Raw genomic sequence first — 57,479 nt, 5'->3', positions numbered from 1 at the left:
GCGCAGCGACGAGGGTCACGGCGTACGACTCGAAGAGGTCGGCCGCCATTCCCGCACAGTCGCCGACGTTGTCGCCCACGTTGTCCGCGATGGTCGCGGCATTGCGCGGATCGTCCTCCGGAATGCCCTGTTCGACCTTGCCGACCAGGTCGGCGCCGACGTCGGCGGCCTTGGTGAAGATGCCGCCGCCGACACGCATGAACATCGCGATCAGCGCGGCACCGAGACCGAATCCTTCGAGCACCTTCGGCGCGTCGGCCGCGTAGACGAGCACCACACAGGAGGCGCCCAGCAGACCGAGCCCCACCGTGAACATGCCGACGACGCCGCCCGTGCGGAAAGCGATCTTCATGGCTTTGTGCGAGACAGCGGTGAGATCTCTTTCCGGCTCACCTTCCGCAGGGGTCGCTTCCCGTGCCGCCGCGGCGACACGCACATTGCTGCGCACGGCGAGCCACATGCCGATATAGCCGGTGGCCGCCGAGAACGCGGCGCCGATCAAGAAGAACACCGATCGGCCGATGCGCTGATTCCAGTCGTCCGCGGGCAGCAGCATGAGCAGGAAGAACACGACGACGGCGAATACGCCGAGCGTGCGCAGCTGCCGGGCCAGATAGGCATTGGCGCCTTCCTGGACCGCTGCCGCGATCTTCTTCATGCTGTCGGTGCCCTCGCCCGCCGCGAGCACCTGGCGCACCAGGACGCCGGCGACCACGAGAGCGGCCAGCGCGACGACCCCGATGATCGTGATGATGATCCGGTTGTCGTCCGTCAGTACCGCGGCTGCGAGGGTTGTGGGGTGGTCAAGCTGATGAGGGGTAGAAAGCCCCGCCATTCGTCCTCCTTGACGCTTGGGCTGAGCTCAAGATGTGGACGGATTCTAGGTACCGGAACCTGATCAAAACAGATGGCGGTAAACGGAATTGGCCTTCACATGCCGTTCAGCAAATGATCGACATCAGGCCACTGAACCCGAAAGTGCTAACGCCCTAAAACCATTGACGCCCGAAATGCGCTTGATCAAATTATCGGCTGCTGATCGTGAATTCTTTCACGAATTCTCGTACGCCGACGGGACAAACACGAAGGGGCCCTGGTGAACAGGGCCCCTTCGGGATGCAGTACGTCGAGTTCGGGATGCGGTACGTCAGGCGGGTGAGGTCAGGGGAGCACCGCGACCGGCGGCGTGGTGGGCCACCTCATGCGGATCAATCCGCCGTGCTCGCCTGCGGAGACCTCGACGTCGTCGACGAGGCCGCTGATGACCGCGAGGCCCATCTCGTCCTCCTCGGCCTCCACATCGCCCTCGCCGGGCGCGCCGGGGACGCGTTCGCCGGGTACGGTGTGCGGCGCTTCGTCGCCGACCTCGATGGAGAACTGCTTCTCCTCCTCGATCAGCGCCACCTTCACCGGCGCCGTGATGCCCACGCTCTGGTGCAGTCCGACGGCACGGCTGCATGCTTCGCCGACGGCGAGTCGCACCTCGTCGAGGACGGCCTCGTCCACTCCGGCCCTGCGCGCCACCGCTGCCGCCACCAGTCGGGCGGTCCTGACGTGCTCGGGCAGCGCGCTGAAGCGGAGTTCAACGGTGGCCATGCATCCCCCTCCGAACTACGGGCGTGCTGTCCGGAGGACCGGGCCGCCGAAAGCCCGGTCCCCCTTCACTTTCCACTTCCGCCGGGCGGGGCACGCCCTACGACGGGCCCCGCCCGGTGATCAGTCGGTCGCCGCTACCGCTTCCTCGACCGAGGTGTGGATCGGGAACACCTTGGTGAGGCCGGTGATGCGGAAGATCTTGAGAATGCGCTCCTGGTTGCAGACCAGGCGCAATGAGCCCTCATGGGCACGCACACGCTTCAGACCGCCGACCAGTACGCCGAGCCCGGTGGAGTCGAGGAAGTCCACGCCCTCCATGTCGACGACGAGGTGGAAACTCCCGTCGTTCACCAGCTCGACCAGCTGCTCGCGCAGCTTGGGCGCGGTATATACGTCGATTTCGCCACCGACCTCGACGACCGTACGATCGCCGACGGTACGGGTCGACAGGGACAGGTCCACGGATCCTCCAGCACCTTGCTATCGAGCGGTCGCCCCTCGGGACACCTCGGCTTGCAGCCCCCAGGACGGTTCGCCAGCCGCGATGGCATTCAATCACTTACCGGCAGGCGTGCACGACGCCTTGGTCCCATTGTCCGTCACGCCGGTGACACACTCGGTGCCGATGGCCAAGAATCACCGATCCGATCGAACCCCGACGGGCCCTGTATCCAGGGTGGACCCGGGCACGGTGCTGGGCAGGCTCGCCTCGGGGCCGAGCCGCGCTTCGCGCATCACTCATACGGAGCATGTGCCCCCGCGGGCGGGTCGCCATGCCGTCTGGCCCGACCGGATCCGCGCCGAGGTCATCGCCGCCGTGCAGCACGCGGGAATCGAACACCCCTGGGCCCACCAGGCAAGGGCCGCCGAGCACGCCCTGGACGGCGACTCGGTGGTGGTCGCCACGGGCACGGCCTCCGGCAAGTCCCTGGCCTACCTCGTGCCGGTCCTGTCGACCCTGCTGGACGGCTCCGAGGCCCCGAACGGCCGCGGCGCCACCGCGCTCTACCTGGCCCCCACGAAGGCCCTTGCGGCGGATCAGTGCCGCTCAGTGAAGGAACTTTCACATCCGCTGGGCAATTCTGTTCGGCCGGCCGTGTACGACGGCGATACTCCGTTCGAGGAACGCGAATGGATCCGGCAGTACGCCAACTACGTCCTCACCAACCCCGACATGCTCCATCGCGGCATACTCCCGTCCCACCCGCGCTGGTCCTCCTTCCTGAAGGCGCTCCAGTACGTCGTCATCGACGAGTGCCACACCTACCGAGGTGTCTTCGGCTCCCATGTCGCCCAGGTCCTGCGCCGGCTGCGCCGCCTGTGTGCCCGCTACGGCTCCTCTCCCGTGTTCCTGCTGGCCTCCGCGACCGCCGCGGAGCCCTCGGTGGCCGCCCGCCGCCTCACCGGCCTCCCCGTGGTAGAGGTCGCCGACGACGCCTCCCCACGCGGCGAACTGGTCTTCGCCCTCTGGGAGCCCCCGCTCACCGAGCTCCAGGGCGAGAAGGGCGCCCCCGTCCGCCGCACGGCCACCGCCGAGACGGCCGACCTGCTGACCGACCTCGCCGTCCAGGGCACCCGCACGGTCGCCTTCGTGCGCTCCCGGCGCGGGGCCGAGCTGATCTCGGTCATCGCCCAGGAACGCCTCGCCGAGGTCGACCGCACCCTCGCCCGGCGTGTCGCGGCCTACCGCGGCGGCTACCTCCCCGAGGAGCGCCGCGCCCTGGAACAGGCGCTCCACTCCGGCGAACTCCTCGGCCTGTCCGCCACCACCGCCCTGGAACTCGGCATCGACGTCTCCGGCCTGGACGCCGTCCTGATCGCCGGCTACCCGGGCACCCGGGCCTCCCTCTGGCAGCAGGCGGGCCGCGCCGGGCGCTCCGGGCAGGGGGCGCTGGCGGTCCTGGTCGCCCGGGACGACCCACTGGACACCTACCTCGTCCACCATCCCGAGGCCCTGTTCGACCGCCCGGTCGAATCCACGGTCCTCGACCCCGACAACCCGTATGTCCTGGCACCGCACCTGTGCGCGGCGGCCTCCGAAATCCCGCTGACCGAAGAGGACCTGGACCTCTTCGGTCCCGAGACCGAGGCGCTGCTGCCGCAGCTGGAGGCCGCGAAACTGCTGCGCCGCCGCACGAAGGCGTGGCACTGGACGCGCCGGGAACGGGCCGCCGACCTCACGGACATCCGCGGTGAGGGCGGCCGTCCGGTCCAGGTGGTCGAGGCCGGGACGGGCCGCCTGCTCGGCACGGTCGACGCGGGCGCCGCGCACGGCACGGTGCACGAGGGCGCGGTGCACCTGCACCAGGGCCGCACCTACCTGGTCCGCTCCCTCGACCTGGAGGACTCGGTCGCCCTGGTCGAGGAGGCCGCCCCGCCGTATTCGACGGTCGCCCGGGACACCACGGCCATCTCCGTCCTGGAGACGGACATCGAGATCCCCTGGGGCGACGGCCGCCTGTGCTACGGCTCCGTCGAGGTCACCAACCAGGTCGTCTCCTTCCTGCGTCGTCGGATCATCACCGGTGAAGTACTGGGCGAGACGAAACTCGACCTCCCTCCTCGTACGCTGCGCACACGCGCGGTCTGGTGGACGGTCACCGAGGACCAGCTGGACGAGGCCCGGATCAACCCGGAGATCCTCGGCGGCGCCCTGCACGCCGCCGAGCACGCCTCGATCGGCCTGCTGCCCCTCTTCGCCACCTGCGACCGCTGGGACATCGGCGGCGTCTCGATCCCGCTGCACCCCGACACGCTGCTCCCCACGGTCTTCGTCTACGACGGCCACCCCGGCGGCGCCGGCTTCGCGGAACGCGCCTTCCACACCGCCCGTGCCTGGCTCACCGCCACCCGCCAGGCCATCGCCTCCTGCGAGTGCGACGCCGGCTGCCCGTCCTGCATCCAGTCCCCCAAGTGCGGCAACGGGAACGATCCGCTCCACAAGCGGGGAGCCGTCCGGCTGCTCACGGTGCTGCTGCGGGGGGCGCCGGAGGAGGGGGAGTTGACGCCGTCGCAGCCGACAGAGCCGACGGGAAGCGGGGCGTCCGGGGCGGGGCCCGACGGGGTATCCGTCCTGGCGGGGAACGCGGGTGGGCGGCCTGGAGGGGCGGGTTCTGCGCGGGACGGGGAACCTGGCCCGGCAGAGGGCGGCGAGCCCGGCCGCCCGGCGGGAAGTGGAGCGGGCGAGTCCGCCCCGGCGCGAAGCAGAGCGGGCGAGTCCGCCCCAGCAGGATGCGGGGTGGATGTCCCGTCCGGGGAGGATCCCGTTTCGACCACGGACTGTCCGACCACGGACTGTCCGACCACGGACTAGTCAGGGTGGTCGATGTCGGCTGCGGAACCGGCCCAGGACCACTCCCCCCCATCAGCCGGTGCTTCCCACAGTCCCGACGCCGCTCTGAGGAGATCCGGTCGGCTGGTCCTCCCCCGCGGCGGCTGCCGGCGAACGCCCCGTCGGCAGCGCGGAGCCCGCAGGCCCCGCCCGCGCTCTGACCTCCGCTGCGAACGGCCCCCGGCCCGACGCCGCCGTGACGTCCGCGATCTCGCCCACCACCGCGCACCGCACCAGCCGCGCCCCTTGTGCCCGGGCCACCCGCTCCGCCCGGGCACAGGCCACCTCACCGCCCTGCGTCCAGTGGTCGGCCGCTGCGAGCGCGGCGAGATCGGCACCGCCGGCCGCGTGATGCCGTGTCACCACGGCCTTCCCCAGGGCGAGGACGATGCCGAAGACGACGCAGAGTACGGCGATGGCTGCGACGCTCCAGACGGTGGCCGAGCCTTCATCGGATCGCAGGGTCGCGGTGGGTCCCTGCGGCGCGCCCTGGCCGGTGTCCCGCCCGCCGACAGCCCCTTGGCGGCACGCTCCGCCCGGGCCACGGCTTGCCCCGACCTCCCCTCTCATGTCTCCGCCCCCACCATCTCCTCCGCCGACGCCACGGCCTCCTCCCGCACCTCGAAGGGAAGTCCGCGCAGCAGGGGTGGCCTGGCCACGACGGTGACGCGGACCTGGTCCCCCTCCCGACCGACCGTGACCGTCGCACCATGCGGTGCCGCCTCGCGGGTCACCTCGATGACCGCGTCGGCCGGGTCCTGCCTGGCTGCCGCGCGGGCACCCGTCCGAGCCGCGTCCACGCACTGGATCTGCGCCGCCACTACGAGCAGCCCCCACACCAGCGCCATGGCGAACATCACCAGCACGGGCAGCACGACAGCCGACTCAGCCGTCACGAACCCCTCGTCGGCCCCTCGGCCCGCCTCCGGGTCGGGCCCGCACTCGTCCTTCTCCTGTTCACATCCGTGCATCGAGCGCCTGCTTCACGATGGCCTGAAGCTGCTCGCTGACCTGCCCGCTCGTCACAACCTTGTAGAGCACCACGGCGAATGCCACCGCCGCGACGATCCCCATCGCGTACTCGGAGGTGACCATTCCCTCGTCCCTCCGCGCCGCCCGCATCCTGCACACCATCGCGCGCATACGCGCCCGTACTGCCTTGCACATCTCAAACCCCCGTAAGGTCCTGTCCCACTTGGAAGCAGCTGTCTGCGCCTGCTGCCGAACTGCCGTCAGTCATCTGCCGTCAGCCATCTGTCCGTTGTCTCTCGTCTGCCGTCTGCCGTACGCCGTACGCCAACTGCGTCTGCCGTCGGGCGATCTGCATGCCCTCGTCACCCACCACCCCCTCCCAGCACCCCGCCCGCCAGCCCGATCACCACCGGCGCCACACCGACCGCGATGAACGCGGGAAGGAAACACATTCCGACCGGGGCCGTGACCATGACTGCGGCCTGCCTCGCCCGTTCCGTCGCATCCCGTGCCCTGCCGGCGCGAGCCTCCGCAGCGAGCCGTGTCACCGGTCCGGCTGCCGGAAGCCCCGATACATCGGCCCGCTCCAGCAACCGCGCCAACGCCCCGGCCCCCGGCAAGGAGGACAGCCGCTGCCACGCCTCACCCGGATCACCGCCGAGCCGCATCTCGGCAGCGCCCCGCGCCAACCCGTCTCCGACAGGACCGCCCAGCGCGTCACCCACGGCCTGCGCCGCGATCACCGGGCCGGCCCCCGCCGCGATACAGGCCCCTAAAAGGTCAGCGGCGAGGGGCAGTTGCCGGGCGACCTCACCGGCGTCGACCTGCTCCTCGACGTCACCCATGGCCTCTTGTCGACGCCGCCACAGCCACAGCCCGCCCGCGATGAGCAGCCCTGTCGCGACCCCGGCCACCCCCCCGACCAGCACCCAGCCGGCGCCTACGACCGCCGCCATGGGCAACCCATGCCGCACGCCCCGCCGCGGATCGAAGCTCATGCGTTTCGACTTCACGTCCCTGGTCGTCACCAACGAGTCCAGTCGTCGTCTGACCCTCCTCTCGTGCCGAACAGTCACCGCCCACCGCAACAGCCACCACCCGACCAGCGCCACACACAACGCCACCCCCAACCTGTGGACAACTTCCGCACTCACGACCGCCCCCACCCTGTGGACAACGTCCGCCAGTCCGCCATCACAGCCGTCACCGCCCTCTCAGCCCTCACCGCGCCCACTACTCACGTCGCCTCGGCTCCCCGCACGATCCGCATGGCCCACCACATCCCCAGCCCCTCCAACGACCCGCCGACCACCAGGCACCCGAATCCGGCCCCGGTATGCAGCAGCACACGCAGCGGGTCGGCCCCCATGGCGGCACCGAGCAGCAGCCCCAGGACCGGCAACCCCGCGAGCATCGCCACCGTCGATCGAGCACCCGCCAACTGAGCCCGTAGATCGGCACGTTGGTCCCGCTCTGCCCGCAACGCCCCTTCCAGTCGGTCAAGGCCGGCCGCGAGTCCCGCGCCCTGGTCCACAGCCACCCGCCAGCAAGCCGCCAGCCCCGACAGCCCCTCGGCGCCGGGTTGCCGTGCCGCGACTGCGAGCGCTCCCGGTACATCTCCGCCGAATCGGGCCGCCGCCAACACCACGGCCTGCGCCTCGCCGAGTCCACCCGAGTCCCGTGCCGCCCTCAGCAACGCCTCTCCCGGCTGCCTCCCGGCCCTCACCTCCCCGGCAAGCGCCCCGCAGAGCGCGATCACCGCGTCCCCGCGCCGCTCCCTGGCCCTCCGCGCCTCGCGAACCAGCCGTGCTCTCCGCAGCAACGGCACCCCGATCGCCCCCGCGACGACCGGCAGCACCGACGACCCCAGCACGCCCAGGACCAGCCCGACGGCCGCCGCCCACCACTCGGCCCGCAACCGTCCCCGCAGCCGTTTCAGCGCCCCGGCGAGCTGCCGCCAGTCGGCCGCGCCGGCCCGCACCGCCCCACCACCCGCGAACAACAACTGCGTTCGCCGCGCCCCGGAATTCGGCCCACCCGTCAAGCAGACGACCGCCCCCAGGGCCATCACCGCCGCGCCCCACGACATCCCACCCATTCAGCCCACCGAACCCCTCACCAGACACCTCGCCATCAACCCGCCCCTCAGCCCACGCCCCAGCCCTCAGCCCCTCAGCCCGCGCGTCAGCCGTCACCCGTCAGCCCACGCCCCAGCCTTCGGCCGCTCAGGCCCTGAGGCCCTGAGGCCCTCAGATCACGCCACCCCTCACGGGCCTCCACCTCCCTCACCGCCCGCACCTCGCAACAGCCCCCGCAGCCGCTCCCACCCCCGCTCGTACACGAAGGCCTGCGCGCCCCACCGCAGCGCCGGCACTGTCCGCACCAGCCCCGACGGGTCCCGCTCCAGCACATGGACCTCGGCGATCCGCCGCCGCCCGGCGTGGTCGCGTACGAGATGGAGTACGACCGACAAGGCGGACGCCAACTGGCTGTGCAAGGCGGCCCGGTCCAACCCGGCTGCCGTACCGAGGGCCTCCAGCCGCGCGGGGACGTCCGCCGCCGCGTTGGCGTGAACCGTCCCGCAGCCTCCCTCGTGGCCCGTGTTCAAGGCGGCCAGCAGATGGACGACTTCGGGCCCGCGCACCTCGCCCACGACCAGCCGGTCCGGCCGCATCCGCAGCGCCTGCCGCACCAGGTCCTCGAGCGTGACGAGTCCGGCGCCCTCCTGATTGGCGGGTCTGCTCTCCAGCCGTACGACATGCGCATGGTCCGGCCTGAGTTCCGCCGAGTCCTCCGCGAGCACGATTCGCTCACCCGGCCCGACCAGACCGAGCAGCGCGCTCAGCAGCGTTGTCTTACCGCTGCCCGTGCCACCACTGATCAGGAACGACAGGCGTGCGTCGACCAGCGCGCGCAGTACCCGGTCCCCGCCAGGGGGCACCGTGCCGGCGGCGACCAGCTCGTCGAGCGTGAACGCGCGTGGCCGTACCACCCGCAGCGACAGGCAGGCACAGCCAACGGCGACCGGCGGCAGCACCGCGTGCAGCCGCGTTCCGTCGGGCAGCCGGGCGTCCACCCAGGGCCGCGCGTCGTCCAGCCGCCGTCCGGCGACCGCGGCGAGCCGTTGCGCGAACCGACGTACCGCTGCCGCGTCCGGGAAGGAGACGGACGTCAGCTCCAGGCCGCCGCCGCGGTCGACCCAGACCCGGTCGGGAGCCGACACCAGCACGTCCGTCACCGACGGATCGGCCAGCAGCGGCTCCAACGGGCCGCTCCCGACCAGCTCGGACCGTAACTGCTGGGCTGCTCCGAGGACTTCGGCGTCGCCCAGCACCCTGCCCTGCTCCCGCAGAGCCTGCGCCACGCGTGCGGGCGTCGGCTCACCCCCGCTCTTGGCCAGCCACTGCCGCACCCCGTCGAGCAGCCCTGCCGCCATACCGGCCCCGGCCGCCCCGGCCACACCAGCCACACCAGCCACACCAGCCACACCAGCCACACCAGCCACACCAACGGTCCCGACCGCCGCCTGGTCCTGCGCCCATCGCGCAGAAGGCAGGCCCGCCCGAAGGGTCGAAGGCTCCTCCAGTTCAATCGAGCCCCGCCCCGCACCAGCCGCGCTCACCGCGCGATCCACCACGCGCCCCGAAGCGTCTCCCGCCACTCCATTCGAGGCCCACCGCGGCGCGGCCCTACGCCCGCTGCTCCCCCTGCTCCCCGCATTCCCGCCTGACCGCCACCGCTCGGGCACAGCCCGCACCGACCCCGCCGCACTCCCGCGCACCCAGTCGAGCTCTGAACCCGTACTCCTGCCGTTCTCGGTCACGCCGCCCTCGTCTCCAGCAACGCGTGCTCCCAGAACTCGCGGCAGAACCGGGCCAGCGGCCCACGCCCCGCCGCCCCCGGCGGAGCCTTGCTCTCGTGCGGTCGCAGCAGGCCCGACTCGACCGGCACCTCGCCCACGAGCGGGAGCTCCAGCAGCCGGGCCACCTCGCGATCGTCGAGGCCCGGCCCGTATGGCCCGCGGACCGCCACTCGCAGGTCCCGCAGGACCATGCGCACCGCCGAGGCCACCTGCCGGGCCGCGGCGACGGCGCGCAGTTCGGCGGGGACCACGAGGATCCCGACGTCGAGCTGCGCGAGGGCTTCGGCGACCCCGTCGTCGATGCGGCGGGGTAGGTCGACGACGACCGAGCCACCCCGGCGCCGGGCTGCGGCGAGCACCGCTCGCATCGCCTGCGGAGGCACAGCCAGACAGTCGCCGCGATCCCAGCTCAGCACCCGCAGGGAGTGCAGCTTCGGCAGTGACTCCTCAAGAGCGCCGCTGCCGAGCCGCCCACGTGAGCCGGCGAAGGACGGCCAGCGCAGACCCTCGGTCGCCTCGCCGCCTAGGAGGACGTCGAGTCCGCCGCCCAGCGGATCGGCGTCCACGAGGAGCGTGCGCAGTCCCTCACGCGCGGCGGTCAGGGCGAGGGCGCATGCGAGCGTGGAGGCTCCCGCGCCGCCTCGGCCGCCGATGACCCCGACGGTGAGGGCGGGGCGGCCGACGCCCTCGGCGACGTCGGCGATGCGGTCGACCAGCCACTGTTCCCCGTCGGGCAGCATCAGGACGTGATCGGCGCCGATCTCCACGGCCCTGCGCCAGACCCCCGGATCGTCCTGGTCCCGGCCGACCAGCACCACCCCACCTCTGCGTCCGGCGCCCCGCACGCGGCGTGCGGCGTCGTCGCCGACCAGCACGAGCGGCGCGGCTTCCCAACTGCCTCTGCGCTCGGGCATTCCGTGGTGGACCTCGGGTGTGGCGCCGGCTGCCGCGCACAGGCGCAGCAGGTCGTCGAGCAGCTCGGCGTCCTCTGTGACGATCAATGGCTTGCCCGGCCGCCCTGAGGCGGGGGGCGGTGGATCGTGTGTGACGGCTGCGGTCACGGTTTCCATCCCCCTTCGCTGCATCGCTCGCGCAGCCCTGCGGCCCCGCGAATCACAAACATGTGAAGAACCGGCAACCGGTCTCCATATGAACGGCCGATAGGAACCGGCCAAACACACCCGACTAACCCGAACCGGCCATGAAGTCGGCCCGAGCGGCGTGCGCTGGAATCACGGTGCAGCGATCCCAGAAATCGTGTGGATCTTGGTCGATAACTGTGGACAACTCGGCGCCTGTGAATATCGCCGTCACCCATACCGGTGACCCCGCCACCGACCCCTGTGCGACTTCCGCAGAGCAGCGCGACGACTACGCACAGTGATGAATCATGAGCATGCTCAAGAGGCGGCCGAAGCCGCCTGGTCCCGGCCCTTCGGCCGCGCATAAAACAGGAAAACCCACCCGGACATGCGACGACCCCCGCCGGGGGGGAGAGCGGGGGTCGTCTCCACGGCCGACTCGGGGGGGGAGGAGTCGGACCGGGTTAGCACGGTCGCGAACGATCCGTGACTTCCATGGTGTACCCGAGAGCCCTCTCAGGCAAACCCACGCGCCCACCTTACGCCGAATGGGCTGCGCCTATGCTCTGGGTCGTGGAAAACCACTCCTTGCCCCGCACAGCGGCCTTCTTTGACCTGGACAAGACGGTCATTGCGAAGTCGAGCACGCTCACCTTCAGCAAGTCCTTCTACCAAGGCGGTCTGATCAACCGCAGGGCCGTCTTGCGCACCGCATATGCCCAGTTCGTCTTCCTGGCCGGCGGCGCCGACCACGACCAGATGGAGCGCATGCGCAAGTACCTGTCCGCGCTGTGCCGCGGCTGGAACGTCCGTCTGGTCAAGGAGCTCGTCGCCGAGACGCTGCACGATCTGATCGACCCGATCATCTACGACGAGGCCGCCTCCCTCATCGAGGAGCACCATGCCGCCGGCCGCGACGTCGTGATCGTGTCCACGTCCGGCGCCGAGGTGGTGGAACCGATCGGCGAGTTGCTCGGCGCCGACCGCGTGGTGGCCACGCGCATGGTCGTGGGCGACGACGGCTGCTTCACCGGGGAGGTGGAGTACTACGCCTACGGCCCGACCAAGGCAGAGGCGATCAAGGAGCTGGCCGAGTCCGAGGGCTACGACCTCGCCCGCTGCTACGCCTACAGCGACTCCGCCACCGACCTGCCGATGCTTCAGTCCGTCGGCCATCCGCACGCCGTGAACCCGGACCGTCCACTACGTCGCGAGGCACTCGCGCGCGGGTGGCCGATTCTCGACTTCAGCCGCCCGGTCCGGCTCAAGCAGCGATTCCCCTCCTTCTCGGTGCCGCCGCGTCCCGCTCTGGTCGCGGCGGCGGCCATAGGAGCCGCCGCGGCAACCGCGGGCCTCGTCTGGTACGCGAGCCGACGCCGCACGGCGCTCGCCTGACCTGCGCTCGCCCGACGCACCACCCGCCGACCTGCGCCCACCGCTTTCGCGCATCCCGGCCGGCACATCGATGCCCGTTTGACGCGTTTTTGAGAGTAAAAGTAAAGAACTGCAGCGAACCCTTCCGATTGGTTGGGTCCTGGAGTACAAAGGACTCAACGGCCCGCGAGACCAAGGACATCCGAGAGGATCACCTTTAAAACGCATTTGGCCCCACGGACCGAGCATGAACATCGGGCACCCACGCGACGTCGACCCGTCGATTACGGGCCAGCCGCACCAGGGACGGGCAAAGTTCCCGACCTGATGGGCAACATATCGAGGACGCTTGGTAACCCGGTGAACATGCCAGCGGCGGTACGAATCCCTCGTACCGCCGCATACTTGTCGGGCCCCCTGCGGGGCCCTTTTCTCGTACCTGCCCTACGACCCTCGCCTCGCACGAACCCGCACGCGCGCGTGCGTCATGCCGCGCCGCGCTGGAGCGCCTCGCACACCGCCGTCGACTCTCGCGCCCCGAGCTCGATGGCCCTGCCGCAGTGAGTGATCCAGGCGGCGACACCTTCAGGAGTGCCTGAGACATAGCCGTCGAGCGCTGCCAGATAGGCCGCCCGGCCCAGTTCCGCGTGGCCGACCTCGGCCGGGCAGACGGACTTGGGGTCGAGGCCGCTGCCGACCAGCACGATGCGCTGGGCCGCTCGCGCGACCAGGCCGTTGTGGGACGTGAAGGGGCGCAGCGCGAGCAGCTCGCCGTGCACGACGGCGGCCGTCACCAGGGCCGGGGCCGAACTGCCCGCGATGATCAGCTCGGACAGCCCCTCCAGGCGCCCGTGCACCTCCGCGGCGCTCGGCGGCGCCAGCTCGACCAGCGGCTCGTCGACCGCCTCGCCCTCCTGACGCGGGCGCCCGACCTTCTCGTCAGTGCCGGCCGCCGCCACCAGATGCAGCCGGGCGAGCACCCGCAGGGGCGACTGCCGCCAGATGGACAGCAGTTGACCCGCCTCGGCGGTCAGCCGCAGGGCCGCGCCCATGACACGCGCCTCGTCGTCACCGCTGAAGTCGGTGCGCCGACGGACCTCTTCGAGCGCCCAGTCGGCACCGGAGAGCGCCCCGGAACCGCGGGCGCCGCGCAGGGCCGCCTCGGAGGTGATCTCGCTGCTGCGGCGCCGCATGATCCGGTGCCCGTAGACCCGGTCCGCGGCCTTGCGCACGGACTCCACGGACTCGGGCACACCGGGCAGTGCCCCGAGGGCCGCGAGCGGATCGGCGGTCGCGCCTGTCGTACTCATGAGTACGACACTACGCACCCCGCGCCCCCACCCTACGATCGAGTGGCCTTCTTCACGCCCGGCTGCCACACACAGCAACCGCACCACTACGCTTGGTGAACATGAAAATTGCTTTCGTCGGGAAGGGCGGCAGCGGCAAGACGACGCTGTCCTCGCTGTTCATCCGCCACCTCGCCGCGACCGGCGCGCCAGTCATCGCCGTGGATGCCGACATCAACCAGCACCTGGGAGCCGCGCTCGGCCTCGACGAGGCGGAGGCCGCCGCGCTGCCGGCCATGGGCGAACGGCTGCCACTGATCAAGGACTACCTGCGCGGCTCCAATCCACGGATCGCCTCCGCCCAGGCGATGATCAAGACGACACCCCCCGGCGCGGGTTCTCGGCTGGTGCGGGTGTGCGAGCAGAACCCGGTGTACGACGCCTGCGCCCGGCCGGTGGAACTCGACGGCGGTGCCGTCCGTTTGATGGTCACCGGCCCCTTCACCGACTCCGATCTGGGGGTCGCCTGCTACCACTCCAAGACCGGAGCGGTGGAGCTGTTCCTGAACCACCTGGTGGACGGTCCCGACGAATACGTCGTGGTCGACATGACGGCGGGCTCGGACTCCTTCGCCTCCGGCATGTTCACCCGCTTCGACATCACGTTCCTCGTCGCCGAGCCGACCCGGAAGGGGGTCTCCGTATATCGCCAGTACAAGGAGTACGCCCATGACTTCGGTGTCGTCCTGAAGGTCGTCGGCAACAAGGTGCAGGGGCAGGACGACCTCGACTTCCTCCGCGCCGAGGTCGGGGACGACCTGCTGGTGACCGTCGGGCACTCGGACTGGGTGCGTGCGATGGAGAAGGGCCGCCCGCCACGGTTCGAGCTCCTGGAGGACGCCAACCGCCTCGCCCTGCGCCGCCTGCGTACGGCCGTGGACGCGACGCACGAGTTGCGCGACTGGGAGCGCTATACGCGCGAGATGGTGCACTTCCACCTGAAGAACGCCCGGTCCTGGGGGAACGAGCGCACCGGAGCCGACCTGGCTGAGCAGATCGACCCCGGGTTCGTCCTCGGCGAGAGCGCCGGCGCCGTCGTTGAGAACAACTCCCGCCTTACGCCTACTGCTTGACCGCCGGCGCCCCGGGCACACCCCTCGGAGGCGGGGCCGGGTTGCCGGACAGGAAGGCCGCCCAGCCCTGCTTCGGGGCCTCGCCGACGCCCAGTGTGCGCAGCTTCGTCAGGGTCGCCGGGTCCTGTGCGTCCAGCCAGTCGGCGAGCTGCCGGAAGGAGACACAGCGCACGTCGGGCTTGTTGCAGACCGCTTCGATGACCTCCTCGACGGCCCGCATGTAGGTGCCGCCGTTCCAGGACTCGAAGTGATTGCCGATGATCAACGGCGCACGGTTGCCGTGGTAGGCCCGGCGGAAGCCCATGAGCAGGCCGTCCCGCATCTGGTCGCCCCAGAAGGCGTGCTTGGCGGGATTGCCCTGGCTCGTGGTGCCCGACTGGTTGACCATGAAGTTGTAGTCCATGGTGAGCTGCTCGAAGGAGTGCCCGGGGAACGGCACGAGTTGCAACGACAGATCCCACAAGCCTCCCTTCTTGGTGGGCCACAACTGGTTGTTGACGCCGCTCGAGTCATAGCGGAAGCCCATGTCCCGGGCGGCTCTTACGAAGTTTTTCTGGCCTTCGAGACAGGGTGTGCGGGCGCCGATGAGTTCCTTGTCGTAGTCGAAGGGCAGAGGGCCCGCCTTCGTCATACCGGTGTTGGTCTTCCAGGACTTCACGAACTTCTTCGCCTGGACGATCTCGTCCTTCCACTCGTCCACCGACCATTCGCCGACTCCGCCGCCCCGGCCGCAGAAGTGGCCGTTGAAATGGGTGCCGATCTCGTTGCCTTCCAGCCAGGCCAGACGCAGCTGCCGCACGGTGGCGGCGATGCCCTCCCGGTCGTTGAAGCCGATGTCGCTGCGTCCCGGGGAGTGCTGCGGGGGGCGGTACAGGTCGCGTTTCTCTTCGGGCAGCATGTACACGCCGCTCAGGAAATACGTCATCGTCGCGTTGTTGGCCTTGGCGACCCGGCGGAAGTGGGAGAAGAGCTTCTGGCCGTCCTCGCCTGCCCCGTCCCAGGAGAACACCACGAACTGCGGGGGTTTCTGCCCGGGCTTCAGCCGCTCGGGTCTGGGCAGGTGCGGCTGCGCGCCGGTGTACGCGGTGGATCCGTCGCCGATCAGCCGCACGGGGCTCTTGGGCGCAGGCGCCGCCGGCTTCGCCTTCTCGGGCCCGGACACCCCTCGCCCGGCCGGATCGGAGTCGGTCGAGCAACCGGCGAGCGACGCGGCGCAGACCGCGGCGATCGCAGTGCCCGCGGCGATCCGGTGCGTCGCGGTGATCTTGCTGGGGGCGGCGATCCTGCGGGTGGCGGCCATGTTCCGTCCACCTTCCTTTTCTCGGGTGGCGACAGCGCCGCCAAGGTCGCACGGGACCGAAAAGGAATTAGTACGACAAGCCGACTAATTGGCTACTTCACTCTCCAGGGGGATTTATTAGTCCATTTGCTCGGAAAAGCTATTCCAGCCCTTTACTCTGCATTACGATCCATTTACCGACTGTTGTTCATCCCGCCGCTGCATGCCGTGACCACACGGCCGCGACCCGACCCCTCGTTCGAGAGCGGGGGACCACCAGATCCGCGACCGCGCTGCCCCGGAGGAGACGGGAAACATGTCCGCCTGCGTCCCCACCCGCGCCGACGACCCAAGTCGAGCGGAACGCACCCGCCAACCCCACAGCCCGCCGCCCCGGCACCGCCGCCGTGGCATCGCGGGCGCCGATGTATCGGCCTCGATCGCGGTCTTCCTGATCGCACTGCCCCTGTCCCTGGGCATCGCCCTGGCCACCGGCGCGCCCCTCCAGGCCGGCCTCGTCGCCGCAGCCGTCGGAGGCCTCGTCGCCGGTTGGCTCGGCGGCGCCCCGCTCCAGGTCAGCGGCCCCGCGGCCGGCCTCACCGTCGTGACCGCCGACCTGATCCAGCAGTACGGCTGGCGGACGACCTGCGCCATCACAGTCCTCGCCGGGCTCGCCCAACTGGGCCTGGGCTCCCTGCGCGTGGCGCGCGGCGCGCTGGCCGTGAGCCCCGCCATCGTGCACGGCATGCTCGCCGGCATCGGTGTCACCATCGCCGTCGCCCAGCTGCACATCGTCGTCGGCGGCACCCCCCACAGCTCCGTCCTAGACAACCTCCGGGTGCTGCCCGCCCAGTTGGCCGAGCTTCAGGCCGCCGCCGTGTCGGTGAGCGCGCTGACTCTGGCGCTGCTGCTGCTCTGGCCAAGGATCCCCGGGCGGATCGGAGGGCTGCTGCGCAAGATCCCGGCACCACTAGTCGCCGTCACCGGCGCCTCGTCGGCCGCCTCGCTCGCCGGGCTGACGCTGCCCAAGGTGGACCTGCCGTCCTGGCGCAGCCACGCACTGGCGGGACTGCCGGAAGGCCCGGTGCTCGGCCTGATCGCCGCGGTGCTGACCACCACGCTGGTGTGCAGTGTGCAGTCACTTCTCGGCGCGGTCGCCGTGGACAAGATGGTGGCCGCGCGCCCCGGGCTGCCCGCCCGCGTCGGCCGCTCCGATCTCGACCGCGAACTGCTCGGCCAGGGCGCCGCCAACATCGTCTCCGGCACCCTGGGCGGGCTGCCCGTCGCCGGCGTTGCCGTGCGGAGTTCGGCGAATGTGCAATCCGGTGCCGTCAGCCGGAACTCCACGATGCTGCACGGCGTTCTCGTAGTAGTCGCCACGCTGCTGATGGTTCCGATCCTGGAGCTCATCCCGCTCGCCTCACTCGCCGCCCTGGTGATGGCCGTCGGCATCCAGATGGTGTCCCTGAACCACATCCGCACGGTTACCCGCCACCGCGAGGTGCTCGTCTACGCCGTCACCACCCTCGGCGTGGTCTGCTTCGGGGTCCTGGAGGGCGTGGCCCTGGGCATCGCCATGGCCGTGGCCGTCGCCCTGCACCGCCTCACCCGCACCCGCATCACCCACGACGAGAAGGAAGGAGTCCATCACGTACATGTACGAGGACAGTTGACGTTCCTCGCGGTCCCCCGGCTCAGCAGGACCCTGCATCTCGTCCCGCAAGGATCCCGCGCCGTCGTGGAGTTGGACGGGTCGTTCATGGACCACGCGGCGTACGAGTCACTTCAGGACTGGCAGAACACCCACTCCGCGCAGGGCGGCTCCGTCGAGCTGGTCGGTCGCAGAGCCGGAGTCCGGATCGGTGAGCCCACCACTTCGATCGGCCTTCATCTGGACGCCGGGTCGGTCGTGGCCGAGTCCGCCGGCTGCCGCTGCCACCCCTGGACGCCCTGGCGCAACCATCAGTGCGAGATCCCGGAGTCTGGTCCTTCCCGGGACGGCCGCGACGGCCTCGCCGGGGAAGCACAGGCGGACGGAGCCGACGGCACCGACGGGTACGGTCCTGGCCCCGGATCCGGTCCTGCCCCCGGCTCCGGAGCGTCCCGCACCTCCGACGCCTCCAACGCCTCCGGCACGACGGCCCGGACCGACACGGCCGGCATGGTCGGCATGGTCGGCATGGTCGGCATGGTCGGCACGGCTACCGGAACCGGTGGGGCCGGTAGGGCCGACAGGTCTGGCAGGACCAGTGGGGCCGGCGGCAAGGCCGGTGAGTCCAGCGGAGACAGCGGATCCGGCAAGGTCGACAGCCTCAGCGGGGCCGGCGACCCCAGCGGTGACCACCGTTCCGCAGGGTCCGCCAGCTCGGGCCGGTCTGGACGGTCAGGCCGGTCGGGACGGTCGGGTGAGGGCAGAACCGACGTCAGTGGTGGGTCCGACGGGAGTCGGCAGAGCTCGCATCAACTGGCCCGCGGCATCAGCGCGTTCCAGCGCAACACCGCACCCCTGGTGCGGGGCGAGCTGGCGCGGCTGGCGCGTGAGGGGCAGCAGCCCTCCCAGCTGTTCCTCACCTGCGCGGACTCCCGGGTGGTCACCTCGATGATCACCTCCAGCGGTCCAGGCGACCTGTTCGTGGTGCGCAACGTGGGCAACCTCGTTCCGCTGCCCGGCGAGGAGAGCGGGGACGACTCGGTGGCGGCGGCGATCGAGTACGCCGTGGACGTGCTCCAGGTGCGGTCGATCACGGTGTGCGGTCACTCCGGGTGCGGGGCCATGCAGGCGCTGCTCAGTTCCGAGCCCGGTGCCCCGCAGACCCCGCTCCGGCGGTGGCTGCGGCACGGGCGTCCCAGCCTGGAGCGGGTGTCGGACGAGAGCAGGCCGTGGGCCAGACTCGCCGGACGGGCACCGGCCGACGCGGTCGAGCAGCTGTGTCTGACCAATGTGGTCCAGCAGTTGGAGCATCTGCGCGCCCACGAGTCGGTGGCCCGGGCCCTCGGTGCGGGCGAGCTGGAGCTGCACGGGATGTACTTCCACGTGGGTGAGGCTCAGGCGTATCTGCTCACAGAAGGGCAGGACGACGAGGTGTTCGACGACGTGGGGGTGGCGGATCTGTCGGTGTGAGACAGGCAGGTGCCGTGCGGTCCCCTCAGGAGCGGGGCCGCACGGTCGTGTGGGGCGGCTGTCTCATCTGCCGGCCGAAGCTCCGGAAGTGACTCGGTTGCGGCTCGGAACGTGGTTCGGAATGCGGCTCGGACGTGACTCGGTTGCCACTGGGATGCCGCTCTGGGCGTAAAAGGGACGACAGACCTGAACCGCCTCCCTCCCCCGTCCGTGGGAACGGATGACACCGGGCGCCGAAAGGGGCACCGGGATCCGCCGGTCGACAGGTCTAAACCAATTTTCGGTCGACCCTTGTCATCGGACCCCCGGGTCTGATGAGCTGTGGCCTGGGACACAACGGACACCCTGGGAAAGGGAGATGTCGTGAGCAACGAAAGCCTGGCCAACCTGCTGAGGGAAGAGCGCAGGTTCGCACCCCCCGCCGACCTGGCCGCGAGCGCCAATGTCACGGCGGAGGCGTATGAACAGGCCAAGGCTGACAGGCTCGGCTTCTGGGCCGAGCAGGCCCGTCGGCTGACCTGGGCCAAGGAGCCTACCGAGACGCTGGACTGGTCGAACCCGCCGTTCGCCAAGTGGTTCAAGGACGGCGAGCTCAACGTCGCGTACAACTGCGTCGACCGGCATGTCGAGGCAGGGCACGGCGACCGCGTCGCCATCCACTTCGAGGGCGAGCCCGGTGACAGCCGCGCCCTCACCTACGCACAGCTCAAGGACGAGGTCTCCAAGGCGGCCAACGCCCTGGTGGAGTTGGGTGTGCAGAAGGGCGACCGGGTCGCCGTCTATATGCCGATGATCCCCGAGACGGCCGTCGCGATGCTGGCCTGCGCCCGTATCGGCGCCGCTCACTCGGTCGTCTTCGGCGGTTTCTCGGCGGACGCGCTGGCCACCCGCATCCAGGACGCGGACGCGAAGGTCGTCATCACCTCCGACGGCGGCTACCGGCGCGGCAAGCCCTCGGCGCTGAAGCCGGCCGTGGACGAGGCGATCGGCAAGGTGGACGACGTCCGGCATGTGCTCGTCGTCCGGCGCACCGGTCAGGACGTGGCCTGGGACGACAGCCGTGACGTGTGGTGGCACGAGATCGTGGACCGGCAGTCCGCCGAGCACACCCCCGAGGCGTTCGACGCCGAGCAGCCGCTGTTCATCCTCTACACGTCCGGTACGACGGGTAAGCCGAAGGGCATCCTGCACACCTCCGGCGGTTACCTCACCCAGACCGCGTACACGCACCACGCCGTCTTCGACCTCAAGCCCGAGACGGACGTGTACTGGTGCACCGCCGACGTCGGCTGGGTCACCGGCCACTCGTACATCGTGTACGGACCGCTGGCCAACGGGGCGACGCAGGTCATGTACGAGGGCACGCCGGACACACCGCACCAGGGCCGGTTCTGGGAGATCGTGCAGAAGTACGGGGTGACGATCCTGTACACGGCGCCGACCGCCATCCGTACGTTCATGAAGTGGGGCGACGACATCCCCGCGAAGTTCGACCTGTCCTCGCTCCGCGTCCTGGGCTCGGTCGGTGAGCCGATCAACCCCGAGGCGTGGATCTGGTACCGCAAGAACATCGGGGCCGAGCGCACCCCGGTCGTCGACACCTGGTGGCAGACCGAGACCGGCGCGATGATGATCTCGCCGCTGCCGGGCGTCACCGAGGCCAAGCCCGGTTCGGCGCAGCGGCCACTGCCCGGCATCGCCGCCACCGTCGTCGACGACGAGGCGAACGAGGTGCCCAACGGCGGGGGCGGCTATCTGGTGCTGACCGAGCCGTGGCCGTCGATGCTGCGCACCATCTGGGGCGACGACCAGCGGTTCATCGACACGTACTGGTCGCGGTTCGAGGGCAAGTACTTCGCCGGTGACGGCGCGAAGAAGGACGACGACGGGGACATCTGGCTCCTCGGGCGCGTCGACGACGTCATGCTCGTGTCGGGCCACAACATCTCCACCACCGAGGTCGAGTCCGCGCTGGTCTCGCACCCGTCCGTCGCCGAGGCGGCCGTCGTCGGCGCCGCGGACGAGACGACCGGCCAGGCCATCGTCGCGTTCGTGATCCTGCGCGGTACGGCGGCGGAGACCGAGGACCTGGTCGCCGAGCTGCGCAACCACGTCGGTGCCACGCTCGGTCCGATCGCCAAGCCGAAGCGGATCCTGCCGGTGGCCGAGCTGCCGAAGACCCGCTCCGGCAAGATCATGCGCCGCCTGCTGCGGGACGTCGCCGAGAACCGCCAGCTCGGTGATGTGACGACGCTGACCGACTCGACCGTGATGGACCTCATCCAGGCGAAGCTCCCGGCGGCGCCGAGCGAGGACTGAGCCCGACGCCGCTGACCGGCTCGACGGGCTCGGTCGGCTCGACGGACTCGGTCGGCTCGACGGACTCGGCCGGTACGGCGGACTCGGCCGGTACGGCGGACTCGGCCGAGTCCGGACTGAGCACGACCACCAAGGGCACCCGGCACAGAGCGCGCCGGGTGCCCTTCGGGTACGTACGGTGGACCTCGACGGATGCACTCCGGCGCATCTTTAGGTAAGCTAAGCAAAACAGTCTCAACCACAGGTGCGCCGGGAAGTCTGGTCGGCATGTGCTCTGTCATGCCCACCGACCGGAGGTCCCCTCGTGGCCGCGCCCCGCACCACCGCCCCCGTCCGCAAGGTCCTGGGACGGCTGTCCCTGCCCGAGCGGAAGTTCGTCGCGGACGCGCTGCGCACCGAGACCGTCGGCGGTGTGCTGCTGCTCATCGCCGCCATCACCGCGCTGATCTGGGCGAACGTGCCCGCGCTGCACGACAGTTACGAGAGCGTCGGCCACTACCACCTCGGCCCCGAGGCCCTCGGCCTGAATCTGTCCGTGGAGCACTGGGCCGCAGACGGGCTTCTGGCGATCTTCTTCTTCGTCGCCGGGATCGAACTCAAGCGTGAACTGGTCGCAGGCGATCTCAAGGACCCCAGGAAGGCCGTCCTGCCGGTCGTCGCCGCGCTGTGCGGGATGGCGGTGCCCGCGCTCGTCTACACCCTGACCAATGTCACCGGCGGCGGCTCACTGCAGGGCTGGGCCGTGCCGACCGCCACCGACATCGCCTTCGCGCTCGCCGTGCTCGCCGTCATCGGCACCTCCCTGCCGAGCGCGCTGCGCGCATTCCTGCTCACGCTCGCCGTCGTCGACGACCTCTTCGCGATCCTGATCATCGCGATCTTCTTCACCTCGCAGATCAACTTCGCCGCGCTCGGCGGGGCGGTCGCGGGCCTGGTCGTCTTCTGGCTGCTGCTCAGGAAGCGGGTGCGCGGGTGGTACGTGTACGTCCCGCTCGCCGTCGTGATCTGGGGGCTGATGTACAACAGCGGCGTCCACGCCACCGTCGCCGGCGTCGCGATGGGCCTGATGCTGCGCTGCACCCGGCACGAAGGCGAGGCGCACTCCCCCGGCGAGCACATCGAACACCTTGTACGCCCCCTGTCGGCAGGGCTGGCCGTGCCGCTGTTCGCGCTGTTCAGCGCCGGTGTGGCCGTGTCCGGAGGCGCCCTTGGGGATGTGTTCAGCAGGCCGGAGACGCTGGGCGTCGTGCTCGGGCTGGTCGTCGGCAAGACGATCGGCATCTTCGGTGGCACCTGGCTGACGGCACGTTTCACCAGGGCCTCGCTCAGCGACGACCTGGAGTGGGCCGATGTGTTCGCCGTCGCGGCCCTCGCGGGCATCGGCTTCACCGTCTCGCTGCTCATCGACGAGCTCGCCTTTCAGGGCGATGCCGCACTCACCGACGCGGTCAAGGTCGCCGTACTCCTGGGGTCCCTCGCCGCGGCGGTCCTCGCGACGGTGCTGCTGAAGATACGGAACGCCAAGTACCGCCGGATGGTCGAGGACGAGGAGCGCGACGAGGACGCGGACGGTATCCCGGACATCTACGAGCAGGACGAACCGGAGTACCACCTGCGCATGGCCGCCCTCCACGAGCGCAAGGCCGAGGAGCACCGGCGTATCGCCGAGGAGAAGCGCGCGGCGCGCCACGCGCTTGGCGAAGTGGCGGGCGGGGCAGGCGAGGAGGAGCAGCGTCGGGCATGATCTGACGGGACGGTACAAAAGACGGAACCGTACGCACTCAGGCAGAACACGGAACCGTAATGACGAGGGAGACCGCGATGAGCGCACCCGACGGCAGCCCGGTCGGCGCCGAACGCAGCATCGGCCAGCTGTTCGCCTCGGCGACGACCGAAATGTCCGCGCTGGTGCACGACGAGATCGCGCTGGCGAAGGCGCAGCTCAAGCAGGATGTGAAGCGCGGCGCGACGAGCGGCGGCGCGTTCACGATGGCCGGCGCCGTGCTGGTGTTCTCATTGCCGATGCTGAACTTCGCCTTGGCGTACGGCATTCGGACCTGGAGCGACTGGAACCTCGCGATCTGCTTCGTGCTGTCCTTCGCGGCCAATGTCCTCGTCGCCGGGATTCTCGCGCTGATCGGCGTGGTCTTCGCGAAGAAGGCCAAGAAGAGCAAGGGCCCGCAGAAGGTCGCCGCCTCGATGAAGGAGACGGCGGGCGTCCTGCAGAATGCCAAGCCGCACCCGCGCCCCGCCCCGGCGCCGGAGCTGGAGGACCGCGCGCCGGCGGCCATCGAGGCTGTGGCACGCTCGTCGTCATGACGGAACCCGCCACCCCTTCGGCGCAACCTGCCTCGGCCGTACGACTCGACGGTCCCTGGACCCACCGGGACGTGGCCGCCAACGGTGCGCGCTTCCACATCGCCGAGCTGGGCGACGGTCCGCTGGTGCTGCTGCTGCACGGATTCCCGCAGTTCTGGTGGACCTGGCGGCATCAGCTCGTCGCGCTCGCGGACGCAGGTTTCCGGGCCGTCGCGATGGACCTCAGGGGCGTCGGCGGCAGCGACCGTACGCCGCGTGGCTACGACCCGGCCAACCTCGCCCTCGACGTCACCGGTGTGATCCGCTCCCTGGGCGAGCCCGACGCCGCGCTGGTCGGCCACGACCTGGGCGGCTATCTGGCATGGACGGCGGCAGCGATGCGCCCCAAGCTCGTACGGCGGCTTGCGGTCGCCTCGATGCCGCACCCCCGGCGCTGGCGCTCGGCGATGCTCGCGGACGTCAAGCAGACGAGTGCGAGTTCCTACATCTGGGGGTTCCAGCGGCCCTGGATCCCCGAGCGGCAGCTGACCGCCGACGACGGGGCGCTCGTCGGCCGGCTGGTGCGGGACTGGTCAGGGCCGCGGCTGCCGGAGGACGAGGCGGTGGAGACGTACCGGCGCGCGATCTGCATCCCGTCGACGGCGCACTGCTCCATCGAGCCGTACCGCTGGATGGTGCGCTCGCTGGCCCGTCCCGACGGCATCCAGTTCAACCGGCGCATGAAGCGGCCCGTGCGGGTGCCGACGCTGCATCTGCACGGCTCGCTCGACCCCGTGATGCGCACGCGCAGCGCGGCCGGCTCGGGCGAGTACGTCGAAGCGCCCTACCGCTGGCGGCTGTTCGACGGACTCGGGCACTTCCCGCACGAGGAGGATCCCGTCGCCTTCTCCACCGAGCTCATCAACTGGCTGAAGGATCCCGAACCCGATCGGTGACCGCGCCGGTGCGCCCGGTATCCGAAACTGAACACCTGTCCTACGAACAGCCAATTGCCTGGCGCATAGGCCAATTGGGGGCGCCAGAGGCGGTTATCGACCTTGGGGCGGGGGCAGACGGAGGGGTATGGGCTGGACGCACGACTACAGTGACGCAGCACGCAATCGCCGCTCGGCCGGAGGCCTGAGCTCCCACCAGCGAGGCGGTGCCCCGCAGATGCCGGACTCGGATCCCCGGATGGGCATTCCGCATATTCTGCGCCGCCGGGCCCGCTGGGTCTCGGCGCGCCTGCGCCACCCGCGCGGCTGACCCGGCCACCCACCCTTCAGCGCGGACCTACAGCGCGCAGCTGTCGCTGTCCACCTGCTGATCGGCGGTACGACCCCGGACGATGTCCTGCTGGATCTCGTCCGCCGTGAGCGCGTAGCCGGTGTCGGCGTCGTCTAGCGACTTGGCGAAGACCACGCCGTACACCTTGCCCTCGGGCGTGAGCAGCGGGCCGCCGGAGTTGCCCTGGCGGACGGTCGCGTACAGCGAGTAGACGTCACGGCTCACCGTGCCGCGGTGGTAGATGTCCGGGCCGTTGGCCGGCAGGCGCCCGCGCACCCGCGCGGCACGCACGTCGTAGGCCCCGTTCTCCGGGAAGCCCGCGATGATCGCGCCGTCGCCGCTCTCGGCGTCGGTCGACGTGAACTGGAGCACGGGCGCGCGCAGGTCGGGCACGTCGAGTACGGCGATGTCGCGCTCCCAGTCGTAGAGGACGACGGTCGCGTCGTACTTCTTGCCCTCGCCGCCGATCTGGACGGTGGGTTCGTCGACGCCGCCGACGACATGCGCGTTGGTCATGACGCGGCGGTCGGCGAAGACGAAGCCGGTGCCCTCCAGGACCTTGCCGCAACTCGTCGCCGTGCCCATGACCTTGACGATGGAGCGCTTGGCGCGGGTGGCCACCGGGCTGCCCGCGAGGGCCGGATCGGGCGGCTGGACCTCGTTGATCGGCTCGTTCGAGAACGGGCTGAAGACCTGCGGGAAGCCGTTCTGCGCGAGGACCGAGGAGAAGTCCGCGAACCAGGTGTCCGCCTGGTCGGGCAACGCCCGGGAGACGCCGAGCAGCACCTTGGAGTTACGGACCTCCTTGCCGAGCGTCGGCAGGGTCGTCCCGGCGAGGGCGGAACCGATCAGCCACGCCACCAGGAGCATCGCGACGACGTTGACGAGGGCGCCGCCGGTCGCGTCCAGGGCGCGGGCCGGGGACCAGGTGATGTAGCGGCGCAGCTTGTTGCCGAGGTGGGTGGTCAGGGCCTGCCCGACCGACGCGCAGACGATCACGACGACGACCGCGACCACGGCGGCGGTCGTGCTCACCTCGGCGTTGTCGGTCAGCGCGTCCCAGATGACCGGGAGCAGATACACGGCCACGAGGCCGCCGCCGAGGAAGCCGATCACCGACAGGATGCCGACGACGAAGCCCTGGCGGTAACCCACGATCGCGAACCAGACGGCGGCGACCAGCAACAGGATGTCCAGCACGTTCACTGCTTCAGGCTCCGCCTCGTCACTTTCCGATCATGCCCGGTCGGCCCGGGACCCGGTCCGCCGCACTACGGCAAGGCGACATGGCGGCCCCGGGAACACACAGCACGGCAGACACCCTGTCATGACCGCCAGTCGAGCGGGACCTGCTTGTCCCGGTCCCAGGGCCGCTCCCAGCCCGAGTAATGGAGCAGGCGGTCGATGATTCCGGCGGTGAAGCCCCAGACGAGAGCCGATTCGACCAGAAATGCCGGACCTTTGTGTCCTCTGGGGTGAACGGCCGTGGCTCGGTTGTCCGGATTCGTGAGATCCGCCACGGGGACGGTGAAGACACGGGCCGTCTCATTCGGATCGACGACGCCGACCGGGCTCGGCTCGCGCCACCAGCCCAGGACGGGCGTGACGACGAACTGGCTGACCGGGATGTACAGCCTGGGCAGCACGCCGAAGAGCTGGACGCCGCTCGGATCCAGCCCGGTCTCCTCCTCGGCCTCGCGCAGCGCGGCCCGCAGCGGCCCGTCGGTCTGCGGGTCGCCGTCCTCGGGGTCGAGGGCGCCGCCGGGGAAGGAGGGCTGCCCGGCATGGGAGCGCAGGGAGCCGGCGCGCTCCATGAGCAGCAGCTCTGGCCCTTGCTCGCCGTCGCCGAAGAGGACCAGTACGGCGGACTGGCGCCCCGCGCCGTTCTCCGGGGGCAGGAAGCGGCTCAGCTGCACCGGCTCGACGGTCTCGACCACCCGCACGACCGGGTCCAGCCAGGCCGGCATCCCCTTCTTGCTCAGCACCACCGGCCCGTCCTGCGTATCGCTCGCACGCGTCATGCCCACCCCTGTCGTCCTGCCGAGTCCAACGCCTGACGGGACCGGGATCGTTCCGCCCCGCCGGCATGGATGCGCCGGCGCGCCACGCCCGGTCCGGTTCGGCCCCTCATCCGGCCCCCAGCGGCGGGGCCGGCCTGCCGCCCGCGTCCAGATAGGACTGCGGGGGCTTGAGGCGCTGGCCGGGGAAGCCGCCCTTCTCGTACTTCAGAAGCTTCTTCGCCTTCTCCGGGTCCGTCTCGCCTTCGCCGTACGCCGGGCAGAGCGGCGCTATGGGGCAGGCTCCGCAGGCGGGCTTACGGGCGTGACAGATGCGGCGGCCGTGCCAGATCACATGGTGCGAGAGATCCGTCCAGTCGCTCTTGGGGAACAGCGCGCCGATCTCGGCCTCGATCTTGTCCGGATCCGTCTGCTCGGTCCACTGCCAGCGGCGCACCAGTCGCTGGAAGTGCGTGTCCACGGTGATGCCGGGGCGCCCGAAGGCGTTCCCGAGGACGACGAAGGCCGTCTTGCGGCCTACGCCGGGCAGCTTGACCAGCTCTTCGAGGCGGCCCGGAACCTCGCCGCCGTGATCCTCCACGAGCGCCTTCGACAGGCCCATGACCGACTTGGTCTTGGCCCGGAAGAACCCGCACGGACGAAGAATCTCCTCGACCTCCTCCGGGTTGGCGGCGGCCAGATCCTCGGGGGTGGGGTACTTGGCGAACAGTGTGGGGGTCGTCTGGTTGACGCGCAGGTCGGTGGTCTGGGCGGACAGGACGGTGGCGACCAGCAGCTGGAAGGGGTTGTCGAAGTCCAGCTCCGGGTGCGCGTACGGGTAGATCTCGGCGAGCTCGCGGTTGATACGGCGGGCCCGGCGCACGAGAGCGGTACGGGACTCGGCGGCGGGAGGCTTCGGGGCGACGGTCTTAACGGGGGAGGCGCCATCGACCGAGGCGGTGGCCTTCTCGGGGACGATGGCGGGCTTCTTGGTGATCGCCTTCTTGGTGATCGCCTTTTTGGCGGTCGTCTTCTTCGCGGCCACCTTCTGGGAGGCGGCCTTCTTCGAGGCGGCCTTCTTCCCGGCGGCCGTGGTCTTCTTCGCAGCCGTCGTCTTACTCGCAGGCGTGGCCTTCTTCGCGGCCGCCGTCGCCTTCTTCGCGGCCGTCGTCTTCTGCGCAGGCGCAGCCTTCTTCGCGGCCGTCGTCTTCTGCGCAGGCGCAGCCTTCTTCGCAGGCACAGCTCTCTTCGCAGCCGTCGCCTTCTTCGCAGCCGTCGTCTTCCTCACCGCCGCTTTCTCGCCACCCGTCGCCGTCGCGCCCGGCGTCTTCTTCGCCGCTTTTGCGGTTTTCCTTCCGCCACCAGGGTCCTGTTCGCCCACAGCGGAATCTCGACGTACAACCACCCGCCCAGCCCCCTTGGCCTGTGCTCTCACCGGCGATTTGGACACCCGGCCAGCCTAGAGCCCGGCACCGACATCCGCCCCGGACCCTGAAGATCGGCCCCCAATTGGACCCCTGCCGCTTACCCCGGCACACCTGTGCGGCATCCTTGTGACAGATCACACTGTTTGGACTGTCCGGCAAAATGGGCACCACGGTCCCCTGGTACGCGGGGGAGCAAGATCCCCTGAGCAGGTCGACAAGGAGAGAACTCGTGGACGACGTTCTGCGGCGCAACCCGCTCTTCGCGGCGCTCGATGACGAGCAGTCCGCGGAGCTCCGCGCCTCCATGAGTGAGGTGACCCTCGCACGCGGTGACTCCCTGTTCCACGAGGGCGACCCCGGTGACCGGCTCTACGTCGTCACCGAGGGCAAGGTGAAGCTCCACCGCACCTCACCCGACGGCCGGGAGAACATGCTGGCCGTCGTCGGTCCCGGCGAGCTCATCGGCGAGCTGTCCCTCTTCGACCCGGGTCCCCGTACGGCGACGGCGACCGCGCTGACCGAGGTCAAGCTGCTGGGCCTCGGCCACGGCGACCTCCAGCCCTGGCTGAACGCCCGCCCCGAGGTGGCGACCGCGCTGCTGCGCGCCGTCGCCCGCCGTCTGCGCCGCACCAACGACGCGATGTCGGACCTTGTCTTCTCGGACGTCCCCGGCCGGGTGGCCCGTGCGCTGCTCGACCTCTCCCGCCGCTTCGGCGTGCAGTCCGAGGAAGGCATCCACGTCGTGCACGACCTGACGCAGGAAGAGCTGGCCCAGCTGGTCGGCGCCTCCCGCGAGACGGTCAACAAGGCCCTGGCGGACTTCGCCGGACGCGGCTGGCTCCGCCTGGAGGCCCGCGCCGTGATCCTGCTGGACGTGGAGCGGCTCGCCAAGCGCTCGCGGTGACAGACACCATTCGTACGACGCCGGGGCCCCGTCTCACATCGAGGCGGGGCCCCGGCGCGTACGGCCTCCCGAGCAGGCCACCTCTCGAACATCCGCGCGCCAGGAGATAGCCTCCGCCCATGGCTAACGGGCAGTGGTACCCACCGGAGTGGCCGGACCGTATCCGAGCGCTCGCGGACGGAGACCTCACCCCTGTCGCTCCGCGGCGTGCGGCGACCGTCATGCTGCTCAAAGACGCCGAGGCCGGTCCTGCCGTGCACATGTTGCGTCGACGGGTCTCGATGGCGTTCGCGGGCGGCGCGTACGCCTATCCGGGCGGCGGTGTCGATCCGCGCGACGAGCATCCGATCCGCTGGACGGGCCCCACGCGCGCGTGGTGGGCGCGGCGGCTCGGCGTCGACGAGGCGGCGGCCCAGGCGATCGTGTGCGCGGCCGTACGGGAGACGTACGAGGAGGCGGGTGTTCTGCTCGCCGGGCCCACCGAGGACTCCGTGGTCGGTGACACGACCGGTGAGGACTGGGAGGCCGATCGTGCCGCTCTGGTCGCCAGGGACGTGTCCTTCGCCGAGTTCCTGGACCGCCGCGGACTGGTGCTGCGTTCGGACCTGCTGGGTGCCTGGACCCGCTGGATCACCCCGGAGTTCGAGCCGCGCCGCTACGACACCTGGTTCTTCGTCGCCGCCCTCCCGCAGGGCCAGCGCACCCGCAACGCCTCTACGGAGGCCGACCGCACGGTGTGGATCAAGCCCGCGGGCGCCGCCGCCTCGTACGACAAGGGCGAGCTGCTGATGATGCCGCCCACCATCGCGACCCTGCGCCAGCTGATCCCGTACGACAGCGCCGCCCAGGCCCTCGCCGCCGCCCCCGACCGTGACCTGGCGCCCGTCCTGGCGCAGGCCCGTCTGGAGGACGGCGAGATCGTGCTGTCCTGGCCGGGCCACGACGAGTTCACCAAGCACATCCCGACCGGCGGAGCCTCCGCATGACCGCACTTCCCATGCCTCCAGTGACCGCAGGGCCCCTTGAGCCCGTACTGCCGGAAGGCCCCCTCGTATGACGGACGCAGCAGCCCTCCCCGGCCAGCCGCGGGGCGGGGTCCTCACCGGCCCCGCCACCCCGCGCGCCGTCAACGTCCTCGCGCCCAACCCCTCCGCGATGACCCTGGACGGCACCAACACCTGGATCCTGTCCGAGCCCGACTCGGACCTGGCCGTCGTCGTCGACCCGGGCCCCGAGGACGAGGGGCATCTGCGCAATGTCGTCGCCATGGCGGAGAAGTCCGGCAAGCGCGTCGCCCTGACGCTGCTCACCCACGGCCACCCCGACCACGCCGAGGGCGCCGCGTTCTTCGCCGAACTGACCGGCACGCGCGTGCGTGCCCTCGATCCGGCCCTGCGGCTCGGCGACGAGGGGCTCGGCGCCGGGGACGTGATCAGCGTCGGCGGTCTGGAGCTACGGGTCGTTCCGACGCCCGGGCACACCGCCGACTCGCTGTGCTTCCACCTCCCGGCCGACCAGGCCGTGCTGACGGGCGACACGATCCTGGGCCGCGGTACGACGGTCGTGGCGCATCCCGACGGGCGCCTGGGCGACTATCTGGACTCACTGCGGCGGCTGAGGTCCCTCACGGTCGACGACGGCGTGCACACGATTCTCCCGGGCCACGGGCCCGTGCTCGAGGACGCCCAGGGAGCCGTCGAGTTCTACCTCGCCCACCGGGCGCACCGCCTCGCCCAGGTGGAGACGGCCGTGGAGGACGGCTACGGCTCGCCGTCCGAGGTCGTGGCCCATGTGTACGCGGACGTGGACCGGTCCCTGTGGCCGGCGGCCGAACTGTCGGTGCGGGCCCAGCTGGACTATCTGGAGGAGCACGGCCTCATCTAGTGAGGTGTCCGAGGTCTCAGAGATGTCCGAGGCGTCATGCGGTGCCGAGTGGCGCGCTCTCCTCGGCGAGCTGGTGATCCGCCCAGACGTAGCTCTCGGGAAGCAGGTCGGCGACGGGCACCGCTCGCAGGCCGTCCTTCGTACCGACGATGATCTCGAGGGCGGGGAAGTAGTCCAGAAGGACCTGGCGGCAGCGACCGCACGGGGGAACGACGCCTCGGTCCCGGTCACCCACGGCGACGATGATGTCGAGGTCATGGGCGCCCTGGGCGGCGGCAGCGCCGATGAGCACCAGCTCCGCGCAGGGGCCTCCGGTGAAGTGATAGGCGTTCACCGCGGTGACGATCCGCCCGTCCCGGGCGCGGCCCGCAGCCGCCATGGTGTGGTTGTCGCCCCGGCAGTGCGTGGCAGCGACATGGGCCGCCGCGCGGATCAGTTCGTGGTCGACACGGTCGGTCTGTGTGGTCATCGTCTCTGTTCCCCTGCTGTGGCACACCGACAGGTCGCCCTGAACCGCTTCCCCGGCAGGTGCAGGTGCAGGTGCAGGCACGCCTGCCCGGCCGGCCTACCCGGTCGTTCTACCCGATCGGCCTGCTTGGTCAGCCTGTCCGGTCGTCCTGTCTGGTCGGCCTGTCCCGTCGGCCTGCCCGGACCGTCTCACGTCCCGGGCAGGCCGCCGCCGTCTCCGAAGCCTTACGCCCCGGTCAGCTCCACCTGGATCTCGACCTCCACCGGCGCGTCCAGCGGGAGCACGGCGACACCCACGGCGCTGCGGGCGTGGACGCCCTTGTCCCCGAGGACCTCTCCCAGCAGCTCGCTGGCGCCGTTGAGGACGGCCGGCTGGCCGGTGAAGTCCGTGGCCGAGGCCACGAAGCCCACGACCTTCACCACGCGCGCGATGCGGTCCAGGTCGCCCGCCACCGACTTCACGGCCGCGAGGGCGTTCAGCGCGCAGGTGCGTGCGAGTTCCTTGGCCTCCTCCGGTGTGACCTCCGCGCCCACCTTGCCGGTGACCGGAAGCTTGCCCTCCACCATGGGGAGCTGGCCGGCCGTGTAGATGTACACGCCCGACTGGACCGCCGGCTGATAGGCGGCCAGCGGGGGGACGACCTCCGGAAGCCGCAGGCCCAGCTCGGCCAGCTTCTCCTCGACCGCGCTCACGCCTGCTTCTCCCGCTTCAGGTAGGCCACGAGCTGTTCGGGGTTGTTCGGCCCGGGCACGACCTGGACGAGCTCCCAGCCGTCCTCGCCCCAGGTGTCCAGAATCTGCTTCGTGGCGTGGACGAGCAGCGGCACGGTTGCGTATTCCCACTTGGTCATGTGGCCGACTTTATCCGCTGCCCGTCGGGGCCCGGGCGGCCGACCACGGTCAGGTTGTCCACAGGCTGTCGCGTAGTCGGCGCACCGACTGGTTAGGCTCGAAGACGTGAGCAGGCTCCAGGTCGTCAGCGGCAAGGGCGGGACCGGAAAGACCACGGTCGCCGCCGCGCTCGCGCTCGCCCTCGCGACGGAGGGGAAGCGGACGCTTCTCGTCGAGGTCGAGGGCAGGCAGGGCATCGCGCAGCTCTTCGAAACAGAAGCGCTGCCCTACGAGGAGCGGAAGATCGCCGTCGCTCCTGGGGGCGGGGAGGTGTACGCCCTCGCCATCGACCCCGAACTGGCCCTTCTGGACTACCTCCAGATGTTCTACAAGATGGGCGGCGCCGGCCGGGCCCTGAAGAAGCTCGGCGCGATCGACTTCGCCACCACCATCGCGCCGGGCCTGCGGGACGTCCTGCTGACCGGAAAGGCGTGCGAGGCGGTGCGCCGCAAGGAGAAGAGCGGACGGTTCGTCTACGACTACGTCGTGATGGACGCGCCTCCCACCGGGCGCATCACCCGCTTCCTGAACGTCAACGACGAAGTGGCCGGGCTCGCGAAGATCGGCCCGATACACAATCAGGCGCAGGCCGTGATGCGGGTGCTGAAGTCGGCGGAGACGGCTGTGCACCTGGTGACGCTGCTGGAGGAGATGCCCGTCCAGGAGACCGCTGACGGCATCGCCGAGCTGCGGGCGGCGCGGCTGCCGGTCGGGCGGATCATCGTGAACATGATGCGGCCACAGGTGTTGGACGCTGCCGACCTGGAACTCGTACGAAGTGTGCCGCGCGCCGCCATGGCCAAGGCGCTGTCCTCGGCCGGGCTCGGCGGGGCACGGCGCGGCGGGAACGCGGAGCGGCTGGTGGACCCGCTGCTGGCCCAGGCCGACGAGTACGCCGAGCGGCATGCGCTGGAGCACGAGCAGCGGGCGGTCCTCGCGGAGTTGGGGCTGCCGGTGCACGAACTGCCCCTGTTCGCCGAGGGCATGGATCTGGCGGGCCTGTACGAACTCGCGGGCGAGCTGCGGGAACAGGGCCTGTCATGAGGTCGTTGACAGGTCGGGAGCCGTACGCGGTACGTCGTCGTCGGAAGCAGGGGATGTCATGACTCGTCCGGAACCCGCTCACGCGCACGACGCCGCCCGCCACGCCCCGCATCTCTCCCCCGCACGGGTGCTCGACCTCGACCCGCTGCTGGACGACCCGAAGACCCGCATCGTGGTGTGCTGCGGTTCCGGCGGCGTCGGCAAGACCACGACCGCGGCGGCGCTCGGGCTGCGCGCGGCCGAGCGGGGGCGGAAGGTGGTCGTGCTGACCATCGACCCGGCCCGCAGGCTCGCCCAGTCGATGGGCATCGACTCGCTGGACAACACCCCGCGCCGGGTGAAGGGCGTGGAGGGCGACGGCGAGCTGCACGCGATGATGCTCGACATGAAGCGCACCTTCGACGAGATCGTCGAGGCGCACGCGGACCCCGAGCGGGCGGCCGCCATCCTGGGCAACCCCTTCTACCAGTCGCTCTCGGGGGGCTTCGCGGGCACGCAGGAGTACATGGCGATGGAGAAGCTGGGACAGCTCCGGGCGAAGGACGAATGGGATCTCATCGTCGTCGACACGCCTCCGTCGCGCTCGGCGCTGGACTTCCTGGACGCGCCCAAGCGCCTCGGCTCGTTCCTGGACGGCAAGCTGATCCGGGTGCTGCTGGCTCCGGCGAAGGTCGGCGGACGGGCGGGGATGAAGTTCCTGAACGTCGGCATGTCGATGATGACGGGCGCCCTGGGCAAGCTGCTCGGCGGGCAGCTGCTGAAGGACGTCCAGACGTTCGTGGCCGCGATGGACTCCATGTTCGGCGGTTTCCGTACGCGCGCGGACGCCACGTACAAGCTGCTTCAGGCGCCTGGTACGGCATTCCTGGTGGTGGCGGCGCCGGAGCGGGACGCGCTGCGGGAGGCCGCGTACTTCGTGGAGCGGCTGGCGGCCGAGGACATGCCGCTCGCGGGGCTGGTGCTCAACCGGGTCCACGGCAGCGGCGCCGACCGGCTGTCGGCCGAGCGGGCGCTCGCCGCCGCGGAAAATCTTGAAGAGCTTCGCATTGTGGATCAGGAGGGCGGGAAAGCTGGACTTCGTAACTCCCCTGACACGTACGACAGTTCAGAATCACCCGCTTCCGAGGCACCGGCTTCCGACGAAGGCTCCCCCGCCGTCACGGACCCGGAGCGCGCCGCGGCCACGGACGAGTCCGGGTCGGACTCCCCCCATCTGGAGCGGTCCGTCGACCAGCTCACAGCGGGCCTGTTGCGGCTGCACGCCGAGCGCATGCAGTTGCTCTCCCGCGAGCAGCGCACGCGTGACCGTTTCACCGCGCTCCACCCCGAGGTGGCGGTGGCCGAAGTGGCCGCGCTGCCCGGCGATGTGCATGACCTCGCGGGACTGCGGAACATCGGCAACCGGCTAGCGGACAACCGGCCGGAGCTTCCTGACCCCGCGACCGGCGCCTGAGGCTCGGCCCACGGAATCCGTCCCGGGGCCGCGGAATCCGCCCCGGGGTCCATGGGATCCGCCCCCGGATCCGCCCGGGGTAAGCCTCCCGGCCCCCTCAGCTCACCGCCGCGTAGTTCTCGTACACCTGGTCGTCGTCCAGGGGCACCAGGCCGACCCCTCGCTCGTACTCCGTGCGTGCCGTCTCCAGCAGCCGGCGCCACGAGGTGACGGTCGGCCGCCTGCGCAGCAGCGCGCGGCGCTCCCGCTCCGTCATGCCTCCCCACACGCCGAACTCGACGCGGTTGTCGAGCGCGTCCGCCAGGCACTCCGTGCGCACGGGGCATCCGGTGCACACCGCCTTGGCCCTGTTCTGCGCTGCTCCCTGAACGAACAGTTCATCCGGATCGGTAGTGCGGCAGGCCGCCTGCGCACTCCAGTCGACTACCCAGCCCATACCGGCGCCGTCCTCTCCCGAATCGAGGCTCCCCCACGGCGGCAGCGGCATATTCACCGCCGCCAGTTGAGGACGTTACGGAAGGTGGGCACAGCGCAACACCCCCTTCGGGCCCAATCTTGAATGGCCCGAACGGACTATGCGTAAGCGGCAGATCACCCGGGGGAGTGAGCTGGCGACATGCGTGACTTTCCCGGCAAAGCGGGACAGTTCTGTTGCGTCACAACGGACGCCGGATGACACACAAGGCGGATTCGGACACGCGCTCACCAAAAAAGTGAGCAACCTCCGGAACGATTCGGGGTCGCCGGACGTATTGATACGTGGCCGCACTGCTGTGACAGTTGAGAGCAGCTTAGGCCAAGGCATTGACGTGTGTCCGGCAAATGAGAACGCAGGCACCCGACTTTGCCCTGCCATGAGGTAAGGGCCGTGCGAGCGAGCCGCGTCACATCCGGCGCGCCGGGCGTCCGGGCGCCCTGGCCCCTGTCACGCCCGAGGCGCCCTCACCGCACGCCTCTCACCTCACCGCACGTCACGATCTCACTGCGAACATCCCGACAGGCAACGGCTCTCTCGGAACGCTCATGCGTACGGATTAGGCTGCACCCATGCCAAAGAAGCGCTCGGGCGGCGGTCTGTCCACGACGCAGCAGGCCGCGAAGTTCCTCGGTGTCAGCGTGCTCGCGGGAGCAGTGATGGCAGGCATCGCGCTGCCCGCGGCCGGCGCGCTGGGGCTCGCCGCCAAGGGGTCGGTCGAGGGCTTCGACGAGATTCCGGCGAACCTCAAGCGCCCGCCGCTGAGTCAGCGCACCACGATCCTGGACGCGAAGGGCGGCCAGATCGCCACGGTCTACTCAAGGGACCGCACGGTCGTGGACCTCAAGGACATCTCGCCGTACATGCAGAAGGCGATCATCGCGATCGAGGACGCCCGCTTCTACCAGCACGGCGCGATCGACCTGAAGGGCGTGCTGCGCGCGCTCAACCGCAACGCCCAGAGCGGTGGCGTCGCCGAGGGCGCGTCCACGCTGACCCAGCAGTATGTGAAGAACGTCTTCGTGGAGGAGGCCGGCGACGACCCGACGAAGGTCGCCGAGGCCACCCAGCAGACACTCGGCCGCAAGATCAAGGAGCTGAAGTTCGCGATCCAGGTCGAGGAGGAGCTCGGCAAGAAGAAGATCCTCGAGAACTACCTGAACATCACGTTCTTCGGCCAGCAGGCGTACGGCGTCGAAGCCGCCTCCCAGCGCTACTTCTCCAAGTCCGCCAAGGACCTCGAACTCCAGGAAGCGGCGCTGCTCGCCGGCATCGTCCAGTCCCCGAGCCGCTACGACCCCGTCAACGACGAGGCCGAGGCCATCAAGCGGCGCAATGTCGTCCTCCAGCGGATGGCCGACCTCGGCGACGTCTCCCAGGAGGACGCCGACAAGGCCAAGGAGGAGCCGCTGGGCCTGAAGGTCAGCAAGCCCAAGAACGGCTGCATCACCGCGGTCAAGGGCGGCGGTTTCTTCTGTGACTACGTACGCCAGGTGTTCCTGAAGGACCCGGTCTTCGGCAAGACCAAGGAGGACCGGGCCAAGATCTGGAACCAGGGCGGTCTGACGGTGCGGACCACGATGGACCCGCAGGCGCAGAAGTCGGCGCAGAAGTCAATCAAGGAGCACGTCTACCAGAAGGACGAGGTCGCCACGGCCGCCACCATCGTGGAGCCCGGCACCGGCAAGATCCTGGCGATGGGCCAGTCCCGGCCGTACGGCATCGACGTCAAGAAGAACGAGACGACGATCAACCTCTCCGTCGACCAGAACATGAACGGCGGCGCCGGCTACCAGCCCGGTTCGACCTTCAAGCCGATCGTGGCTGCGGCGGCCCTCGAGGACGGGATGTCGCCGACCCAGGTCTACGGCTCGCCGTACGAGATGGACTACCCGAGCCCGGTCGCGGCCTGCGACGGAAGGACCTGGAACGAGAAGGGCGTCCCGGTCGCCAACGAGAACGAGTCCGAGGTCGGGCCGTACGACATGCGGGACGCCACCGCCAAGTCGGTCAACACCTACTTCGTGGAGATGATCTCGGACATCGGCATCTGCCCGGTGACGACGATGGCGAAGAAGATGGGCGTCGAGCGCGCCGACGGCGGCGAGCTCGCCCAGGCCCCGTCCATCGCCCTCGGCACCATGGAGATGTCTCCGCTGACGATGGCGGCCGGGTACGCGTCGTTCGCCTCGCGGGGCATGTACTGCACGCCGATCGCCATCGAGTCGATCACCCAGCGGGCCGCCGGGAAGACCAAGTCCCTGGAGGTCCCGAAGTCGACCTGCCGGCGCGCGATGTCCGAGACCACCGCCGACACCATCAACACGCTTCTCCAGGGCGTGGTCGAGGACGGCACGGGCACCGAGGCCGGTCTCGGCCCCAGCCGTCCCAGCGCGGGCAAGACCGGTACGACCGACGAGCGCTACGCGGCCTGGTTCGTGGGCTACACCCCGAACATGGCAGGCGCCGTCTGGGTGGGCGACCCCAAGCACGAGCGCAAGATGCAGAACATTCGGATCGGCGGCGTCTCGCACGCCAAGGTCTTCGGCGGCCAGGTCCCCGGCCCGATCTGGCGCGACATGATGTCGGGCGCCCTGGACGGCAAGGACGCACCGGACTTCAACATCGTCCACATCCCTGACGGCGACAAGGGCCGGGACCGCGACGAGGACGACGACGAGGACAACGGCAACGGCGACGAGAACGGCAACGGGAACGGCAACAACGGCGGCCTCATCGGCGGCCTGACCGACGGTGGCGTCACCGGCGGCGCTGACGGCGGCACCTTCCCGTCGCCCTCGTTCTCGATCCCGGAGGGCTGGTGGCGCGGCCAGACGGCGGGCAACGGGACCGGGGGGCGTGACTGACGCGGACGGCGCGGAAAGCACGGAAGGGTGCGGAGCAGCGCGAAAGGCGCCGCGCCCCTTGCGGATCCCTGGATCCCTGGATCCCTGGATCCCGCGACGAGAACACCCTCGTGACGAGCCTCGTCACGAGGGTGTTGCAATTCGGGCCGACCCTGCCGGAGTCAGTGCCTCAGCCGGCGAGCAGCTTCTTCACGGCGGCGGCGACGCGGCCACCCTCCGCCTGACCCGCCACCTTCGGGTTCACGATCTTCATGACGGCGCCCATGGCCCGCGGGCCCTCGGCACCCGCCGCCTTGGCCTCCTCGACGGCCTGGGCGACGATCTGGTTCAGCTCGTCGTCGCTGAGCTGCTTCGGCAGGTACGCGGCGAGCACCTCGCCCTCCGCCTTCTCCCGCTCGGCGGACTCGGCACGACCACCCTGCGCGAAGGCCTCGGCCGCCTCACGGCGCTTCTTCGCCTCGCGGGTGATCACCTTCTGCACCTCGTCGTCGGAGAGCTCGCGCTTCTCCTTGCCCGCGACCTCCTCCTTGGTGATCGCGGCGAGCGTCAGCCGGAGCGTCGAGGAGCGGAGCTCGTCGCGCTCCTTGATCGCGGCGTTGAGGTCTTCCTGCAGCTTCGACTTGAGCGTGGTCATGGGGTGATTGTCGCAGGTGTGGGGACGGGAACGCCCCCTGATTTAAGGGGGCGGGGTGGTCGCCGGGCTCAGAGCTCTCCGCCGGTCTGACACGATGGTCGTATGCGTGCGCGATACGGAGTACCCCTGGGAATCACGGCGGTTGGCGCCGCCGGTCTGCTGTACTCGGCGGGTTTCGAGGCCCGCTCCTTCCGTCTTCGACGGGTGACGATCCCCGCGCTCCCCTCCGGCATGCGCCCGCTGCGCGTGCTCCAGGTCTCCGACATCCACATGGTCGGCGGCCAACGAAAGAAGCAGCGGTGGCTGCGCTCGCTGGCGGGCCTGCGCCCCGACTTCGTGATCAACACCGGCGACAACCTCTCCGACCCCGAAGGTGTACCGGAGGTGCTGGACGCGCTGGGCCCGTTGATGGAGTTCCCGGGCGCGTACGTCTTCGGCTCGAACGACTACTACGGCCCCAAGCTGCGCAACCCCGCCCGGTACCTCCTGGAGAAGGCCCAGGGCCGGCACGGCCTCAACGGCAACGCACCCGCCGTCGGCGCGATCCACAACCCCTGGGAGGACCTGCGCGACGGCTTCGACGCCGCGGGCTGGCTCAACCTGACGAACACGCGCGGGACGCTGAAGGTCGAGGGCGTGTCCGTGGAGCTCACGGGCCTCGACGACCCGCACATCAAGAGGGACCGCTACGAGCAGGTGTCCGGCGGCCCGTCCGGCACCGCCGACTTCGCGATGGGCGTGGTGCACGCGCCGTACCTGCGCGTCCTGGACGCGTACACGGCCGACGCCTACCCCCTGATCCTGGCCGGCCACACCCACGGCGGCCAGCTCTGCATCCCCTTCTACGGCGCGCTGGTCACCAACTGCGACCTGGACACGGACCGGGTGAAGGGCCTGTCCACGCACACGGCCGAGGGCCGTACGTCATACCTCCACGTCTCGGCCGGCTGCGGCACGAACCGCTACACCCCATTCCGCTTCGCGTGCCCGCCGGAGGCGACGTTGCTGACGTTGGTGGGGCGGGAGTAGGGCGCGGGGGTACTGGGCGTACCGAGGCGCGGGGGACTGGGCCGTACTGGGCGCGGGGGTACTGGGCGTACCGGGGCCAGTGAGGTACCGCGGTCACTGGGTTACTGGCGTATAGACCGGGGCGTCGCCGCGGACGCGCACCCGTAACCCGTAACTCGTAACCCGTAACCCGCACGGTCTACCCATATCGCCCCATTTGCCCCATACCCGCTTAGCGTGAGGGCATGACGGCCCCGATACCCAGGGACATCCCGGACCTCCCCGCAATACCGGGCATTCCCGTGCTGATGCCCTCCCACGTCCCGGCCACGGCGGTACGAGCACCCGTACGCCGCCCCCTGGCCGCCGGCTACCGCCTGCTGGTCGCGCTGATCGCGGCCACGGCGGTGGCGGTCGAGCTGACCCTCGGCAGCCCCCTGCGCACCCTGAGCCTCTTCGCGGTCCAGAGCAACATCCTGCTGGCCCTGGTCTTCCTCCTGTCGGCCCGCCGCGCCTGGACCGCCCGCCGCCCCCTCCCGTCGGCCCTGACGGGAGCCACACTGCTCTACGCCGTGATCACGGGCCTCGTCTACCACCTTCTCCTGGCCAAGGGGGCGAGCACCTTCGCGCTGCCGGGCGTCCTCACGGGCGAGGCGACGGAGCCGACGGGCTGGCATGCGATCACCAACCAGGTCCTGCATACGGCGATGCCCGTAGCGGTCCTGCTGGACTGGCTGCTCCTCACGGCCCCCGGCCGACTGCGCCTGCGTCGGGCGGCGACCTGGATGCTCTACCCCTTCGCCTACCTGGCGTTCGCGCTCGTCCGGGGCGTGTTCCTGCCGACCGACACACCGGCCCGCTACCTCTACCCCTTCCTCGACATCACCCAGCACGGCTACAAGAGCGTCCTCGGCAACGCCCTGCTCATCGGCCTCGCCATGTACGCCCTGGCCATCGTCCTCGTGGCCCTCGACCACGTCCGCCTCAACCCGATCCGCAACCGCGTCCGCATCCGCAGGCGCCGCGCGAAAACCGGATTTCGTCTCCAGCCACCGGTGGGCTAAAGTAAACGTCGTCGCCGCGACAAGCAGCGACATCGGGGTGTAGCGCAGCTTGGCAGCGCGCTTCGTTCGGGACGAAGAGGTCGTGGGTTCAAATCCCGCCACCCCGACAGTGAAGTACCAGGTCAGGCTCGGCGCTGAGAGATCAGCACCGGGCCTGATCTGTTGTGAGTGACTAACTGGTGACTATCGCTTCGCAACAGCGACGAAGATGCGATCCATGACGGTCGCTCCGGTCTGGATCACCGGGCGGATCTGCTTCCGGTAGACCTCCTCGGTCACGGCCGTACTGGAGTGTCCGACAAGCCGCGAGATCTCCTCACGCGGGATCCCCCTGTCCGACAGGATCGATACGAAGCTCTGCCGGAGCTCCCGCGGCGTCCACTCCTCCGGGACGATCCCGTCGACAGGTCCGGTCTCCGGCCACTTGTCGCCAGCCGCGAGCCACTGCCACTGGATCCTGAATGCGTCGATGGCGCGGCCGGGCAGCGCCAGCGTCCTGCGAGACTTCCTGGTCTTCGTCTCCCCGGTGCTTCGGACCGAGCGCCACACGGCGATGTGCGGCGGGATCTCGGGGCGCGCGTCCGGGTCGCCATCGAGGTCGACGTGATCCCACCTCAACGGGCGGATCTCTTCCGTACGGCCGCCTGTGAGCATCGAACGTTGGTGCGGCGACGGAGGCTCCGCATCCCGGGCTCGCATCCTCGGCGATAACACTCGGATAACTCGGCGGGACCGTGCGAGGTCAGTTCTCTCTCAGAACCCACAGACGTCCAAGAACCGGCTGATTTCTGCCCGCAGGGCATCCATCACGGCCCTCACCAGCGAGGATCAAGCCTTCCTCCCTCAATATGCGGGTGGTCGCCTGGGCGAGTGATGTGTGGTGGTGGCGGGAGTGATCACGAGGAGCCGCGCATGGTTGTCAGGGACCGGAAGCCGCAGTGGGATTGCGCCTCCGACGCGGCACTCATAGAAGCCATCCGAGCCGACGCCTCGGCCGGAGGTGGATTGCCCACGGCGAAAGCCGTGTCTCATACCCGATCGCGTGGGAGAAAGCTCGTTCAGGCCGGTGGAGCGGTCACTGAACTCCAGCGTCGTCACTGGAGCGCAGTTGTCGGCCATGCCGCTGGGTATTGCCGCGATATCCAAGCGGCCGATGGCCTGACCAGGGAAGCCTTCGAGAATGCGATAGACCGTGTTCGGTCCGGATGCCGCCCGAGTGTCACCTGGCGCCCATACGTGCTCGCCTCCGTCTTCAACACCGCCGTCGTGTGGATCTCTCAATCCCGCGGCACCGGCCTGACGCCGGAGTTTCGAACCCGCGTACAGGACCTTTCGCTCGACAGCCGCGTCACGGCGGAAAACGAAGGAGCGGAAGATGCGCTGGTGGCCGCCTCTTTCTGGGCACTACCCGAACGATGTCAGCTCCTGTTGTGGCACACCGTGATCGACGACGACTCACCAGAGCAAGTGGGCATACTCATGGGCACATCACCTGCCCTCGTCCCCTCCATGGCACAACGCGCACGTGAGATCCTCCGTGAGACATGCCTGCGGACCCATCTGGACCGGATGGACAATGAGAGGTGCCGGCCTTACATCGGTCTGCTCGCAGCCGCCGTCCGGCGCAATGGAGCCCGTCCTTCCTCAGCCCTGTACCGGCATGTCAGCGAATGCCAACCATGCGCCACCGCGCTGCTCCAACTCGATGACCTGGATCAGTCGCTCCAAGCCCTGCCCCCCGCACTCCTGTTCCGGCACACAGAGATTTTCGTTGCACCATGGGAGACACCGGCGGCGAGGGCGATTGGCACGCCACTCCCCGCTCACGCTGCTCCAGAGCAACCCCTGCACACAGCCCACCCAGTCTCACAGAAATTCGGCATTGCGCGCGTACGTTCGTCGGTCACCCACGCCGGGTGCACGAGAAATGGATTCCGTTCGGCGGCCGTAATCGCGGGCGCTCCCCTAGCCGCGCTGGGTGGTATCGTCGGAATCTTCGTCCTGCTGCCGGAATCCGGCGATACAGGATCGGACAGGAGAGCAGAACAGGCGATCAGCGACGCCTCCGAACAGCCAACCGGGGATACAGACAACACTCCTGTGCAGTCGCATCCCACCGAAGAATCCAGTCGACCGGACCGCAGGGCGGTTGTCCAGCCTTCACCCAGCGCCCAGAAGAAGAGGAGTTGGCCCATCCCTCAGCCGAAAGGACAGCCCACGAAGTCCTCAGGCGGCGCCGAGAATGGAGGAGCCGATGCCAGCGGCACCCCAAGCTCCTCCTGCGATCCGTCCGACGAGACCTGCGGCACTGCACATCTCGATCAGGGCACCACGGTCACCAGCCCGTCCAACGCTGACAGCAGCTTGTTCGGCGGCTCGGACACCGGGTACGACGCCAACAGTGGCATCTTCGGCGGCACGGGCACCAGCACGAACACCAACACGTCCAGCTCAGCTGGCGGCATCTTCGGCGGCCCAGGCGGCTGAGCGTAGACGCCTGGGTGGAGGACTGCGCTCGCGGCTTCGCGCGCTCCTGGCGCCCGCCCCGCTTCGAGAGGTGCGATCCGGCGCGGCCACGTTCTCGACAAGGGGCCCTCGCCACAGGCTCGCAGGAGTCGTCCACTGGTGCCTGGGCCAGGTTGGCCGCGCGGTGCCGGCCGACGACGGTCTCGCCGGTGCCTGCCACCCCCGCGCGCTCGAAACCAACAGCTGGGCGGTGACCCTGCGTTCGCCCTCGTCGGCGGCTTCCGACCGGTGGCCTGCCGCCGGGCCATCTGCCACTGCTCCCTCAGCAGCCGCTCCTGCCTCCGCGTCTCCCGCGCCCGCCGCGATGCCGCTGCACCAGCCGCTATGCCATTCCCCCTCGGCGACGCCACGCCTTTTACCTACGCCCCGGAGGGTTTTACCCACGCCCCGGAGGGCCGAGTGAATTCCGTGACGCCCCCTCCGTGCGTCCCACATACAAAGCATGGAATGCAGGTGTGGTCGAACAACTGGATCGTGAATTGACAGCGGACCCGGCGGCATGCCCTCGAATGCGTATCGAATCCTCGCTGCGGCCGTGCGGCGTGGGAATTGACAGAAGGTTGGGCGGCATGCCCTCTACGACGTGCGGAAATCGTCAAGTGCGGGCGTCGGATCGGGAATTGACACTTGCCTGATGGTTGCCTACGGTCCCGCTCGTCAGTTTTTCGTGATCGCAGCCGAAGGTATTCATGACTACATACGCGTTGCCCAAGTTCAGGCAGCAGTTGATTCTGGTTGTTCTCATGGTGTGTTCACTTCTGATCTGGCTGGACAACACCGTTCTGAGTACCACCCTGGAGACCCTCGCGGACCCGGCCCTCGGGCTGAATGCCGGACCGGCCGAGCTGCAATGGGCCACCGGCTCGTACACGCTGGCCTTCGCCACCTTGATGTTCACCGCGGGGGCGCTGGGCGACCGCTTCGGGCACCGGGCCGTGCTCGTGGTGGGCCTGGTGGTGTTCGGCGCGTCCTCGGTCTGGGCGGCGTACGCGGGCGACGCGGGGCAGTTGATAGCCGCCCGGGCCGCGATGGGCGTCGGCAGCGCGTTGATCATGCCGGCCAGCCTGGCCATCCTCATGTGGACGTTCACCGGCCCGGCGCGGTCGACCGCCATCGCCGTCTCCTCGACCTCCGCCGGTGTCGGCATGGCCGTGGGTCCGGTGCTCGCCGGGGTGCTGCTCGACCACTTCTGGTGGGGCTCGGTCTTCCTCGTCAACGTCCCGGTCGTGGTGCTGGCGCTGATCGGCATCGCCCTGCTGGTCCCGGACTTTCGCAGCCCCGTGGTGCGACCGCTGGACCCGGCCGGGATGCTGCTGTCGGTCACCGGCCTCGCGGCGCTCGCCTACGGACTGATCCGCGCGGGGCAGGTGGCGGACTGGGGCCGTACGGACGTCTGGGCGCCGATCGTCGCCGGACTGGTGCTGCTGGCCGTGTTCGTCCGGGTCGAGCTGCGCAGCAAGACGCCGACCTTCGATCCCCGGTTGCTCGCCCGGCGCGCGTTCGGTGGCGGCAACCTGGCGCTCGGTCTGCTCCTGTTCGCCATCTCCGCGGTCACCTTCTACAACGCGTTCTACCTCCAGGGCGCGCGCGGCTACTCACCGATGGAAGCGGGTCTGGCCGGCCTCCCGACCGCGCTCGGCGCGATCCTCGGCGCGCCCGTCGGCGCATGGTTGGTGCACCGTTGGACGCTGCGGCTCGTCACCGTGCCGGCCATGACCGTGGCGGCGCTCACCATGGGTGCGTATGGGCTCTTCGGGCTGCACACGCCCCTCGTCCGGATCGAGATCGTGCTGCTGGTCCAGGGCCTGTCGATCGGCATGGTGCTCGGCCCGGTGACCGCGGCGCTGATCAGCACCCTGCCGCTGGACCGGGCCGGTGCCGGGTCGGCCGTCACCAACACCGTGCGCCAGACCGGCGGTGTGATCGGTATCGCCGTCGGCGGCACGATCATGTCGATCGTGTACCGGAGCGCGATCGAACCCTCGTTGGACGGTGTGCCCGGACCGGTGCGGGAGCAGGCGCTGGTCTCCGCCGAACAGGCCCGGTATATCGCTGCCATGACCCACCGGCCCGCGCTCGGGCGGGCCGCCGACGACGCGTTCGTCCACGCCATGCACGTCGGCGCGGTCTGGATCATGTGCATCACGCTCCTCGGTGCGGCCGTGCTGCTGCTCGCCCTGCGCTCGATCCACAAGCCCACAGCAGCTGACGAGGGTGAGCCGGGGTCACAGCCGGAGCCCGTGCGGGGAGGCGGACCGATCGTCGATGAGGCCGCCCCCCGGGCCGGGGAGGGCGCCGGGGCCGATGCCCGGCTCGCCTTCGAGGGCGACGACACGGGCACGCACTGACGCCGTGGGAACCCGGCAGAAGCTCCCCGAGGCGGGGGCGGGCAGTCGGGTCACCTACCTGCCCGACCGTCACATGTTCGCCCTGTGGACCTGGGCCGGCGGCGCCGTGGGGGCGGCCCCGCCGGTCGGTGACGCCGCTCGATTCGCCCGGGCGGTCGGTGGAGGTCTGGCGGGCGTGGATCTCGGGGCGCGAATCCGCTCTTCCGGTCGCGACGCACGCCGTTCCCGACGCGACGGGGGTAGCCGTGACGACGGCTGAGCACGCGGGCGCCGTCTTCCGTCGCACCCTCGCGGTGGGGGGCGAGTTGCGCACGGCGCTCACCGCGAGGCTGCGGCCGTGTCAGGTGGGCGGGGTGAGCTGGCTGCGCGAGACCATCGACACGCACAGCGGCGCGGTGCCGGCCGACGAGATGGGGCTCGGCAAGACACTGCAACTCCCTCGATCCAGCCGCCTACTTCACGGTGGACCGGTGACACAGCCGGCGCGTGCCGGGGAGGAGCGGTGGGTCTGCGCCGGGCGGGTACGCACCCTCACCACCTGCTGAGCCGACGGAGACCCCATGGGCGTCTCCGCATCCTCCGCCGTACACGCGAAAGCGCTGCCCGCCCCGGAACGGAGCGGGCAGCGCCATGCGGACAAGGGCAGCGTCAGCCGGGGAACGGCTTGCTGGCGTTGTTGTCGGCGTCGATGCACTGCTGCAGTCGCTTCTGGAGGGCAGCGGCCTCGTTGAGGGTCCGCTTGGCCGCCGCGTGCTCGCCCAGCTGCTTCAGCTTGGCTGCCTTGTTCTTGAGCTTGGCGATCTGCTGGCGCATCTGGCCCTCGTTGCACGTGATGGCACCCTTGGCCGAGGCCGCGCTGTGGCCTGCCGACGGGGCGGCGTGCGCGGGCACCGACGTGATGAAGAGGCCTCCGACGATGGCTGCGGAGACAGCCAGGGCAGAGAAGCGCTTGGTCATGAATGTTCCCCCAAGTAGGGCTTGCTGTGGTCGAGATGGATCTTACCGAGTCGACTTAACTCGCCAGTAACCACCCCTGGCCGGCAACTTCGGTCAGGTCCCGGGCTCCGGGCCCCAGCGCTCGGGCCCCACTCCGCGCCAGTCGATCCAGGGCACCGTCGCCACGTCCGCCGGGTCGATCTCCAGTCCGGCCCGGCGAAGGAATTCCGCGACGTCGGCCACGTTGTGGGCCAGCCCCAGGATCTCGCCGTCCACGCGTACGCGTCGGCCCCCCGTGGCAGACGGCGGGTGCACGATCACGCGAATCGGTCCGGTCATGCCTTCAGGATCGTCCGGGACGTACGGGCCTGCACTCCAGTGGGCCGGGTCGTCGGGGAACGTTCGCATGGCCGGATTCAATCACGTGTTCGATTTATAGGGCCATCGGTGCTCTCGGCGCAGGTCCCCGTATGACCGCGTCGCCCGGCACCGGTCCCTCCCCTCGTGGGGACCGGTGCCGGGCGGCGGGGGCGGTGTCGATCCCTGATGTGCCGGGCGTCCTGGTGCACGGCGGTCACCCGGGATCGAGGGCGAGGAGGTGGCGCGAGCTGCTCGTGACTCCTGTGGGGCGGGATTCGGTGAAAGGTGGCCGAGAACATGCGGCGCCCGGAGTGGTCTCACCAAGCTCTGGGCTGGTGGCCTGGCCGGGCGTCGCGCGAGTGATGAGCACTTGCGTCGTGATCCTGCCAGTCGAGCGTGCCGAGGAGGAGGTTCCGGTCTCCGGACGCCGCCTTAGCCGCAGGTCAGCCATATAAAGTGAGTTTTCCGGTCCGGATGTCCGGTGCGGCGGAAACAGGAGGAGTGGAGGCTTTGAGTTCCGACTCGGCGGCACGCACGGCCTTCGCTGAACGGCTCGCGCTCCTCTACAAGGAGGCCGGCAACCCACCGCTGAAGAGTGTGGCCGAGGCGGTCGTACGGCTTCAGCGCGTCGACGAGCGGGGGCGGCCCGTACGGGTGTCCGCGCAGCGGATCAGCGACTGGCGCCGCGCCAAGAACGTGCCCGCCCAGTTCCCCGCCCTCTCCGCCGTACTGCATGTCCTCATCCCCCAGGCGCGGCGCGCGCGACCCGCGCCCGTGTCGGCGGGGCTGTACGACCTCGGGCAGTGGCAGCGGCTGTGGGAACGGGCGACGACCGGGGAAGAGGAGGAGCAGGCTCCGGTCGAGGCGCCCGCGGTGGCGGGCAGTGTCTGTCCGTATCGGGGTCTGGCCGCCTACCGGCAGGAGGACGCCCGGTGGTTCTTCGGCCGGGAGCGCAGTACGGACGTCCTGGTCGCCCAGCTCCGCACGGTGGAGCAGACCGGCGGACTGTTCATGCTGGTCGGCGCCTCGGGCGCCGGTAAGTCCTCGCTGCTGCACGCCGGTCTCGTGCCCGCGCTGCGCGACGGCGCCCTGGACGGCGAGAGCGACCGGGCCCGCCCGGTCGTGCACCTCGTGCCGGGCGCCGACCCGCTCGACGAACTGGTCCGGCGGATTCCCGAACTGGCCGGCATCGTGTCCGGGGCCACCGGCGACCGGACGGCCCGTACGGACTTCGTACGGGCCACCCGTGACGCCGTTTCCGCCTGGGCCCGGCGCGAAGGCGCCTCCTCCGGTCCCGGGCCTCCCGTGCTGATCGTCGACCAGTTCGAGGAGACCTTCACGCTCTGCCCGGGCGAAGCCGACCGGCGCACCTTCATCCAGCTTCTGCACGCCGCCTGCACCGCGGACGAGCCCGGGGGCCCGCCGCCCCTCCTGGTCGTCCTCGGCATCCGCGCCGATTTCTACGAGCGGTGCCTGAGCCACCCGGAGCTGGCCGACGCGCTCCAGCACCGGCACATGGTGCTCGGCCCCCTCACCAGCGCGGAGCTGCGGGAGGCCGTGACCGGGCCGGCCAAGGCCGTAGGGCTGGAACTGGAGCCGGGGCTGGCGGAACTGATCGTGCGGGAGGTCAGCGCGGACCGGCCGCGCGGCGGGGGCACCTCGGGCGAGCACGACGCGGGGGTGCTGCCGCTGCTGTCGCACGCGCTGCTCGCCACCTGGCAGCGGCGCAAGGCGGGCCGGCTGACGCTGGCCGGGTACCGGGCGGCCGGCGGCATCCAGGGGGCCGTCGCCGCGACCGCCGAACGGGCCTGGTCCGGGCTCGACCCGGCGGCGCGCACGGCCGCCCGGCTGCTGCTGCTGCGGCTGGTCCGGCTCGGTGAGGACACCCAGGCGACCCGGCGGCGCGGGACACGGCGGCAGCTGGCGCAGGAATCGACGGACCCCGGCAAGACGGAGGAGTCGCTCGAGGCGCTGGTGCGGGCCCGGCTGGTGACGCTGGACGCGGAGACCGTGGAGATCACGCACGAGGCGCTGCTGCACGCCTGGCCGAGGCTGCGCGACTGGATCGACGACGACCGGCAGGGCAATCTGCTGCGCCAGCGGCTGGAGGAGGACGGCCGGGCCTGGGAGGGGTCCGGGCGGGACTCCTCACTGCTGTACCGGGGTTCGCGGCTGGAGCAGGCCGCCGGCTGGGCGCGGTCCGCCGGCGACATCTTCCTGACCCGCAGCGCGGTGGAGTTCCTGGCCGCCTCGGTGCGGCTGCGCAGGCGCACGGTGTGGATCCTGCGCAGCGCGGTGGCGGCGCTGGTCGCCCTGGCGGTGCTGGCCGTCGGCGCCGCGGTGGTCGCCTGGCAGCAGCGGGACGACGCCGTGTTCGCCCAGGTGCTCGCCGAGGCCGACCGCTTCCAGTACACCGACCCGTCGCTGTCCGCCCAGCTCGACCTGGTGGCCCACCGGCTGCGCCCGGACGACGCGGACACCGCAAGTCGACTGATCTCGATCGTGAACGCGCCGCTGGCCACCCCCCTGCGCGGCCACACCGGTGCCGTCTACCTCACGAGCTTCAGCTCGGACGGACAACTCCTGGCGACCGCCAGCTACGACCGGACCGTACGCCTGTGGGACCTCGCGGATCCGGCGCGGCCCAAGGCCCTCGGCAAGCCCCTGACCGGGCACCGGAGCTGGGTGAGCAGCGCGGTCTTCAGCCCGGACGGCCACACCCTCGCCAGCGCCTCCGACGACGGCACAGTCCGGCTGTGGGACGTGCGCGACCCGAGCCGGCCGCGCGCGCTCCCGGCGCCGCTGACCGGACACGAGGGGACGATCTACCTGGTCGCCTTCAGCCCCGACGGCCGTACGCTGGCCTCGGTCGGCGAGGACCGCACCGTACGCCTGTGGGACATGGCGGATCCGGCGCGGCCGAAGGCGCTCGTCACGCTGAAGGGTGCCGACGCCGCGGTGCGGTCGGTGGCCTTCAGCCCGGACGGGGGCACGCTCGCGGCCGGGGGCGACGACGACACGATCCGGCTGTGGGACCTGGCCGAACGGGACCGGCCGAAGCCGCTGCCCGCGCTCACCGGGCACACCGACCTGGTGCACTCCGTCGCCTTCAGCCCCGACGGCCGCACCCTCGCCAGCGGCGGCGCGGACGACACCATCCGGCTGTGGGACGTCGCCGACCCGCGCGACGGCTCCCAGCTCGGACCGCCGCTCACCGGGCACACCGGCCCGATCTGGTCCGTGGCGTTCAGCCCCGACGGCGACAGCCTCGCCGCGGCCAGCGCGGACAGCACCGCGAGCCTGTGGAACGTCAGCGATCCGGCGTCTCCCGCCCAGGTCGGCGAGCCCCTCGCGGGCGCCAGCGGAGAGATGTACGCGCTGGGGTTCAGCCCCGACGGCCGCAGGCTCGCCACCGGCAGCGGCGACAGCAAGGTCCGGCTGTGGTCGATCCCGACGGCGGACATGACGGGCCGCAGCGGCGCCTTCCGCCCGGACGGCAAGGTCCTCGCCACGGCCGCGCGCGACGGGCGGATCCGGCTGTGGAACGTGGCGGATCCCGGCCGGCCCGTGTCCCTGAGCGAGCCGTTCATGCCCGCGGACGGCTATCAGCGTTCGATGGTGTTCTCCCCCGACGGCCGCACGCTCGCCGTGCGGACCGGGCACCGGCGGCTGTACCTGTGGAACGTCACCGACCCGTCCCGACCGGTCCTGGCCGGCTCGCCCCTCACCCTGCACACCCGCTTCGCGGGCCCGCGCAGCCTGGCCTACAGCCCCGACGGGCGCATCCTGGCCACCGCCTACGACGACCGCACCATCCGGCTGTGGAACGTCAGCGACCCCGCCCGTGTCGTGCCGCTCGGCGCACCGATCAAGGGACACACCGGCTACGTCAACTCCCTGGCCTTCAGCCCGGACGGCCGCACCCTCGCCAGCGGCAGCGCGGACACCACGATCCGGTTGTGGAACGTGACCGCCCCGCGCCGCCCCACCCTGCGCGGCACACCGCTCACCGGTCACACCGGGCCCATCAACGCGCTCGCCTACAGCCCGGACGGCCAGACGCTCGCCAGCGGCAGCGACGACGACAGCGTGCGGCTGTGGGATGTCACCGATCCGGGCCGGGCGACCTCGCACGGGGACCCCCTGACCGGCCACACCGAAGCGGTCGTCTCCCTGACGTTCAGCAAGGGCGGGCGCTATCTGGCCAGCGGCGGCAACGACAACTCGGTCAGGCTGTGGAACGCCGCCAGCCCGTCCGACGCGTCGGCCATCGGCCAGGCGATGAGCCCGAACGCCACGACGGGCAACTTCCTGTCGTTCAGCCCCACCAGCCACATGCTCGGCGTCTCCAGCGGCACGGACACCGTCCGGCTGTGGAACCTGGACGTCGACCACGCGATCCGCCGCGTCTGCGCGACCACCCAGGGCGTGCTGACCCGGGACCGTTGGCACGAGTATCTGCCTCGGCTGGCGTACGAACCGCCGTGCGCCAACTAGCCAACCAGGGGCGCCCCCGCGGGTGTACGGCCAGTGACGGGAGTGCGGTGGGACAACCGGTGACCGGGGTGCGGTGGGACAACGCTTTCCGTGATCCCGATCACAACGCGTCATCGCAGCGGATGAGGCGGCTCCCACGAGGCAGGCAGCCTTGTTACTGTTGGCCTCAGCCCGATCGCTGGTGCATCCCCCGTCGCCAGCGATCGGGCCTTCGCATGTCCGCAAGGTGCCTTCGCGTGTCCGGAAGGGGCCTTCGCATGTCCGGAAGGGAGTGAGGGCCGCCGTGTCCCGGCGCGTCATCGTCGTCACCGCCGTCCACGGCCCGTCGGCGGGGTTCCTGCCGCAGGCCCACCAGTCGCTGTGCGCGCAGGAGTTGCCGCCGGGCTGGGAGTGGCACTGGGTGATCCAGGAGGACGGCCGGACCGACGAGGTCCGCCCGTACGTCCCCGACGACCCGCGGGTGACCTTCCGTCAGGGCCGCCCCGGAGGCCCCGGTGTGGCCCGCACGGTCGCGCTCGCGCACACCGAGGGCGAGTACGCCAAGATCCTGGACGCCGACGATCAGCTCACGCCGGGGACGCTCGCCCGCGATCTGGCCGTGCTCGAGGCCGAACCGGCCGTCGGCTGGACGACCTCCAGGGTCCTGGACCTCCTGCCGGACGGCTCGACGGCCGGTTTCCCCGGCGACCCCGACGACGGGCCGATCGAGCAGGGCGCCGTACTCGACTTCTGGCGGGCGAACGGCTTCCGGGCCCAGGTCCACCCCGCGACCCTGTGCGTACGCCGTGACCTGCTGCTCGCGCTCGGCGGCTGGATGGCCCTCCCGGCGTCCGAGGACACGGGTCTGCTGCTCGCGCTCAACTCCGTGAGCCGGGGCTGGTTCTCGGCTCGGACGGGCCTGCTCTACCGGAAGTGGGACGGCCAGATGACCGGTCAGCCGGCCCACGTCGACCCGGCCGAACGGCAGGCCAGGATGGCGGTGGTGGAGGCCAGGGCGCGGGCGCTGGGCTCGTTCGGGTGGCGGTACCCCACCGGTCCGTGATCAGCCATTGATCGGCACTGTTCAGCCACCGATCAGCCACCGATCAGTCACCGATCAATCACTGGTCAGTCACTGATCAAAGGGGAGTTCGAGCATCCGGATCGCGTTTCCGCGCAGCAGCTTGTAGGCCACCTCGTCGGGGAGGCCGCCGACGTGCTCCTCGGCCACCCGCTTGGTCTCCGGCCAGGTGGAGTCGACGTGCGGATAGTCCGTCTCGAAGGTCGCGTTGTCGACGCCGACCGTCTCGATCGCCTCGATGCCGTGCTTGTCACGGAAGAAGCAGCAGAAGATCTGGCGGTAGTAGTACGTCGACGGCGGCTCCGGGATCAGGTCCTTCACCCCGCCCCAGGCCCGGTGCTCCTCCCACACGTCGTCCGCGCGCTCCAGGGCGTACGGGATCCAGCCCATCTGGCCCTCGCTGTACGCGAGTTTCAGCCGGGGGAACTTCACCAGGACCCCGGAGAACAGGAAGTCCATCATCGACGCCATGGCGTTGTTGAAGGACAGGGACGCCTGGACGGCGGGCGGGGCGTCCGGGGAGGCGGCCGGCATCTGGGAGCTGCTGCCGATGTGCATGTTGACGACCGTGCCGGTCTCCTCGCATGCCGCGAAGAAGGGGTCCCAGTAGCCGGAGTGGATGGACGGCAGCCCGAGATACGTCGGGATCTCGCTGAACGTCACCGCACGCACCCCGCGCGCCGCGTTCCGGTGGATCTCCGCGACCGCGAGGTCGATGTCCCACAGCGGGATCAGGCAGAGCGGGATCAGCCGGCCGCCGCTGTCGCCGCACCACTCCTCGACCATCCAGTCGTTGTAGGCGCGCACACAGGCCAGGCCGACCTCCTTGTCCTTGGCCTCGGCGAAGGTCTGGCCGCAGAAGCGGGGGAAGGTGGGGAAGCAGAGGGAAGCCTCGACATGGTTGATGTCCATGTCCGCGAGCCGGGCCTTCGGATCCCAGCAGCCGCGCCGCATCTGCTCACGGGTGATCCCGTCGAGCGTCATCTCGTCCCTTGAGAAGCCGACGGCCGCGATGATGCGCTTGTAGGGGAACAGGTCGCCCTCGTACTCCCACCAGTCGGTGAGCTGGCCGTCCGGGTCCGTGGTGAAGCGGTACTTCCCACCGACGTACTGGAGTTCCCCGATCCCGGCGGTGAGAGGCTTCGGGCCCCGGTCCCGGTACTTCGCCGGGAGCCAGGTCTCGAAGAGGTGCGCGGGCTCGATCACATGATCGTCCACGCTGATGACCCTGGGCAGGTCCTTGGTGCCGCTCTCGGTACTGGCCACGCCACGCCTCCCGAATCTGACGGTCCATCAGATTCAGGGTAGGGGGCGTCCCCGGGGGCGGCAAGAGACGGTCCTCGTCAGCTGCTCCAGCTCTCGTCGTACGGGTCCGCCGGCTCCGGCACCGGCTCGGCCCGGGTGACCTCGAGGTACGGGATCGGGCGGCCGTTGACCGGGTCCTCGGCGCGGCGCGGGGTGTAGGTGCCGGTGACCCGGAGCCAGGTGTCCGGCTGGAGGACCGGCGGGACCTGGCCGGTGAGCGCGACCTTGACCGGCTGGGCGTCGGCGGCGCAGCAGTTGAGGGTCATGCGCACGAGGTAGGCGGTGCCGTCCCGGTCCAGGGCCAGGAAGCCGGTGAGCTGGACGCGGCGGCCCTGAAGGGTGCGGCCGTGGTCGTAGACGGCACGGCCCGCGTAGTCGACGACGCTCAACGGCAGGGGGTCGGCGGCCGGGAGCGCGGGCTGGGCGAGGGGTTCCTGGAGGGCGGTTCCGGTGCGGGTGGCGCTGTAGGAGCCGAGGGCGGGCGGGGCCACCAGGATCAGGGCGAGGACGGGGAGGACGAGGAGCCAGGCGACTCGGGGTTCGGGGTGGGGTTGGGAGTGGGTGTGGGGCTCGGGGTGGGCGGGAGATTCGGGGTGGGTGTGGCTCGGCTTCGCCACGCCCGGCTTCTCCGCGCTCTGCCGGTGCCGCCGGGCCCGTTTCCGCTCGTACCAGACCGTCGCCACCGCCGCCGCGATCAGTACGGCGCCCGACACCAGTACCAGCGGACGCAGCCCCTGCTTGACGTACCGGAGATAGAGGTCCGTACTGCCCGCGTGCAGCAGGGACGCGCCGAGCAGGAACAGGACGGCCGACTGCGCCTGGCGGTTCACAGGAGCACCGCCCCGGTCAGCACCGACGCCACGACGGCCAGCACGAAGGTGACCGGGGCGAACCGCAGGGCGAAGGCGCGGCCGAAGGTGCCCGCCTGCATCGCGAACAGCTTCAGGTCGATCATCGGGCCCACGACGAGGAAGGCCAGCCGGGCCGTGAGCGAGAACTGCGACAGGGAGGCCGCGACGAACGCGTCCGCCTCCGAGCAGATCGACAGCACCACCGCGAGGGTCGCGAGGGTGAGGACCGCGAGCACCGGGTTGTCGGCCGCAGCGCGCAGCCAGCTCTCCGGGGCCACCGCCTTGAGGGTCGCCGCCGCCATCGCGCCGATCACCAGGAAGCCCCCGGCGTGCATCACGTCGTGCCGGACCGAGTCCCAGAATGCCTCGCCCTTGCGCTGGCCGTCGCGGGACGGGTGGGACGGCGGCTTCAGCCAGTCGGTGCGGCCCAGACGCAGCCACAGCCAGCCCATCGCACACGCCACGAGCAGGCTCGCGACCAGCCGGGCGAGGACCATTTCCGGGTTGCCCGGGAAGGCGACGGCCGTCGCGGTCAGCACGATCGGGTTGATGGCGGGCGCGGACAGCAGGAACGCCAGCGCCGCCGCCGGGGTCACCCCACGCCGGACCAGGGCCCCGGCGACCGGCACCGACGCGCACTCGCAGCCCGGCAGCACCGCGCCGGCCGCACCGGCGACCGGGACGGCGAGGGCGGGGCGGCCGGGCAGGGCGCGGGCGAAGAAGGACGGCGGCACGAACACCGCGATCACCGCCGAGAGCAGCACGCCGAGCACCAGGAACGGCAGCGCCTGGACCATCACCGCGACGAAGACCGTCGTCCAGCTCTGCATGACCGGCGCGGACAGCGCGCTGCGGATCGGGCTCTGGAGGAGCACGAGCACGACCATGAGCATGGTCAGCAGGAGGGAGGAGTTGAGGTGCCGGCCCTCCTCCGGTGTCCGCGCCGCTTCCCCGCGGCCGTCGGCCCGCCGGGCGTGCGTCCGCGGGCCGTCGGCCCGCTCGTCGTCCGTCCGCTCGTCGTCCGTCCGCTCGTCGTCCGTCCGCTGCGGGACGGTCCTGCTGATCGCCACGGGCGAGGTACCTCCGGTGGTGCGGAAGGGCGCTTTCTGCCTCCGCTCTCGTACGGCGGCCAGGGCGCGGGCGTTCAGGCTTCAGGGGCCGCTTCTGGAACCACCCGTCACCATGAGGCAGTCTTTCCCCTTGTGGCGAGCGTTCCGAATCAGGGCTTAGGGAGTGACGCGACCGCGCACATGGTGGTGTGCGGTGACGACGGGCTGGCGCACCGGCTGGCGGCCGAGTTGCGCGGGGTCTACGCCGAACAGGTCACCCTCGTCGTGCCGCCCGCCGAACGCACCGTACGGCCACCGGTCGTGGGCCGCGCCAGGGCCGCGTCGGCGGCGCTGCTCGGGGTCGTGACCGCCGCGGTCAGTCGCGCGAACGGCGGAGGCGGCGGGGCGGGCGGAGTCGGCGGGACCGGCGGCAGCGAACCGGCCCGGAGCATCCGGGTCGTCGAGGCCGCCGAGGCCACCGAGGCCGCGCTCACCGACGTGGGCGTGGAGCGGGCCGCCGCACTCGCACTCGTCTACGACGACGACGAGACCAACATCCGCGCCGCCCTCACCGCCCGCCGCATCAACCCCCGGCTCCGGCTCGTCCTGCGGCTGTACAACCGCCGGCTGGGCCAGCACATCGAGGAACTCCTCGACCAGGCGGCGGCGTTGGCGACCGGCGCGGACGACGCCGCTCTGGACGCCTCCACGACCGTGCTGTCCGACGCCGACACGGCCGCCCCCGCGCTGGCCGCGACCGCGGTCGTCGGCACCACCAAGGTCGTACAGACCGACGGCCTGCTGCTGCGCGCGGTCGAGCGCCCGCCCCTGCGCCCCGGGCAGCCCCCGGCGTCCGGGCTGGCCACCCTCGCCCTGCTGTCCGCGACCAGCAACGACCCGGCGGGCGCGGACGGTTCGGAGGGCAGCGGCGACCAGGGGCCGCTCCTGCTGCCGGACGCGACGACCGTGCAGGGGGCCAGAAGCCGGGGCGCGGTCGTCCTGGAGCAGGTGTCGTACGCGGGACCCTCGCTGCCGTCGGGGCTCGGCACCGTACCGTCGTTCGCCTCGCTGTTCTCACGACGGCTGCGGTGGTCGCTGGCCGGGCTGGTGGGGTGTGTGGCGGCCCTGGCCGTCGCGCTGACGGTGGTGACCGGCGAACACCCCCTGTACGCCACGTACATGACCCTCCTCGATCTCTTCGCCATCAACGAGCCCGCGCTCCACCAGTCCACGGCCCGTCAGGTCCTGCAACTGCTGTCCGGGCTGACCGGGCTGCTGCTGCTCCCGGTGCTGCTGGCGGCGGTGCTGGAGGCCCTCGGCACCTTTCGTACCGCGTCCGCGCTGCGCAAGCCGCCGCGCGGGCTGGGCGGCCATGTGGTCCTGCTCGGCCTCGGCAAGATCGGCACCCGGGTGCTGACCCGGCTGCGGGAACTGCACATTCCCGTGGTGTGCGTCGAGTCCGATCCCGAGGCCCGCGGGATGGCGACG

At 70.5% G+C, this 57,479-nt stretch carries 49 protein-coding genes, 1 tRNA gene and 1 pseudogene (2 of these 51 only partly in view); 24 read left to right on the top strand and 27 right to left on the bottom strand.

The genetic code is table 11. The features are described from left to right. From ACHBTE_RS26275 to bldG, 3 genes are all read right to left on the bottom strand, one after another. Nucleotides 1-835, bottom strand: partial view of a sodium-translocating pyrophosphatase gene (locus ACHBTE_RS26275; RefSeq protein ID WP_394726565.1) — the 5' portion only. Its footprint begins 1,571 nt before the window's first position; the window shows 835 of its 2,406 coding nt (coding positions 1-835); the start codon lies at nt 833-835; the stop codon falls past the left edge of the window. A gap of 326 nt (nt 836-1,161) precedes the next feature. Beyond that, nucleotides 1,162-1,596: an ATP-binding protein gene (locus tag ACHBTE_RS26270; RefSeq protein WP_394726564.1), complete on the bottom strand. Its 435-nt coding sequence runs from the start codon at nt 1,594-1,596 to the stop codon at nt 1,162-1,164. A gap of 120 nt (nt 1,597-1,716) precedes the next feature. After that, nucleotides 1,717-2,058 (bottom strand): anti-sigma factor antagonist BldG, encoded by a 342-nt coding sequence (gene bldG / locus ACHBTE_RS26265; protein WP_003975386.1) that lies wholly within the window; start codon nt 2,056-2,058, stop codon nt 1,717-1,719. Between the two features lie 82 nt (nt 2,059-2,140). On the opposite strand from bldG, the gene ACHBTE_RS26260 reads away from it, so the two are divergent. After that, nucleotides 2,141-4,909, top strand: coding sequence for a DEAD/DEAH box helicase (locus ACHBTE_RS26260; protein ID WP_394726563.1), 2,769 nt, complete (start codon nt 2,141-2,143; stop codon nt 4,907-4,909). 51 nt (nt 4,910-4,960) lie between these two features. Here ACHBTE_RS26260 and ACHBTE_RS26255 read toward each other — a convergent pair whose 3' ends face one another. The 7 genes from ACHBTE_RS26255 to ssd form a co-directional block, all read right to left on the bottom strand. Then, complete coding sequence (locus ACHBTE_RS26255; RefSeq protein WP_394726562.1) at nt 4,961-5,497, bottom strand: Rv3654c family TadE-like protein; 537 nt, start codon at nt 5,495-5,497, stop codon at nt 4,961-4,963. After that, the gene (locus ACHBTE_RS26250; RefSeq protein WP_394726561.1) at nt 5,494-5,898 is read right to left on the bottom strand and encodes a TadE family type IV pilus minor pilin; all 405 of its coding nucleotides are present in this window, start codon (nt 5,896-5,898) and stop codon (nt 5,494-5,496) included. Before ACHBTE_RS26250 ends, ACHBTE_RS26255 begins: the two co-directional genes overlap by 4 nt. Next, a complete protein-coding gene (locus ACHBTE_RS26245) occupies nt 5,885-6,094 on the bottom strand; it encodes a DUF4244 domain-containing protein (RefSeq protein ID WP_394726560.1) in 210 nt (69 codons plus the stop codon). Before ACHBTE_RS26245 ends, ACHBTE_RS26250 begins: the two co-directional genes overlap by 14 nt. Before the next feature lie 167 nt (nt 6,095-6,261). After that, nucleotides 6,262-7,053 carry a type II secretion system F family protein gene (locus ACHBTE_RS26240; protein ID WP_394726559.1) on the bottom strand — a complete coding sequence of 264 codons (792 nt, stop codon included), beginning with the start codon at nt 7,051-7,053 and terminating at the stop codon, nt 6,262-6,264. 83 nt (nt 7,054-7,136) lie between these two features. Then, nucleotides 7,137-7,997 (bottom strand): type II secretion system F family protein, encoded by an 861-nt coding sequence (locus ACHBTE_RS26235; protein WP_394726558.1) that lies wholly within the window; start codon nt 7,995-7,997, stop codon nt 7,137-7,139. A gap of 168 nt (nt 7,998-8,165) precedes the next feature. Next, nucleotides 8,166-9,335, bottom strand: coding sequence for a TadA family conjugal transfer-associated ATPase (locus tag ACHBTE_RS26230; protein WP_394726580.1), 1,170 nt, complete (start codon nt 9,333-9,335; stop codon nt 8,166-8,168). A 383-nt stretch (nt 9,336-9,718) separates the two neighbouring features. Continuing rightward, nucleotides 9,719-10,831 (bottom strand): septum site-determining protein Ssd, encoded by a 1,113-nt coding sequence (gene ssd, locus ACHBTE_RS26225; protein ID WP_394726557.1) that lies wholly within the window; start codon nt 10,829-10,831, stop codon nt 9,719-9,721. Nucleotides 10,832-11,404: 573 nt separating this feature from the next. On the opposite strand from ssd, the gene ACHBTE_RS26220 reads away from it, so the two are divergent. Further along, the gene (locus ACHBTE_RS26220) at nt 11,405-12,238 is read left to right on the top strand and encodes an HAD family hydrolase (protein ID WP_394726556.1); all 834 of its coding nucleotides are present in this window, start codon (nt 11,405-11,407) and stop codon (nt 12,236-12,238) included. A 464-nt stretch (nt 12,239-12,702) separates the two neighbouring features. Here ACHBTE_RS26220 and ACHBTE_RS26215 read toward each other — a convergent pair whose 3' ends face one another. Further along, on the bottom strand, nt 12,703-13,527 hold the full coding sequence (locus tag ACHBTE_RS26215) for an oxidoreductase (protein ID WP_394726555.1): 825 nt from the start codon (nt 13,525-13,527) through the stop codon (nt 12,703-12,705). A gap of 101 nt (nt 13,528-13,628) precedes the next feature. Here ACHBTE_RS26215 and ACHBTE_RS26210 point away from each other — a divergent pair, with 101 nt between their 5' ends. Then, entirely contained in the window at nt 13,629-14,639 is a 1,011-nt protein-coding gene (locus ACHBTE_RS26210; protein ID WP_394726554.1) for an ATP-binding protein, read from the top strand. Here ACHBTE_RS26210 and ACHBTE_RS26205 read toward each other — a convergent pair. Next, nucleotides 14,629-15,903, bottom strand: coding sequence for a hypothetical protein (locus ACHBTE_RS26205; RefSeq protein ID WP_394726579.1), 1,275 nt, complete (start codon nt 15,901-15,903; stop codon nt 14,629-14,631). The genes ACHBTE_RS26210 and ACHBTE_RS26205 overlap by 11 nt on opposite strands. 331 nt (nt 15,904-16,234) lie before the next feature. Between ACHBTE_RS26205 and ACHBTE_RS26200 the strand changes: the two genes are divergently transcribed. Then, nucleotides 16,235-19,039 (top strand): bifunctional SulP family inorganic anion transporter/carbonic anhydrase, encoded by a 2,805-nt coding sequence (locus ACHBTE_RS26200; RefSeq protein ID WP_394726553.1) that lies wholly within the window; start codon nt 16,235-16,237, stop codon nt 19,037-19,039. A 363-nt stretch (nt 19,040-19,402) separates the two neighbouring features. Further along, a complete protein-coding gene (gene acs / locus ACHBTE_RS26195) occupies nt 19,403-21,358 on the top strand; it encodes an acetate--CoA ligase (RefSeq protein WP_394726552.1) in 1,956 nt (651 codons plus the stop codon). On the opposite strand, the gene ACHBTE_RS26190 is transcribed toward acs, so the two are convergent. Beyond that, on the bottom strand, nt 21,318-21,566 hold the full coding sequence (locus tag ACHBTE_RS26190; RefSeq protein ID WP_394726551.1) for a hypothetical protein: 249 nt from the start codon (nt 21,564-21,566) through the stop codon (nt 21,318-21,320). The two genes, acs and ACHBTE_RS26190, sit on opposite strands and share 41 nt — an antisense overlap. A 96-nt stretch (nt 21,567-21,662) precedes the next feature. Between ACHBTE_RS26190 and nhaA the strand changes: the two genes are divergently transcribed. The 4 genes from nhaA to ACHBTE_RS26170 all read left to right on the top strand — a co-directional run bounded on the left by nhaA (nt 21,663) and on the right by ACHBTE_RS26170 (nt 24,922). Continuing rightward, nucleotides 21,663-23,102, top strand: coding sequence for a Na+/H+ antiporter NhaA (gene nhaA / locus ACHBTE_RS26185; RefSeq protein WP_394726550.1), 1,440 nt, complete (start codon nt 21,663-21,665; stop codon nt 23,100-23,102). 77 nt (nt 23,103-23,179) lie between these two features. Next, nucleotides 23,180-23,677: a phage holin family protein gene (locus ACHBTE_RS26180; protein WP_394726549.1), complete on the top strand. Its 498-nt coding sequence runs from the start codon at nt 23,180-23,182 to the stop codon at nt 23,675-23,677. Beyond that, a complete protein-coding gene (locus ACHBTE_RS26175) occupies nt 23,674-24,612 on the top strand; it encodes an alpha/beta fold hydrolase (protein WP_394726548.1) in 939 nt (312 codons plus the stop codon). The genes ACHBTE_RS26180 and ACHBTE_RS26175 overlap by 4 nt, the downstream gene beginning before the upstream one ends. Before the next feature lie 127 nt (nt 24,613-24,739). Then, nucleotides 24,740-24,922, top strand: a complete 183-nt coding sequence (locus ACHBTE_RS26170) for a hypothetical protein (protein ID WP_394726547.1) — start codon at nt 24,740-24,742, stop codon at nt 24,920-24,922. A 27-nt stretch (nt 24,923-24,949) separates the two neighbouring features. Here ACHBTE_RS26170 and ACHBTE_RS26165 read toward each other — a convergent pair whose 3' ends face one another. The 3 genes from ACHBTE_RS26165 to nth form a co-directional block, all read right to left on the bottom strand. Further along, entirely contained in the window at nt 24,950-26,149 is a 1,200-nt protein-coding gene (locus ACHBTE_RS26165; protein ID WP_394726546.1) for a MarP family serine protease, read from the bottom strand. A 119-nt stretch (nt 26,150-26,268) separates the two neighbouring features. After that, complete coding sequence (locus ACHBTE_RS26160; RefSeq protein WP_394726545.1) at nt 26,269-26,964, bottom strand: NUDIX hydrolase; 696 nt, start codon at nt 26,962-26,964, stop codon at nt 26,269-26,271. 106 nt (nt 26,965-27,070) lie between these two features. Next, nucleotides 27,071-28,228 carry an endonuclease III gene (gene nth / locus ACHBTE_RS26155; protein ID WP_394726544.1) on the bottom strand — a complete coding sequence of 386 codons (1,158 nt, stop codon included), beginning with the start codon at nt 28,226-28,228 and terminating at the stop codon, nt 27,071-27,073. 368 nt (nt 28,229-28,596) lie between these two features. On the opposite strand from nth, the gene ACHBTE_RS26150 reads away from it, so the two are divergent. The 3 genes from ACHBTE_RS26150 to ACHBTE_RS26140 all read left to right on the top strand — a co-directional run bounded on the left by ACHBTE_RS26150 (nt 28,597) and on the right by ACHBTE_RS26140 (nt 31,155). Then, the gene (locus ACHBTE_RS26150) at nt 28,597-29,271 is read left to right on the top strand and encodes a Crp/Fnr family transcriptional regulator (protein ID WP_053750087.1); all 675 of its coding nucleotides are present in this window, start codon (nt 28,597-28,599) and stop codon (nt 29,269-29,271) included. Nucleotides 29,272-29,390: 119 nt separating this feature from the next. Further along, entirely contained in the window at nt 29,391-30,257 is an 867-nt protein-coding gene (locus tag ACHBTE_RS26145) for an NUDIX hydrolase (protein WP_394726543.1), read from the top strand. Nucleotides 30,258-30,324: 67 nt separating this feature from the next. Continuing rightward, complete coding sequence (locus ACHBTE_RS26140; RefSeq protein WP_394726542.1) at nt 30,325-31,155, top strand: MBL fold metallo-hydrolase; 831 nt, start codon at nt 30,325-30,327, stop codon at nt 31,153-31,155. A 34-nt stretch (nt 31,156-31,189) separates the two neighbouring features. Here the strand turns inward: ACHBTE_RS26140 and ACHBTE_RS26135 are convergent, their stop codons facing one another. From ACHBTE_RS26135 to ACHBTE_RS26125, 3 genes are all read right to left on the bottom strand, one after another. Continuing rightward, a complete protein-coding gene (locus tag ACHBTE_RS26135; protein ID WP_394726541.1) occupies nt 31,190-31,624 on the bottom strand; it encodes a cytidine deaminase family protein in 435 nt (144 codons plus the stop codon). 224 nt (nt 31,625-31,848) lie between these two features. Next, a complete protein-coding gene (locus ACHBTE_RS26130; RefSeq protein ID WP_394726540.1) occupies nt 31,849-32,316 on the bottom strand; it encodes a RidA family protein in 468 nt (155 codons plus the stop codon). Then, on the bottom strand, nt 32,313-32,474 hold the full coding sequence (locus tag ACHBTE_RS26125; RefSeq protein ID WP_003975360.1) for a DUF4177 domain-containing protein: 162 nt from the start codon (nt 32,472-32,474) through the stop codon (nt 32,313-32,315). The genes ACHBTE_RS26130 and ACHBTE_RS26125 overlap by 4 nt, the downstream gene beginning before the upstream one ends. Before the next feature lie 106 nt (nt 32,475-32,580). Here ACHBTE_RS26125 and ACHBTE_RS26120 point away from each other — a divergent pair, with 106 nt between their 5' ends. Together ACHBTE_RS26120 and ACHBTE_RS26115 are read left to right on the top strand one after the other, a co-directional pair. Further along, nucleotides 32,581-33,558, top strand: a complete 978-nt coding sequence (locus ACHBTE_RS26120) for an ArsA family ATPase (protein ID WP_394726538.1) — start codon at nt 32,581-32,583, stop codon at nt 33,556-33,558. Nucleotides 33,559-33,616: 58 nt separating this feature from the next. Further along, complete coding sequence (locus tag ACHBTE_RS26115) at nt 33,617-35,011, top strand: ArsA family ATPase (RefSeq protein ID WP_394726536.1); 1,395 nt, start codon at nt 33,617-33,619, stop codon at nt 35,009-35,011. A 97-nt stretch (nt 35,012-35,108) separates the two neighbouring features. Here ACHBTE_RS26115 and wblA read toward each other — a convergent pair whose 3' ends face one another. Then, on the bottom strand, nt 35,109-35,447 hold the full coding sequence (wblA, locus tag ACHBTE_RS26110; protein WP_388804211.1) for a transcriptional regulator WblA: 339 nt from the start codon (nt 35,445-35,447) through the stop codon (nt 35,109-35,111). A gap of 611 nt (nt 35,448-36,058) precedes the next feature. Here wblA and ACHBTE_RS26105 point away from each other — a divergent pair. After that, nucleotides 36,059-38,353 carry a transglycosylase domain-containing protein gene (locus ACHBTE_RS26105; protein WP_394726534.1) on the top strand — a complete coding sequence of 765 codons (2,295 nt, stop codon included), beginning with the start codon at nt 36,059-36,061 and terminating at the stop codon, nt 38,351-38,353. A gap of 169 nt (nt 38,354-38,522) precedes the next feature. On the opposite strand, the gene ACHBTE_RS26100 is transcribed toward ACHBTE_RS26105, so the two are convergent. Beyond that, entirely contained in the window at nt 38,523-38,987 is a 465-nt protein-coding gene (locus ACHBTE_RS26100; RefSeq protein ID WP_394726532.1) for a GatB/YqeY domain-containing protein, read from the bottom strand. A 102-nt stretch (nt 38,988-39,089) separates the two neighbouring features. Between ACHBTE_RS26100 and ACHBTE_RS26095 the strand changes: the two genes are divergently transcribed. From ACHBTE_RS26095 to ACHBTE_RS26085, 3 genes are all read left to right on the top strand, one after another. Continuing rightward, entirely contained in the window at nt 39,090-40,016 is a 927-nt protein-coding gene (locus ACHBTE_RS26095) for a metallophosphoesterase (protein WP_394726531.1), read from the top strand. A gap of 224 nt (nt 40,017-40,240) precedes the next feature. Then, nucleotides 40,241-41,059 (top strand): Pr6Pr family membrane protein, encoded by an 819-nt coding sequence (locus ACHBTE_RS26090; protein WP_394726529.1) that lies wholly within the window; start codon nt 40,241-40,243, stop codon nt 41,057-41,059. A 33-nt stretch (nt 41,060-41,092) separates the two neighbouring features. After that, nucleotides 41,093-41,166, top strand: a tRNA-Pro gene (locus ACHBTE_RS26085). A 76-nt stretch (nt 41,167-41,242) separates the two neighbouring features. On the opposite strand, the pseudogene ACHBTE_RS26080 reads toward ACHBTE_RS26085, so the two are convergent. Continuing rightward, nucleotides 41,243-41,716: pseudogene (locus ACHBTE_RS26080) on the bottom strand (site-specific integrase); the annotation flags it as partial. 255 nt (nt 41,717-41,971) lie between these two features. On the opposite strand from ACHBTE_RS26080, the gene ACHBTE_RS26075 reads away from it, so the two are divergent. From ACHBTE_RS26075 to ACHBTE_RS26065, 3 genes are all read left to right on the top strand, one after another. Further along, nucleotides 41,972-43,546 (top strand): RNA polymerase sigma factor, encoded by a 1,575-nt coding sequence (locus ACHBTE_RS26075; protein WP_394726528.1) that lies wholly within the window; start codon nt 41,972-41,974, stop codon nt 43,544-43,546. 728 nt (nt 43,547-44,274) lie between these two features. After that, complete coding sequence (locus ACHBTE_RS26070; RefSeq protein ID WP_394726526.1) at nt 44,275-45,933, top strand: MFS transporter; 1,659 nt, start codon at nt 44,275-44,277, stop codon at nt 45,931-45,933. 245 nt (nt 45,934-46,178) lie between these two features. After that, nucleotides 46,179-46,478 (top strand): hypothetical protein, encoded by a 300-nt coding sequence (locus ACHBTE_RS26065; protein ID WP_394726525.1) that lies wholly within the window; start codon nt 46,179-46,181, stop codon nt 46,476-46,478. 103 nt (nt 46,479-46,581) lie between these two features. Here ACHBTE_RS26065 and ACHBTE_RS26060 read toward each other — a convergent pair whose 3' ends face one another. Beyond that, entirely contained in the window at nt 46,582-46,890 is a 309-nt protein-coding gene (locus tag ACHBTE_RS26060) for a hypothetical protein (protein WP_394726523.1), read from the bottom strand. Between the two features lie 93 nt (nt 46,891-46,983). Continuing rightward, nucleotides 46,984-47,208, bottom strand: a complete 225-nt coding sequence (locus tag ACHBTE_RS26055; protein ID WP_394726522.1) for a hypothetical protein — start codon at nt 47,206-47,208, stop codon at nt 46,984-46,986. A gap of 522 nt (nt 47,209-47,730) precedes the next feature. Between ACHBTE_RS26055 and ACHBTE_RS26050 the strand changes: the two genes are divergently transcribed. Further along, entirely contained in the window at nt 47,731-51,726 is a 3,996-nt protein-coding gene (locus ACHBTE_RS26050) for a hypothetical protein (protein WP_394726521.1), read from the top strand. Nucleotides 51,727-52,009: 283 nt separating this feature from the next. Then, nucleotides 52,010-52,768 (top strand): glycosyltransferase family 2 protein, encoded by a 759-nt coding sequence (locus ACHBTE_RS26045; RefSeq protein WP_394726520.1) that lies wholly within the window; start codon nt 52,010-52,012, stop codon nt 52,766-52,768. Between the two features lie 69 nt (nt 52,769-52,837). Here ACHBTE_RS26045 and ACHBTE_RS26040 read toward each other — a convergent pair whose 3' ends face one another. The 3 genes from ACHBTE_RS26040 to ACHBTE_RS26030 all read right to left on the bottom strand — a co-directional run bounded on the left by ACHBTE_RS26040 (nt 52,838) and on the right by ACHBTE_RS26030 (nt 56,012). Then, nucleotides 52,838-54,052, bottom strand: coding sequence for an amidohydrolase family protein (locus ACHBTE_RS26040; RefSeq protein ID WP_394726519.1), 1,215 nt, complete (start codon nt 54,050-54,052; stop codon nt 52,838-52,840). A 77-nt stretch (nt 54,053-54,129) separates the two neighbouring features. Beyond that, on the bottom strand, nt 54,130-54,921 hold the full coding sequence (locus tag ACHBTE_RS26035) for a TIGR03943 family putative permease subunit (RefSeq protein WP_394726518.1): 792 nt from the start codon (nt 54,919-54,921) through the stop codon (nt 54,130-54,132). After that, entirely contained in the window at nt 54,918-56,012 is a 1,095-nt protein-coding gene (locus ACHBTE_RS26030; RefSeq protein WP_394726517.1) for a permease, read from the bottom strand. Before ACHBTE_RS26030 ends, ACHBTE_RS26035 begins: the two co-directional genes overlap by 4 nt. A 180-nt stretch (nt 56,013-56,192) precedes the next feature. On the opposite strand from ACHBTE_RS26030, the gene ACHBTE_RS26025 reads away from it, so the two are divergent. Next, on the top strand, nt 56,193-57,479 hold the 5' portion of the coding sequence (locus ACHBTE_RS26025; RefSeq protein ID WP_394726516.1) for an NAD-binding protein. Its footprint extends 672 nt past the window's final position; the window shows 1,287 of its 1,959 coding nt (coding positions 1-1,287); the start codon lies at nt 56,193-56,195; the stop codon falls past the right edge of the window.

Origin of the sequence: Streptomyces sp. M41, from assembly GCF_043673425.1 — a bacterium.
Classification (GTDB): domain Bacteria; phylum Actinomycetota; class Actinomycetes; order Streptomycetales; family Streptomycetaceae; genus Streptomyces.
The sequence above is the reverse complement of the archived record's forward strand: the minus strand, read 5'-3'. Positions and strand labels throughout refer to the sequence as shown.

Coding starts and splice junctions, on each gene's coding strand:
- ACHBTE_RS26270 (WP_394726564.1), bottom strand. CDS start 1,596: ATGGCCACCGTTGAACTCCGCTTCAGCGCGCTGCCCGAGCACGTCAGG.
- ACHBTE_RS26260 (WP_394726563.1), top strand. CDS start 2,141: ATGGCATTCAATCACTTACCGGCAGGCGTGCACGACGCCTTGGTCCCA.
- ACHBTE_RS26255 (WP_394726562.1), bottom strand. CDS start 5,497: ATGAGAGGGGAGGTCGGGGCAAGCCGTGGCCCGGGCGGAGCGTGCCGC.
- ACHBTE_RS26250 (WP_394726561.1), bottom strand. CDS start 5,898: ATGCACGGATGTGAACAGGAGAAGGACGAGTGCGGGCCCGACCCGGAG.
- ACHBTE_RS26245 (WP_394726560.1), bottom strand. CDS start 6,094: ATGTGCAAGGCAGTACGGGCGCGTATGCGCGCGATGGTGTGCAGGATG.
- ACHBTE_RS26235 (WP_394726558.1), bottom strand. CDS start 7,997: ATGGGTGGGATGTCGTGGGGCGCGGCGGTGATGGCCCTGGGGGCGGTC.
- ACHBTE_RS26230 (WP_394726580.1), bottom strand. CDS start 9,335: ATGGCGGCAGGGCTGCTCGACGGGGTGCGGCAGTGGCTGGCCAAGAGC.
- ssd (WP_394726557.1), bottom strand. CDS start 10,831: ATGGAAACCGTGACCGCAGCCGTCACACACGATCCACCGCCCCCCGCC.
- ACHBTE_RS26220 (WP_394726556.1), top strand. CDS start 11,405: ATGCTCTGGGTCGTGGAAAACCACTCCTTGCCCCGCACAGCGGCCTTC.
- ACHBTE_RS26215 (WP_394726555.1), bottom strand. CDS start 13,527: ATGAGTACGACAGGCGCGACCGCCGATCCGCTCGCGGCCCTCGGGGCA.
- ACHBTE_RS26210 (WP_394726554.1), top strand. CDS start 13,629: ATGAAAATTGCTTTCGTCGGGAAGGGCGGCAGCGGCAAGACGACGCTG.
- ACHBTE_RS26200 (WP_394726553.1), top strand. CDS start 16,235: ATGTCCGCCTGCGTCCCCACCCGCGCCGACGACCCAAGTCGAGCGGAA.
- ACHBTE_RS26190 (WP_394726551.1), bottom strand. CDS start 21,566: ATGCGCCGGAGTGCATCCGTCGAGGTCCACCGTACGTACCCGAAGGGC.
- ACHBTE_RS26180 (WP_394726549.1), top strand. CDS start 23,180: ATGAGCGCACCCGACGGCAGCCCGGTCGGCGCCGAACGCAGCATCGGC.
- ACHBTE_RS26175 (WP_394726548.1), top strand. CDS start 23,674: ATGACGGAACCCGCCACCCCTTCGGCGCAACCTGCCTCGGCCGTACGA.
- ACHBTE_RS26170 (WP_394726547.1), top strand. CDS start 24,740: ATGGGCTGGACGCACGACTACAGTGACGCAGCACGCAATCGCCGCTCG.
- ACHBTE_RS26160 (WP_394726545.1), bottom strand. CDS start 26,964: ATGACGCGTGCGAGCGATACGCAGGACGGGCCGGTGGTGCTGAGCAAG.
- ACHBTE_RS26145 (WP_394726543.1), top strand. CDS start 29,391: ATGGCTAACGGGCAGTGGTACCCACCGGAGTGGCCGGACCGTATCCGA.
- ACHBTE_RS26140 (WP_394726542.1), top strand. CDS start 30,325: ATGACGGACGCAGCAGCCCTCCCCGGCCAGCCGCGGGGCGGGGTCCTC.
- ACHBTE_RS26135 (WP_394726541.1), bottom strand. CDS start 31,624: ATGACCACACAGACCGACCGTGTCGACCACGAACTGATCCGCGCGGCG.
- ACHBTE_RS26125 (WP_003975360.1), bottom strand. CDS start 32,474: ATGACCAAGTGGGAATACGCAACCGTGCCGCTGCTCGTCCACGCCACG.
- ACHBTE_RS26115 (WP_394726536.1), top strand. CDS start 33,617: ATGACTCGTCCGGAACCCGCTCACGCGCACGACGCCGCCCGCCACGCC.
- wblA (WP_388804211.1), bottom strand. CDS start 35,447: ATGGGCTGGGTAGTCGACTGGAGTGCGCAGGCGGCCTGCCGCACTACC.
- ACHBTE_RS26105 (WP_394726534.1), top strand. CDS start 36,059: ATGCCAAAGAAGCGCTCGGGCGGCGGTCTGTCCACGACGCAGCAGGCC.
- ACHBTE_RS26100 (WP_394726532.1), bottom strand. CDS start 38,987: ATGACCACGCTCAAGTCGAAGCTGCAGGAAGACCTCAACGCCGCGATC.
- ACHBTE_RS26095 (WP_394726531.1), top strand. CDS start 39,090: ATGCGTGCGCGATACGGAGTACCCCTGGGAATCACGGCGGTTGGCGCC.
- ACHBTE_RS26090 (WP_394726529.1), top strand. CDS start 40,241: ATGACGGCCCCGATACCCAGGGACATCCCGGACCTCCCCGCAATACCG.
- ACHBTE_RS26075 (WP_394726528.1), top strand. CDS start 41,972: ATGGTTGTCAGGGACCGGAAGCCGCAGTGGGATTGCGCCTCCGACGCG.
- ACHBTE_RS26070 (WP_394726526.1), top strand. CDS start 44,275: ATGACTACATACGCGTTGCCCAAGTTCAGGCAGCAGTTGATTCTGGTT.
- ACHBTE_RS26060 (WP_394726523.1), bottom strand. CDS start 46,890: ATGACCAAGCGCTTCTCTGCCCTGGCTGTCTCCGCAGCCATCGTCGGA.
- ACHBTE_RS26055 (WP_394726522.1), bottom strand. CDS start 47,208: ATGACCGGACCGATTCGCGTGATCGTGCACCCGCCGTCTGCCACGGGG.